The organism is Peptoniphilus faecalis (genome assembly GCF_012976305.1).
GTDB lineage: Bacteria > Bacillota > Clostridia > Tissierellales > Peptoniphilaceae > Peptoniphilus_A > Peptoniphilus_A faecalis.
Map to the genome: position 1 here is coordinate 1 of NZ_JABDSR010000002.1, position 57,671 is coordinate 57,671.

At 30.2% G+C, this 57,671-nt stretch carries 53 protein-coding genes, 2 pseudogenes and 2 other annotated features (1 of these 57 running past the window's edge); of the genes and pseudogenes, 37 read left to right on the forward strand and 18 right to left on the reverse strand.

Annotated elements, in window-relative coordinates; genetic code table 11:
- Nucleotides 1–227: transposase (locus HKO22_RS01240; protein WP_169967963.1), on the forward strand; the 227-nt coding region annotated here is incomplete at its 5' end.
- Between the two features lie 214 nt (nucleotides 228–441).
- Here HKO22_RS01240 and HKO22_RS01245 read toward each other — a convergent pair.
- Together HKO22_RS01245 and HKO22_RS01250 are read right to left on the reverse strand one after the other, a co-directional pair.
- A complete protein-coding gene (locus HKO22_RS01245; protein ID WP_235932797.1) occupies nucleotides 442–1,884 on the reverse strand; it encodes a TraB/GumN family protein in 1,443 nt (480 codons plus the stop codon).
- 4 nt (nucleotides 1,885–1,888) lie between these two features.
- Complete coding sequence (locus HKO22_RS01250) at nucleotides 1,889–2,962, reverse strand: pyridoxal phosphate-dependent aminotransferase (RefSeq protein WP_169967965.1); 1,074 nt, start codon at nucleotides 2,960–2,962, stop codon at nucleotides 1,889–1,891.
- A gap of 85 nt (nucleotides 2,963–3,047) precedes the next feature.
- On the opposite strand from HKO22_RS01250, the gene HKO22_RS01255 reads away from it, so the two are divergent.
- From HKO22_RS01255 to HKO22_RS01275, 5 genes are all read left to right on the forward strand, one after another.
- Nucleotides 3,048–4,046: a threonine aldolase family protein gene (locus tag HKO22_RS01255; protein WP_169967967.1), complete on the forward strand. Its 999-nt coding sequence runs from the start codon at nucleotides 3,048–3,050 to the stop codon at nucleotides 4,044–4,046.
- An 8-nt stretch (nucleotides 4,047–4,054) separates the two neighbouring features.
- The gene (locus HKO22_RS01260; RefSeq protein ID WP_169967976.1) at nucleotides 4,055–4,690 is read left to right on the forward strand and encodes a hemerythrin domain-containing protein; all 636 of its coding nucleotides are present in this window, start codon (nucleotides 4,055–4,057) and stop codon (nucleotides 4,688–4,690) included.
- Between the two features lie 223 nt (nucleotides 4,691–4,913).
- A complete protein-coding gene (locus HKO22_RS01265) occupies nucleotides 4,914–7,631 on the forward strand; it encodes a heavy metal translocating P-type ATPase (RefSeq protein ID WP_169967978.1) in 2,718 nt (905 codons plus the stop codon).
- Complete coding sequence (locus tag HKO22_RS01270) at nucleotides 7,628–7,897, forward strand: metal-sensing transcriptional repressor (RefSeq protein ID WP_169967987.1); 270 nt, start codon at nucleotides 7,628–7,630, stop codon at nucleotides 7,895–7,897. The genes HKO22_RS01265 and HKO22_RS01270 overlap by 4 nt, the downstream gene beginning before the upstream one ends.
- A gap of 9 nt (nucleotides 7,898–7,906) precedes the next feature.
- A complete protein-coding gene (locus HKO22_RS01275; RefSeq protein ID WP_169967989.1) occupies nucleotides 7,907–8,362 on the forward strand; it encodes a hypothetical protein in 456 nt (151 codons plus the stop codon).
- Nucleotides 8,363–8,424: 62 nt separating this feature from the next.
- Here the strand turns inward: HKO22_RS01275 and HKO22_RS01280 are convergent, their stop codons facing one another.
- On the reverse strand, nucleotides 8,425–9,828 hold the full coding sequence (locus HKO22_RS01280; RefSeq protein ID WP_235932798.1) for a phospholipase D-like domain-containing protein: 1,404 nt from the start codon (nucleotides 9,826–9,828) through the stop codon (nucleotides 8,425–8,427).
- A 121-nt stretch (nucleotides 9,829–9,949) separates the two neighbouring features.
- Between HKO22_RS01280 and HKO22_RS01285 the strand changes: the two genes are divergently transcribed.
- Genes HKO22_RS01285 through HKO22_RS01295 form a run of 3 tightly spaced genes read left to right on the forward strand, consistent with a single transcriptional unit; the run spans nucleotide 9,950 to nucleotide 11,821 of the window.
- Complete coding sequence (locus HKO22_RS01285) at nucleotides 9,950–10,339, forward strand: GntR family transcriptional regulator (RefSeq protein WP_075659741.1); 390 nt, start codon at nucleotides 9,950–9,952, stop codon at nucleotides 10,337–10,339.
- Entirely contained in the window at nucleotides 10,329–11,171 is an 843-nt protein-coding gene (locus HKO22_RS01290; protein WP_169967991.1) for an ABC transporter ATP-binding protein, read from the forward strand. The genes HKO22_RS01285 and HKO22_RS01290 overlap by 11 nt, the downstream gene beginning before the upstream one ends.
- The gene (locus HKO22_RS01295; protein WP_169967993.1) at nucleotides 11,168–11,821 is read left to right on the forward strand and encodes an ABC-2 transporter permease; all 654 of its coding nucleotides are present in this window, start codon (nucleotides 11,168–11,170) and stop codon (nucleotides 11,819–11,821) included. The genes HKO22_RS01290 and HKO22_RS01295 overlap by 4 nt, the downstream gene beginning before the upstream one ends.
- Nucleotides 11,822–11,967: 146 nt before the next feature.
- Here the strand turns inward: HKO22_RS01295 and HKO22_RS01300 are convergent, their stop codons facing one another.
- Nucleotides 11,968–12,858, reverse strand: a complete 891-nt coding sequence (locus tag HKO22_RS01300; RefSeq protein ID WP_075659751.1) for a LysR family transcriptional regulator — start codon at nucleotides 12,856–12,858, stop codon at nucleotides 11,968–11,970.
- A gap of 304 nt (nucleotides 12,859–13,162) precedes the next feature.
- Here HKO22_RS01300 and HKO22_RS01305 point away from each other — a divergent pair, with 304 nt between their 5' ends.
- The 9 genes from HKO22_RS01305 (at nucleotide 13,163) to HKO22_RS01345 (ending at nucleotide 23,036) form a co-directional block, all read left to right on the forward strand.
- Nucleotides 13,163–14,599 (forward strand): aldehyde dehydrogenase family protein, encoded by a 1,437-nt coding sequence (locus tag HKO22_RS01305; protein ID WP_169967995.1) that lies wholly within the window; start codon nucleotides 13,163–13,165, stop codon nucleotides 14,597–14,599.
- Nucleotides 14,600–14,672: 73 nt separating this feature from the next.
- Nucleotides 14,673–16,472, forward strand: coding sequence for a thiamine pyrophosphate-binding protein (locus HKO22_RS01310; protein ID WP_075659753.1), 1,800 nt, complete (start codon nucleotides 14,673–14,675; stop codon nucleotides 16,470–16,472).
- Between the two features lie 80 nt (nucleotides 16,473–16,552).
- Nucleotides 16,553–17,047 carry a TRAP transporter small permease gene (locus tag HKO22_RS01315; RefSeq protein WP_169967997.1) on the forward strand — a complete coding sequence of 165 codons (495 nt, stop codon included), beginning with the start codon at nucleotides 16,553–16,555 and terminating at the stop codon, nucleotides 17,045–17,047.
- Complete coding sequence (locus HKO22_RS01320; RefSeq protein ID WP_075659755.1) at nucleotides 17,048–18,343, forward strand: TRAP transporter large permease; 1,296 nt, start codon at nucleotides 17,048–17,050, stop codon at nucleotides 18,341–18,343.
- A gap of 8 nt (nucleotides 18,344–18,351) precedes the next feature.
- Nucleotides 18,352–19,398 carry a TRAP transporter substrate-binding protein gene (locus HKO22_RS01325; RefSeq protein WP_169967998.1) on the forward strand — a complete coding sequence of 349 codons (1,047 nt, stop codon included), beginning with the start codon at nucleotides 18,352–18,354 and terminating at the stop codon, nucleotides 19,396–19,398.
- A 16-nt stretch (nucleotides 19,399–19,414) separates the two neighbouring features.
- A complete protein-coding gene (gene aroE / locus HKO22_RS01330; RefSeq protein WP_075659757.1) occupies nucleotides 19,415–20,284 on the forward strand; it encodes a shikimate dehydrogenase in 870 nt (289 codons plus the stop codon).
- Between the two features lie 99 nt (nucleotides 20,285–20,383).
- Nucleotides 20,384–21,208, forward strand: a complete 825-nt coding sequence (locus tag HKO22_RS01335) for a sugar phosphate isomerase/epimerase family protein (protein ID WP_169968000.1) — start codon at nucleotides 20,384–20,386, stop codon at nucleotides 21,206–21,208.
- Entirely contained in the window at nucleotides 21,208–22,140 is a 933-nt protein-coding gene (locus HKO22_RS01340) for a hydroxymethylglutaryl-CoA lyase (protein WP_169968002.1), read from the forward strand. The genes HKO22_RS01335 and HKO22_RS01340 overlap by 1 nt, the downstream gene beginning before the upstream one ends.
- A gap of 35 nt (nucleotides 22,141–22,175) precedes the next feature.
- Nucleotides 22,176–23,036, forward strand: a complete 861-nt coding sequence (locus HKO22_RS01345; RefSeq protein WP_169968004.1) for an isocitrate lyase/PEP mutase family protein — start codon at nucleotides 22,176–22,178, stop codon at nucleotides 23,034–23,036.
- A gap of 129 nt (nucleotides 23,037–23,165) precedes the next feature.
- Here the strand turns inward: HKO22_RS01345 and argH are convergent, their stop codons facing one another.
- Nucleotides 23,166–24,542 carry an argininosuccinate lyase gene (argH, locus tag HKO22_RS01350; protein WP_169968006.1) on the reverse strand — a complete coding sequence of 459 codons (1,377 nt, stop codon included), beginning with the start codon at nucleotides 24,540–24,542 and terminating at the stop codon, nucleotides 23,166–23,168.
- Between the two features lies 1 nt (nucleotide 24,543).
- On the reverse strand, nucleotides 24,544–25,764 hold the full coding sequence (locus HKO22_RS01355) for an argininosuccinate synthase (RefSeq protein ID WP_169968008.1): 1,221 nt from the start codon (nucleotides 25,762–25,764) through the stop codon (nucleotides 24,544–24,546).
- Nucleotides 25,765–25,840: 76 nt separating this feature from the next.
- Nucleotides 25,841–26,037, reverse strand: a binding site (T-box leader).
- Between the two features lie 179 nt (nucleotides 26,038–26,216).
- Nucleotides 26,217–26,415: a binding site (T-box leader), on the forward strand.
- A gap of 38 nt (nucleotides 26,416–26,453) precedes the next feature.
- Between HKO22_RS01355 and HKO22_RS01360 the strand changes: the two genes are divergently transcribed.
- From HKO22_RS01360 to HKO22_RS10950, 8 genes and pseudogenes are all read left to right on the forward strand, one after another.
- Nucleotides 26,454–27,263 (forward strand): transporter substrate-binding domain-containing protein, encoded by an 810-nt coding sequence (locus HKO22_RS01360; protein WP_169968010.1) that lies wholly within the window; start codon nucleotides 26,454–26,456, stop codon nucleotides 27,261–27,263.
- 7 nt (nucleotides 27,264–27,270) lie between these two features.
- On the forward strand, nucleotides 27,271–28,068 hold the full coding sequence (locus HKO22_RS01365) for an amino acid ABC transporter permease (RefSeq protein WP_169968012.1): 798 nt from the start codon (nucleotides 27,271–27,273) through the stop codon (nucleotides 28,066–28,068).
- Nucleotides 28,055–28,777 carry an amino acid ABC transporter ATP-binding protein gene (locus HKO22_RS01370; protein WP_169968014.1) on the forward strand — a complete coding sequence of 241 codons (723 nt, stop codon included), beginning with the start codon at nucleotides 28,055–28,057 and terminating at the stop codon, nucleotides 28,775–28,777. Before HKO22_RS01365 ends, HKO22_RS01370 begins: the two co-directional genes overlap by 14 nt.
- Before the next feature lie 292 nt (nucleotides 28,778–29,069).
- Complete coding sequence (locus HKO22_RS01375; protein ID WP_169968016.1) at nucleotides 29,070–29,987, forward strand: hypothetical protein; 918 nt, start codon at nucleotides 29,070–29,072, stop codon at nucleotides 29,985–29,987.
- 24 nt (nucleotides 29,988–30,011) lie between these two features.
- Nucleotides 30,012–33,050, forward strand: a complete 3,039-nt coding sequence (locus tag HKO22_RS01380) for an AAA family ATPase (RefSeq protein WP_169968018.1) — start codon at nucleotides 30,012–30,014, stop codon at nucleotides 33,048–33,050.
- A 9-nt stretch (nucleotides 33,051–33,059) separates the two neighbouring features.
- Complete coding sequence (locus tag HKO22_RS01385; RefSeq protein WP_169968020.1) at nucleotides 33,060–33,467, forward strand: glutamate mutase L; 408 nt, start codon at nucleotides 33,060–33,062, stop codon at nucleotides 33,465–33,467.
- A gap of 14 nt (nucleotides 33,468–33,481) precedes the next feature.
- Nucleotides 33,482–33,949, forward strand: a pseudogene (locus HKO22_RS11105) (glutamate mutase L).
- Nucleotides 33,950–34,248: 299 nt separating this feature from the next.
- The gene (locus HKO22_RS10950; RefSeq protein WP_268935700.1) at nucleotides 34,249–34,377 is read left to right on the forward strand and encodes a hypothetical protein; all 129 of its coding nucleotides are present in this window, start codon (nucleotides 34,249–34,251) and stop codon (nucleotides 34,375–34,377) included.
- 506 nt (nucleotides 34,378–34,883) lie between these two features.
- Here the strand turns inward: HKO22_RS10950 and HKO22_RS01400 are convergent.
- The 3 genes from HKO22_RS01400 to HKO22_RS01410 form a co-directional block, all read right to left on the reverse strand.
- A complete protein-coding gene (locus HKO22_RS01400; RefSeq protein ID WP_169968023.1) occupies nucleotides 34,884–35,627 on the reverse strand; it encodes a gamma-glutamyl-gamma-aminobutyrate hydrolase family protein in 744 nt (247 codons plus the stop codon).
- A complete protein-coding gene (locus tag HKO22_RS01405) occupies nucleotides 35,624–36,928 on the reverse strand; it encodes an alanine/glycine:cation symporter family protein (protein WP_169968025.1) in 1,305 nt (434 codons plus the stop codon). Before HKO22_RS01405 ends, HKO22_RS01400 begins: the two co-directional genes overlap by 4 nt.
- A 217-nt stretch (nucleotides 36,929–37,145) precedes the next feature.
- Entirely contained in the window at nucleotides 37,146–38,384 is a 1,239-nt protein-coding gene (locus HKO22_RS01410; RefSeq protein WP_169968027.1) for a MerR family transcriptional regulator, read from the reverse strand.
- A gap of 528 nt (nucleotides 38,385–38,912) precedes the next feature.
- Here HKO22_RS01410 and HKO22_RS10655 point away from each other — a divergent pair.
- The 5 genes and pseudogenes from HKO22_RS10655 (at nucleotide 38,913) to HKO22_RS11115 (ending at nucleotide 41,102) form a co-directional block, all read left to right on the forward strand.
- On the forward strand, nucleotides 38,913–39,092 hold the full coding sequence (locus HKO22_RS10655; RefSeq protein WP_211660182.1) for an ADP-ribosylglycohydrolase family protein: 180 nt from the start codon (nucleotides 38,913–38,915) through the stop codon (nucleotides 39,090–39,092).
- 270 nt (nucleotides 39,093–39,362) lie between these two features.
- A pseudogene (locus HKO22_RS11110) lies at nucleotides 39,363–39,470 on the forward strand (ADP-ribosylglycohydrolase family protein); the annotation flags it as partial.
- Between the two features lie 293 nt (nucleotides 39,471–39,763).
- Nucleotides 39,764–40,453 carry a transposase gene (locus HKO22_RS10665; protein WP_211660183.1) on the forward strand — a complete coding sequence of 230 codons (690 nt, stop codon included), beginning with the start codon at nucleotides 39,764–39,766 and terminating at the stop codon, nucleotides 40,451–40,453.
- Between the two features lie 113 nt (nucleotides 40,454–40,566).
- Nucleotides 40,567–40,881 (forward strand): hypothetical protein, encoded by a 315-nt coding sequence (locus tag HKO22_RS10670; protein ID WP_211660184.1) that lies wholly within the window; start codon nucleotides 40,567–40,569, stop codon nucleotides 40,879–40,881.
- 38 nt (nucleotides 40,882–40,919) lie between these two features.
- On the forward strand, nucleotides 40,920–41,102 hold the full coding sequence (locus tag HKO22_RS11115; RefSeq protein ID WP_407947278.1) for a transposase: 183 nt from the start codon (nucleotides 40,920–40,922) through the stop codon (nucleotides 41,100–41,102).
- Nucleotides 41,103–41,312: 210 nt separating this feature from the next.
- Here the strand turns inward: HKO22_RS11115 and gltS are convergent, their stop codons facing one another.
- The 8 genes from gltS to sdaAB all read right to left on the reverse strand — a co-directional run bounded on the left by gltS (nucleotide 41,313) and on the right by sdaAB (nucleotide 49,057).
- A complete protein-coding gene (gene gltS / locus HKO22_RS01425; RefSeq protein ID WP_169968029.1) occupies nucleotides 41,313–42,512 on the reverse strand; it encodes a sodium/glutamate symporter in 1,200 nt (399 codons plus the stop codon).
- 25 nt (nucleotides 42,513–42,537) lie between these two features.
- Nucleotides 42,538–43,494 carry an aminopeptidase gene (locus HKO22_RS01430; protein WP_211660185.1) on the reverse strand — a complete coding sequence of 319 codons (957 nt, stop codon included), beginning with the start codon at nucleotides 43,492–43,494 and terminating at the stop codon, nucleotides 42,538–42,540.
- A gap of 227 nt (nucleotides 43,495–43,721) precedes the next feature.
- Nucleotides 43,722–44,390 (reverse strand): GntR family transcriptional regulator, encoded by a 669-nt coding sequence (locus HKO22_RS01435; RefSeq protein ID WP_169968033.1) that lies wholly within the window; start codon nucleotides 44,388–44,390, stop codon nucleotides 43,722–43,724.
- A gap of 100 nt (nucleotides 44,391–44,490) precedes the next feature.
- A complete protein-coding gene (locus HKO22_RS01440; protein ID WP_169968035.1) occupies nucleotides 44,491–45,381 on the reverse strand; it encodes a diacylglycerol/lipid kinase family protein in 891 nt (296 codons plus the stop codon).
- A gap of 18 nt (nucleotides 45,382–45,399) precedes the next feature.
- On the reverse strand, nucleotides 45,400–46,134 hold the full coding sequence (gene ymfI, locus HKO22_RS01445) for an elongation factor P 5-aminopentanone reductase (RefSeq protein ID WP_075659627.1): 735 nt from the start codon (nucleotides 46,132–46,134) through the stop codon (nucleotides 45,400–45,402).
- Nucleotides 46,135–46,263: 129 nt separating this feature from the next.
- A complete protein-coding gene (locus HKO22_RS01450; RefSeq protein ID WP_075659628.1) occupies nucleotides 46,264–47,505 on the reverse strand; it encodes a dicarboxylate/amino acid:cation symporter in 1,242 nt (413 codons plus the stop codon).
- 1 nt (nucleotide 47,506) lies between these two features.
- Nucleotides 47,507–48,388: an L-serine ammonia-lyase, iron-sulfur-dependent, subunit alpha gene (sdaAA, locus tag HKO22_RS01455; protein ID WP_075659629.1), complete on the reverse strand. Its 882-nt coding sequence runs from the start codon at nucleotides 48,386–48,388 to the stop codon at nucleotides 47,507–47,509.
- Nucleotides 48,389–49,057 (reverse strand): L-serine ammonia-lyase, iron-sulfur-dependent subunit beta, encoded by a 669-nt coding sequence (gene sdaAB / locus HKO22_RS01460; RefSeq protein WP_075659630.1) that lies wholly within the window; start codon nucleotides 49,055–49,057, stop codon nucleotides 48,389–48,391.
- A gap of 268 nt (nucleotides 49,058–49,325) precedes the next feature.
- On the opposite strand from sdaAB, the gene HKO22_RS01465 reads away from it, so the two are divergent.
- Nucleotides 49,326–50,903 carry an AbgT family transporter gene (locus tag HKO22_RS01465; RefSeq protein WP_169968036.1) on the forward strand — a complete coding sequence of 526 codons (1,578 nt, stop codon included), beginning with the start codon at nucleotides 49,326–49,328 and terminating at the stop codon, nucleotides 50,901–50,903.
- Between the two features lie 127 nt (nucleotides 50,904–51,030).
- Here the strand turns inward: HKO22_RS01465 and HKO22_RS01470 are convergent, their stop codons facing one another.
- Nucleotides 51,031–51,714, reverse strand: coding sequence for a radical SAM protein (locus HKO22_RS01470; protein ID WP_169968250.1), 684 nt, complete (start codon nucleotides 51,712–51,714; stop codon nucleotides 51,031–51,033).
- A 235-nt stretch (nucleotides 51,715–51,949) separates the two neighbouring features.
- Between HKO22_RS01470 and HKO22_RS01475 the strand changes: the two genes are divergently transcribed.
- The 5 genes from HKO22_RS01475 to dnaB form a co-directional block, all read left to right on the forward strand.
- A complete protein-coding gene (locus tag HKO22_RS01475; RefSeq protein ID WP_075659632.1) occupies nucleotides 51,950–52,792 on the forward strand; it encodes a DegV family protein in 843 nt (280 codons plus the stop codon).
- A 347-nt stretch (nucleotides 52,793–53,139) separates the two neighbouring features.
- The gene (locus HKO22_RS01480) at nucleotides 53,140–54,081 is read left to right on the forward strand and encodes a DUF2232 domain-containing protein (RefSeq protein ID WP_169968038.1); all 942 of its coding nucleotides are present in this window, start codon (nucleotides 53,140–53,142) and stop codon (nucleotides 54,079–54,081) included.
- A gap of 11 nt (nucleotides 54,082–54,092) precedes the next feature.
- Nucleotides 54,093–56,090: a DHH family phosphoesterase gene (locus tag HKO22_RS01485; protein WP_169968040.1), complete on the forward strand. Its 1,998-nt coding sequence runs from the start codon at nucleotides 54,093–54,095 to the stop codon at nucleotides 56,088–56,090.
- Between the two features lies 1 nt (nucleotide 56,091).
- Complete coding sequence (gene rplI, locus HKO22_RS01490; protein ID WP_169968042.1) at nucleotides 56,092–56,541, forward strand: 50S ribosomal protein L9; 450 nt, start codon at nucleotides 56,092–56,094, stop codon at nucleotides 56,539–56,541.
- A 5-nt stretch (nucleotides 56,542–56,546) separates the two neighbouring features.
- Nucleotides 56,547–57,671 carry the 5' portion of a replicative DNA helicase gene (gene dnaB, locus HKO22_RS01495; RefSeq protein ID WP_169968045.1) on the forward strand. It continues 231 nt past the right edge of the window, so 1,125 of the gene's 1,356 nt are visible here — the first part of the coding sequence; it begins with the start codon at nucleotides 56,547–56,549; the stop codon falls past the right edge of the window.

The following is a 57,671-nucleotide window of genomic DNA, read 5'->3' on the forward strand; positions in this document are numbered from 1 at the left end:
TATATGGCAAAATTAAGGCAGCGATAAGTACAGCTATCAAACATTTAGAAAAGATTAAGAATACTTTAAATACTAATTACAACAATGGGAAAATTGAAGGTATTAACAACAAGATCAAAGTTATTAAGAGAATCTCATATGGCTATCGTTCTTTTGATAATTTTAGATTAAGAATTTTTTTATGTTTTTACCATAAAAAAATATATGGTTTAAGCCATAAGACATAAACCATATATCATTAATTTTTATTCACCAACACTATTTGACAAAGAACCTCTTTTATTGGTTAAATAAAAAAAGACAATAAAATAAAAACAAAGTTTTAATTTTATCTTACACTATATTTAAATTTACATCTATAAAAACACCTCCAAAATAGATAGTCTATTAATTGAAATTAGATTATCTACTTGGGGGTATTATATCTATTAAAACCACATTTTATTTTTCAATTACATTATATCCCATATCCTTTAAAATTCCTGTTATAGAATTTTCTGGAACTAAGTGAGCGGAGCCAACTAATATGAAGTATGTGTTCTTTCCATCTTTTTTTAGCATCGCATCTATTTTTTTTGCCATGCCCTTGTCCCTTTCGCTTAAAAGTGCTTCATTAAATTTTTTAGATTCTTCATCACTTTCAGCAGATAAAATAGATTTCATTTTAGATTTGTCTCCACTTTGCCAAGCATCTAGCAAATTGTCGAGACCTAAATTTATATTTTTGTAGCCATTTTTTTCAATTTCACTTGTTAAAGCTTCAATCATCTTTATATAGGAGGTATTGTCGAAGTTTGCAAGGATATTTGATTGATATTCCATAGATTCAAGTTCTCCTATTTCAATTTTATTTAATAGGCTTAGGCTCATGAAGTAGGATTCAACTCCAAAGCTTGCTCTTGCAGTTTCTCCTGATGGATCAATTGACAAAGTGTTGTAAACAGCCCAAGGTTTAAGCGTTTTTATATCAGCTTCCTCCATTCCAAAACTTTTAAATAAATTTAGAACTCTCAAATAAAGTTCAGCACCTAAATCATCCCTTAAAGTTTTCCCATCATTGTAGTAAATTTTTTCACGCATTTTTTTTGCTTCATCTTTTTTTGACAGATCAATTTCCATAAAAATCTTGTCGGAGGATTTTAGTGCATTTAAAATATTTTTGTCTATTGGGTAAAGAGAAGTATTCCCAAGGTGAATTGATCCAAGCATATAAATTTTATTTTCCTTGTTGTTTACTTCGTAGAAAAATCCCCTAGAGACTTTGTCATTGTCTTGTAAAACTTTATTCACAGCTCTTGAGTATAAAGAGATCATCTCTTCTAGAGAAATTTTTGAATTTAAATACCCTTCATCTTCAGAACCTAAAAATATTTTTGCTTTTTTCAAATTTTTTATTTCAAATTTTTCGTCCTTTAATAGCTTTGAAATTGAATTTAAAATTTCTTCACGGGTAAGTTTTTTAAAAGTGAAGTTTCCAGCTGTTTCTATGCCCCTTTCTTCAATTTTTTTCTTTGAAAGTTTATAGCAAGTGTTGGCATCTTCTAATGTTGCGGGTTTCGTAAAGTCTCTTTCATTGAAAAAACCTTTCGCAGGATAAAGGCCCATAAACTGTGCTTCGTTTAGATCCTTTGTAGCCCAAGGACTAAAAATTGGATTTTTAGTTTCGGATAAACTATCTTTTTTAGACTTTATCTCGTGAGCTTCTTTTATTTTTTTGTTTAAAGTATTTTGGTTTTCTTCACTTTTTATACTTTCAGCTTTAATTTCCGTTACAATAGGAGCAGTAACTGTAGCACTTGCAATACTTGGCATTAGAAGTGCTGGAACTAAAACTAAAATAGAAAAAATTTTTTTTAGTTTAGTTAATTTTTTATTTTTATTCAAAACTTCACCTCATATAAAATTCTTTTAAATATTTTAAAAGTTTTTCGTTTGCATCATCATTTAAAACACAAATTCTAAAATAATTTTCATTTAAATTTTTAAAATATTTACAGTCTCGTATTACTATTCCCTTTTCTAAAAGTTTTTCACGAAGTTCTGTCGACTTAATCCCAGCTAAAATTTTTATCAAAATAAAATTTCCAAAGCTTTTTTGAGGTTTCAAATTTTTCATTTTTGAAATCTCGTGGAAGATATAATTTCTCCTTGATGTAATAAAATTGAAGACGTGAGAAATATATTCTTTATCAGAAAACATGACTTTGCCACAAATGTCTGCAACAGAATTTATTTGCCAAAGTACTTCTTTATTTTTAAAGTAATTTAAAAAATTTTCATCAGAAGATAGTCCATAGCCAAGCCTAATTCCGGGAAGAGCAAAAAACTTGGATGTTCCACGAACTACTGCAAGATTTTTATAGGAATTAATTAATTTTGTGGAAGAGTATATCGATATATCTGTGAATTCGATGTAAGTTTCGTCGATCAAAATTTTTGCATCTGTTTCTTTTAGAATTTTTTCAATTTGTTCTGTATCTAAAATTGTGCCCGTTGGATTATTTGGATTTGCAAAAACAGCAAACTCAATTTTTTCTTCAATAATATTTTTAATAAGCTCATCTAAATTTATTTTAAAATTATTTTTTTCATCTAATTTATACTCTATAATTTTTGAATTTATTTTTCTGAGTTCATTTTCATATTCAGAGTAACATGGCGAAAGGATCATGGAAATTTTTGGAGCGAAAAACTTTATCGCATCTTTTAGAATTTCTGTGGATCCAAGCCCAAGCACGATATTTTTACTATCACAATTTACATACTTTGAAATAGAGTTTTTTAGATCTATGTAATTCACATCGGGATAAGTGGAAAGTAGATTTAAATTATTTTTTAGCTCGTTGAGAGTTTTTTTGCTAGGACCAAGGGGATTTATATTTGATGAAAAATCCATAATATCCTCTATATCAATGTCGTTATTTTTTGCAATTTCAAAAACATTTGCACCGTGACTATTCATTTAAACACCTCTTTTCTATTGTACACTATTTTGTAAAATTTTTACATTTAATATATAATGTTGATTAAGAATAGGGTGGGTGGCTATGAATATTTTTTTAAACGATTACAATGATTTTGGTTCAAAAGAAATCTACGACGAAATAAGTAAAATTTTTGATGAGAAAATTTCTGGATATGGATTAGATGAAATTTCAAACTCTGCACGAGAATTAATTTTAAAAGAAATAGGTAGAGATGCAAATATTGAGTTTATCTCAGGAGGTACTGCTACAAATATTTTGGCGACAACTTTTTGTTTAAGACCTCATGAAGCAGTTTTATCTGCTTCTACTGGGCACATAACTCATCATGAGACGGGATCTATTGAGGCGACAGGTCATAAAGTTGTAACAATAAAAACCTCAGATGGAAAAATAAGAGCAAGTGAAATAAAAGATTTAGTGGAAAATCAACCTGGCGAAATTGATGTAAAAATAAAAGTTGTCTACATTTCACAAACTACAGAAGTTGGAACAATTTATTCCCTTGAAGAAATAAAAGAAATATACAGAGTTTGCGTTGAAAAAAACCTTTATTTATACATTGACGGAGCGAGGATTGCTCACGCAATGGCTGCAAATAATACAAAATTATCAGATTATGCAAAATACTCTCATATTTTTTCTATTGGTGGCACAAAAAATGGTGCGCTTTTCGGCGAAGCTTTAGTAATTTTAGAAGAAGATTTGAAAGAAGATTTTAGATACTACTTAAAACAAAGAGGAGCCATGATGGCAAAAACCTTTTTAATAGGTTTGTCTTTTAAAGTATTATTCGAGGATGGACTTTATTATAGAAATGCAAAGAAAGCTTATGAAATGTCAAGACTTTTAGTTGAAGGTCTAAAGGAAATTGGAAGAGAACCACTTTTTGGCGAATCAAACCAAATATTTATAAGGTCAAATCCAGATGAAATCAAAAAATTAGAAAAAGAAAATATTTTTGAAATAGACAATAAGAAAGATTCAATAATTAGATTAGTTACAAATTACAGGACAACAGAAGAAGATGTGAGAGGATTTTTAAATTCTATTAAAAATTAGGAGGAATTATGTTAGACAAAAATATGACAGTTGAAGCTGCAGCAATGGAAAATCCAAAAGTTTTAATGGAACTTCAAAAGCTTGGTGCAGAATATGATTTTATCGCCTTGGAAAGTCTTGAAGATGCACTAAAATCCCTTGGCGAAAACTACGATGTATTTATTAAAAAAGTTGAAGGACACACTGATTTTAAAGATATGGAAAGAGTTAGAAAGATGAATAAGGAAGAGCTTATAAACTATATTATAAATGAAATTCATCCTCAGGAACTTGAAACTATTGAAAAAATAGATGGTATTTTTAGAGGTGCAATCAAAAAATACTACAGAGAAAGAGGAGAACAACTCTTTGTAATTTACGAAGTGCTTCTACTAATTAAGGCAGAACTTGTTTCACACTTTTCCAGTGAAGAAGAGTTTGAATTTAAAGACTCTTTAGCAGGAAAGAATGTGGATTTCGGAAATCTCATTGCAGAGCATGAAAAGACAATTGGACTTTTTGATAGGATAAAATATCTAACACGCGACTATAAAATGAATGCAGAAGAGCCTGAAGTTAAAGAACTTAACAAACTTATGTATGGCCTTGATGAAGACATGAGAAGACATATTTATATCGAAAACGAAATTTTATTTAAGATGTAATAGAAATTAAGAAGTAAATTAGAAATGGTTTGGCTTTGCTAAACCATTTTTTGATAAATTTTAGTTGTATTGTTTCAATTGGGTTGCTATTATTACTTTTCTATAAGTTACCTCTTTGTAGTTGTTTTTACAGCACTAAGAATTATTTTGAAATACTTGTAAAAAAATCAAAGAAGTGTTATTATAAAAGCAGAGACACCCCAGAGGGGGTGTAGGAGGTAATATGGAGAAAAAATTTGATGTGAGCGGCATGACTTGTGCATCTTGTGTTGCAAATGTCACAAAAGCTGTGGAAAAGTTAGATGGCGTGATAGATGCAAATGTAAATCTCATGACTAACTCAATGAAGGTAAATTACGACGAAAACAAAGTAAATGACGAAAAAATTATAAATTCAGTGGAAAAGATTGGCTACGGAGCAAGAGTTTCTGGTGAGAAAACTTCAACAGAAAACAAAATAGATAATAGAGAAAAAAATTTAAAAAGTAGACTTATTTATTCAACTATTTTTATGCTCGTGCTAATGTATGTAGCCATGGGGCATATGGTAAAACTACCAACTCCTTGGATTTTTCATGGAAGAGAAGGTTCAATAGTTTTTGCATTCACACAATTTCTTTTGGCACTTCCAATAGTCTACATCAATAGAGAATTTTTTATTTCTGGATTTAAGGGACTGAAAAACAAAGCACCAAACATGGATAGTTTAGTCGCCATAGGTTCATTAGCGGCATTGATCTATGGTGTTTTCGCCATTTACATGATGGCTTATGGCTTTGGCTATGGCAAAATGGAAATTGTCGATAATTACAGACATAATCTCTACTTTGAATCCTCTGCCATGATTTTAACCTTAATAACAGTTGGAAAATATTTGGAAGAAAAGTCTAAAAATAAAACGAGGTCATCAATTTCAAAGCTTATGGATCTTGCACCCAAAATGGCAACTGTAATTGAAGAGGATAAAGAAATCGTAAAAAACATTGAAGATGTAAAGATTGGCGATATTTTAATTGTAAAACCAGGAGAATCTGTTGCAGTTGATGGTAAAATAATAGAGGGATCTTCATCCCTCGATGAATCGGCAGTAACTGGTGAATCTATGCCAGTTTCAAAGACCATTGGTGATAGAGTCATCTCTGCATCCATTAACACAACGGGATCCTTTAAATTTGTGGCAGAGAAAGTTGGAGAAGACACGACAATCTCACAAATTATTAAATTAGTGGACGAGGCAAATCAGTCCAAGGCTCCAATTGCAAAATTGGCAGACAAAATCGCAGGAATTTTTGTGCCAGCAGTTTTGATTATCTCCCTAGCAACTTTTGTAGTGTGGATGATAGTAGGGTATGGATTTGAAACTTCCCTCAATTTTGCAATTTCAGTCCTTGTAATATCTTGTCCTTGTGCCCTTGGACTTGCAACGCCAGTTTCAATAATGGTTGCAACGGGGAAAAGTGCGGACTTTGGACTACTCTTTAAAAATGCAGAGGTTTTAGAAAATCTTAGCAAAATAGACGTCATAGTCATGGATAAAACTGGTACTATAACAGAAGGAAAACCAGAAATAACAGATATTATAACTGACCTAAATGAAGAAGAATTTATAAAAATTGCGGCATCAGTGGAGAAAAACTCACAGCATCCATTGGCATCTGCCATTTTAAAATATGCTAATGAGAAAAAAATAAAATTAAAGAATGTAGATGATTTTAATTCAGTTAGCGGTAGAGGTCTTAGTGGAAATTTAGATGGCACAAAATATTTTGCCGGCAATAAAGAATTTATGATCGAAGAAAAAATCGACATAAAAGATTATGAAAAAAAAGCAGAAAAACTTCAAGAAGAAGGTAAAACATCAATGTACTTTGCAAATTCAAAGGAAGTTATTGGCATAATTTCTGTAAAAGATCTACCTAAAAAAAGTTCCAAAGATGCAATTGCGTTTTTAAGGAAAATGGGCAAGAAGATAATTATGTTAACTGGAGACAACGAGAAGACCGCAGAGGCCATTGCCAAGGAAATTGGAGTTGATAAAACTTTTGCAGGATTGCTTCCTGAAGATAAAAATAAAAAAATTGATGAAATTCAAAAATCTGGTGAAAAAGTACTAATGATTGGAGATGGAATAAACGATGCTCCATCTCTAGCTAAGGCTGATATTGGAATGGCAATAGGCCACGGCACAGATGTGGCCATTGAGTCCTCAGATGTAGTGCTAATGAGATCTGACCTTTTAGATGTAGTCTCTGCACTTGAACTTTCCAAGGCGACAATAAAAAATATTAAAGAAAATTTATTTTGGGCATTTTTCTACAACACAATAGGAATTCCTATTGCTGCAGGAATTTTATTTCCAAAGTTTGGCATAAAATTATCGCCAATGTTTGGAGCTTTTGCAATGAGTATGAGTTCAGTTTTCGTTGTAAATAATGCCCTTAGACTTAGAAAATTTAAGCCAAAGGGTATAAATTCTGTAGAAAAACAAAATGAAAACATGGAAACTAAAAAAGAAAAGGTAACTACAATAAAAGTTGGTGGCATGATGTGTGAACACTGCGAAAAGAGAGTTTCTGAAGCAATAAAAAATACAAAAAAGGCAAGAGAAGTAGTTGCAGATCACAATAGTGGAGTTGTAAAATTTATTGACGAGGGAATAACACCCAAAGAGATAAAAGAAGCAGTTGAAGATGTAGGTTATGAAATTATTAAAAATAAAGGAGAAGATAATATGGAAAAAATTTTAAAAGTTGAAGGAATGTCTTGCAATCACTGTGTAGCAGCAGTAAAAAAAGCACTAGAAAGTGTCGAAGGCGTATCTGAAGCCAATGTAATGTTAGAAGAAAAAAGAGCAGAAGTAAAACTAGACAAAGAAGTTTCATCTGACGAGCTTGTAAAAGCAGTTGAAGATGCAGGTTATTCTGCAAAATTAGAAAAATGAGAGCAGAAAGAGATGTGCAGCTTAGAAAATTAAAAACTGTTCGAGGACAAATTGAGGGACTTATAAAAATGGTTGAAGAGGATAGATACTGCCTAGACATTTCTAACCAACTTATGGCATCAATTTCCATTTTAAAGAATATTAACAAGGATGTTTTAACAGCACATTTAAAGGGCTGCGTTAAGGAATCTTACGGCAAGAGCGAAGAAGAAATTGAGGAAAAAATTGAAGAAATAAATAGCATAATAAATAAACTTTCAAAGTAGGAGTTATTTATGAAAAAAATAGTAATTTTATTTATTGCTTTGGCTTTTTTAACATCTTGCAAAAAAAGCAAGGGCTATGAAATAAAATTTAGATCTGGAGAAAGCTATAAATTTGAAGAGTTATCTGTGAAAATAATTGACGATGAAGAAAAAATGACTACAAGAGAAATTTTTAATAGCCTTGATGACAAAGATCAAGAAAAGATGAAAGAAATAATAAAATTACTTGAAAAATGTGAAGTTGTCGATGGAGGATACGCTTACGACTCAATACCAGACCACGAGTCTTTGTTGCTTGAATTTAAAAACAAAAAGAATGAGGACATGATTTATATGTATGATACCAAAAGAGATAGAAATACAAAAAAATTCCACTACACATTTTCAGGTAGTCTTGGAAAATACGATAGTCCAGCAATTTTTTCAGACGAAGATTTAATTTCAAAGATAAAAAGCATAGTATAATAATAAAATAAAAACAAAGAAAAATCACGGTCTTTTTTATGCCGTGATTTTTTATAGATTTTTTACCAAGTGCAAAGTCCTGTCTTTTCCTGTATTTTCCAAAGTATTCTCATAAAAAATCTATTTTCATAAAAATTTTCTAAAGGTAAAGTATATTCGCCGTTTTTATTATTCCAAATTCTAGAAAAATACTCTTCCATTTCTCTTGGCAATGTAGAATTTTTTTCCATTTCCACAGCCAAATTTGTTTCCAAGTTAAAATTATCTAAATTTCTCCTTGTATAATTAGCACTTCCAAGTATTGCAAGAGGATTTTTGTCCTTAAATTTAAAATAAATAAATTTTGTGTGAAATTGTTCACCAGAAGTTTGATACCAGCGAATATTTATGTCTGGATAATCTTCCTTTAATTCAGAAAGAGCAGGTCTATTTGGTGTCCCATTTTTTTCAAGACCAAAGGCATCTTTATTTAGATCGGCGATAATTTTTACATATGCTCCACGCTTTGAAGCTTCACCTAAATCTTTTAGAATTCTAAATTCTGAAAGATAAAACATTCCAAGATTTATTTCATCGCCTTTTTTTGCATCTCTTATATTTTTTGATATTTCTTCATAAATCTTTCCCTCAGTGATAATTTTTAATTTGTAAGGTGAAGTTACTTCTTCTGCCTTAAAATTTTCTATAACATTAGGAAGTTTGTTGAAAAATATACTTTCGGATTTAATTAAATCTTCCATAGATTTGCCGCGAAAGACCATAGCAATATTAGAATGGTAAGCGCTTGGATCATGTGGATTTGCTGATGCAACTAAGGCTTCTTTCTCAGAAATTACCACTTTTCTGTGATTACCTTTAAAGTTTGCGAGTTTTAAAATTGATCTAACATTTACTTTTTCTGCATCTTTGTCAAAAAAGTTTTTGATAAAGCCACCGCCAGATGTACCAAACCACTTTACATAGGCTCTGTAACCGCCAGATATTAACACATTGGAATCACGCATTTTATTCAAATCTGTAACAACAACATAAATTCCATTTTCACGAAGTTTTTTTAAATTATTTTCTTCATAGGCACCGTAAAAATTATTTATAGGATCTGTAACAAATAAAATTGGCATCTCTGGATTTTCTTTTTTCTTTGCAACTAGAAGATCGGTCATTTTTTCTACTTGATTAGGGAAGTTCATAGAATTGTCATATTCATCATTGAATAGGAAAAAATCAATTATTAAAAATTTTTGAGCATTCTTTATAGTTTCCATTTCACGATTAAAAATTTTTTGCTGGTGAAATCTCTTTCCATCTTTCAAATAAGTAAGGTCGTATAAAAATTCACAATCGGCAGGCTTAAACTCGCTGGATATATTAGTACCAGCTGGGTTTTTTGTATTTAAGCTATATAAAATCGGCACAAAAATAAGCAATAAAACAATTAGAATCATAATTTTCTTTTTCTTTTTCAAAGTTATCTCCTTTAGATTATTATAGCAAAACTTATGAATTAATTTGTAAAAAAATATAAAAAAGTTAAAGTTGACAAGTGTTATGTAGTGTTGTATACTGTTATACAACGAGGAGAATGAAATGAAAATTATTTTGGTAAATGGATCTGCAGTTCCTCTTTATGAGCAGATAAAAAATGCAATTAAAGAAAACATTTTAAAAAATTCTGTGGCTGCTGGTGAACAACTCCCTTCAGTGAGGACTCTTTCCAAGGATTTAAAGGTTAGCATTTTGACAGTTAAAAAAGCTTATGATGAACTTGAATCTGAAGGATTTGTTGAGTCTAGACAAGGTCTTGGCACCTTTGTTTCTAGAAAGGACTCAGAAGTAAAAAGAGAAGAATTACAAAAAAAATTAGAAAAACACTTACAAGAGGCTATAAATTTGTCGGCAGAGTTAAATTTAGATAAGAAGACAATTATAGAATTATTTGAATTTTTATATAATGAGAGGGTGGACTATGATAAATAAAATTGAAGTAAAAAATTTAAAAAAGAATTATGGCAGCTTTACTCTTGGACCAAATTCTTTTGGAATAAAAAAGGGATTTATCACAGGTTTTATTGGCAAAAATGGAATGGGCAAGACTACTACGATAAAGTCATTGCTGTCATTAATTAATTATGAGGGAGAAATTTTTGTTGATGGAAAAGATTCAAAAGATTTAGATTATCTTCAAGATGTTGGAATAATTATGGACGATTCCTTTTTATCGAAAGATTGGAATATTTATCTTGTAAATGAAGCAATGAAATGTGGTTACAAAAATTGGAATGAAGAAAAATTTTTTGAATATTTAAATCAATTTGAAATTGAAAAAAATAAAAAGATCAAAGAACTTTCTCGAGGAATGAAAATAAAACTTATGTTTTCAATTGCTCTATCTCATGGCGCAAATCTTTTGATTTTAGACGAGCCAACAAGTGGACTTGATCCAAGTATGCGTGATGAACTTACAGATATGTTAAAGGAATTTGTGGAAGATGAGAATAACACAGTACTATTTTCAACTCACATAACAGAAGATTTAGATAGAATTGCCGATTACATAATTTTTATAGATAGGGGAAAAATTATTGACGACTGCAGTAAAGAAGAATTTGAAGGAAGGTACTTTGTATTAAAGGGTGGAGAAGAAGATTTAAAGCTACTCGAAAAATATGAAGTCCTTGGCATAAAATCAAGCTCAACTTACTTTGAAGCACTTGTGAAAAACATTACAGAAGAAAATATTTCTGAAGGATTAATTGTGGAAAAGCCAGATATAAATAAAGTTTTAGTTCTATATGGGAGGGAAAAATGAAAGACATTAAAAAAATAATTAAGTTAGATTATATTTCTATCAAGCCCTATTTTACTTTAAAAAATTTAGCAATAATGGTTTTTTTGTATTTATTTTATTGTTATTTGAGCAAAAATCCAATTATTGCAATAGCAATGCCAATTTTTTTTGCAATAATTTACTCATCCTATCCCTTCTTAGTTGGAGAAGAAGCTGGAATTGACGGGCTTTATAAAATTCTAGGAATAAATTATAAAAGTGTTGTGAGAGGAAGATATTTATTTTCCTTAGTTTTATTTGTTATAAGTATAATAATTGGAATGATTTTTTCTATTATAACATTATTTTTTGTGGAAAAAATCGATATAAAAATAATATTTCCAAACATAGTAGCATATCTCATAATTTATATAATTTTAATTTCATTTCAATACCCACTTTATTTTAATTATGGATACAAAAAAGCAAAAACATTATCATTTTTTACTTTCCTTGCATTTGGAGTTTTGTCTTTTGCCACAGTCTATCTTAGGGATAATATAAAAGGCATGCTAATATTTATGACTGAAAATAAATTTTTTAGCTTGCTAATAATAGCATTGATTATTTTAGTTATAATTTCTACTTCGGTAAAGATATCAGAAAAATACTATAAAAAAAGAGAGTTTTAAAAACAAAATATTTTTCGATGTCAGATATATTAAGAAAAAATTTTAATGGTCTTGTAATATCCATAGATAAATAATTTTTCAATAAATTAAAAACACAAAAGAACACTAGTGAATTACCTAAAAGTAAGTTTACTAGTGTTTTTTAATTAAAACTTTTTATTTTTAAAATATCTCATAACAAATTTTTTAAATTCAAGCTCATTTTTGTTGAGTTCTGCTCCTTGCAACCATATAAAGGAGAAATCCCTTTCAAACAATTTATCTAGTTTAAATACATCTACATTTGAATGTTTAATTTTTTCTGAATTTAATGTAATTGCTGGACCGAGTCCATTTTCGACAAAATAATGTAATTGTATATCTGATGAAGCATTGTAAAGAATTTTTGGATGGAAATTATAGGATTGATATATTTTTTTAACATCATTGTACATGGGATAGGATTCATTAAAAGCTACAAAATTAGTATTTTCAAAAATAGAAAAGTCACTTATTTTGTCTATAAAATGATATCTATTTTTGGGAGCGATTAAAACAAATTCTTCTTTAAATAAAGAATAATTAATTATTAAAGGATCATCTTTTCTATTACAAAACCCAAACTTAAATTTACCAGATTTTACGCTTTCAACTACAAAATTTGAGTCAGTGCCTGGTGACAACTTAAAGTTAATTTTTTCTTTAGGGAAACTAGTATTAAAGTCCTTTAATAGATTAGCTATAAAATTAGAGCTTAATGAATCTATGGATATTAAATTTATACTATTTAATTGCTCCTTTGAAAAAGCGTTAATTTCTTTTAGACAATTTTCATAATTATTTAAAATATTATTTGCATATTCTAAAAAAATTTTTCCCGACCAAGTAATTTTAATATTTCTACCAGATTTAATAAATAATGTTGTCCCTAATTCTTCTTCTAAAGATGTTATTGAATAACTTAAACTAGAAGTGGAAATTAAATTTTCTTTTGCGGCATTTCCATAATGTTCATACTTTGCTAATGATTTAAAATAATATAATTGTTGTATATTCAAAAAATCACTCCCTTTATTTCAAAATTTTGTACAATCAAGCAAAATAATCGAATGATTAATTATTTACATAATACTCTATTTTCAAGATTTTGTCATGATATAGTGATAAATTTAAGAAAAATTTCAAGAAAACAGGCAAAATGGGGCTTTAATTGATCGAAAAAATCAAACGATTGAACGAAATATTAAAGAGAAGGAAAACGATATCTTATTTTTAAGTCGTTGAATATCAACAAACTTGAAGATATTATAAAGATACGGAAAACAATTTCAAAAAAATAATTTATTAAAGGAAGGGATTATTATGGCAAAAGAAGTTACGCAAGAACAATTAAGTGAGTTAAAAGAATTAGTTGAAAGAGCAAGAAAAGCACAAAAAGTTATTGAAAATTATACTCAAGAAGAAGTAGATAAGTTATGTCGTGCAATATGTGCAAAATTATACGATGCAAAAGTTTGGGCTGAGTTATGTGATGAGGCCGTAGACGAAACAGGATTAGGAGATAAGGTTACAAAAAGAAACAAGAGAAACAAACTTAAATTAATCCTAAGAGATTGTATGAGAGCAAAGAGTGTTGGAGCTATTGAAGTAGATGAAGAAAAAGGAATTACTAAATACGCAAAGCCAGCAGGACTTTTAGCAATTTTAGTGCCTACAACTAACCCATGTCTAACACCAGCTGGTCAAGCTATATACTGTGTTAAAGCAAGAGATGTAATGATTTGCTCACCTCACCCAAGAGCAAAAAATGTTACTAATAAATGTGTTGATTTAATTAGAGAGGCTCTTGTAGAAAATGGAGCACCAGCTGACATAGTTCAATGTATTAAAAACCCATCAATTTCATTAACTCAATATTTAATGGCTGATGCCGACTTAGTTATTGCTACAGGTGGAAAAGCAATGGTTCACTCAGCATATAGTTCAGGAACACCAGCTTATGGTTCAGGTGCAGGTAATGCTACTGTTATTATTGATGAAACTGCTAATACTGATGAAAGAATTAGAGAAGCAGCTTCTAATACAAGAATTTCAAAGACATCAGACTTTGGATCAGGATGTTCATGTGATGGAAATTTAGTAATCCATGAGTCAATCTATGATAAATTAGTTGAAGCTTTAAAAGCAGAAGGTGGATACCTTTTAAATGATGAACAAGCTGAAAAAGTTAAAAAAGTAATGTGGGATGAAGAAGGACACAGACTTCCAAAGACAGTTGCAATTAGTCCTCAAAAATTAGGAGAAGCTGCTGGAATTGAAGTTCCAGAAGAAGCTAATTTCTTAATGGTAACTGGTGGAGGAATGGAAGGCATTGGAAAAGAACACTTCTTCTCATCTGAAAAATTAACTACATTATTAACATTATTTAAATATGAAGGAGATTTTGAAAATGCCCTTGATATGATGAGAGCATTATTTGAAGTAGGTGGAAAGGGACATTCATGTGGTCTATATTCATTTGATGATGATCACATTGATGCACTTGGAAAAGCTGCTCCTGTTTCTAGAATTATGATTAGACAACCTAATAACAAAGGAAATGCTGGATCAGCAACAAATGGTATGCCAGCTACATCTTCTATGGGATGTGGAACTTGGGGCGGAAATATTGTATCTGAAAATATAGCTCTTAAACACTATATAAACACTACTTGGGTAGCTAGACCTATTAAAGAAGATATGCCATCACTTGAAGAATTATTCCAAGAGTTTTATGTAGAAGGAATGGACCAAGAATAATAATAGAAAAGAATATGTTTAAAAGCTGCTTTTTTAAGTGGCTTTTAAACAAATATAAATCGTAGGAGGAATTATGAAAAAACTCATCTCGGAACAGTTAGTTGAATATTTAGAAAATAGAGATACAAAATATGTATTTGGACTTTGCGGACATACTGTAATAGCTATGCTCGATGCTCTTGAAAAGAGTGAAAAATTAAAATATATTTCTGTAAGACATGAACAAATTGCATCTACAGCTGCCGATGGCTACGCAAGGGCTACAGGTAAGGCAAGCGTTGTTATGTGTCACTTAGGACCAGGACTTACAAATGCAACTACTGGTGTTGCAAATGCTCAAGCCGATTCAATACCAATGGTAGTTATTGCGGGAGATGTTCCAAGCTATTATTTTGGAAAACATCCTCATCAAGAAGTAAATCTTCATGCAGATGGAAGTCAATATGAAATTTATAGACCTTTTGTAAAAAGAGCTTTTAGAATTGATACTCCAGAATTATTTCCAGAAATACTTGATAGAGCATTTAGACTTGCTGAATCTGGAAGACCAGGACCAGTATTGATTTCTGTTCCAATGGATATGTTCTCAAGAGAATTAGATACAAGATTTTTCGAAAGGGTTCAAAATAATAACTTAAAAACAATTAGACCATCACTTGAAAGAGAAACAGCTAAGAAAATTGCAAAATTATTAGTTGAAGCTGAAAGACCTGTTATACATGTAGGTGGTGGGGTTATTTTATCAAAAGCAACTGAAGAGTTAAAAGAACTTGTAGAATACCTTGATATACCTGTTTCAAGAACACTTATGGGACAAGGAGCACTTTCTGATAGACATCCATTAATGTTAGGAATGACAGGTTTTTGGGGAACTGATTTTATTAATGATAAAACTTCAAATGCTGATGTCATTTTAGGATTGGGAACAAGATTTGCAGAAGCAGACTCTTCTTCTTGGTATAAGGGAGTAACTTTTAACGAAGATAATACTAAATTTATTCAAATAGATATTGCAGAAGAAGAAGTTGGAAGGAATTATCCTCTTGAAATTGGAGCTGTTGCAGATATTAAGTTGGCACTTCAAGAAATTCTTAAAGCAGTGAAAGAAATTTCAGGACCGATAGAAAGAAAAGGTTTAAAAGAAGAAATAGCTAAATTTAAACATGATTTTAAAGAAGCAAACAAAAAAATTGAAAATGACCTTAGATTTCCAATGACTCCACAAAAAATATTAAAAGATGTGAGAGAAGTTTTGCCAGAGGATGCAATCATTTGCACTGATGTAGGTTGGAATAAAAATGGAGTAGGTCAACAGTTTGACATAGTAAATCCAGGAACAATAATTCACCCAGGTGGATTTGCTACTATGGGATTTGGTTCAGCAGCACTTTTAGGAGTAAAACTTGCAAAGCCTGATAAGAAAGTTATTACATTAATTGGAGATGGCGGATTTGGAACAAACCCTTCCGTACTAGCTTGCGCTAAAGAATACAATATTCCAGTTGTATGGGTAGTTATGAATAATTATGCCTTTGGAACAATTGCTGGACTTGAAAAATCTCACTATAATCATAATTTTGGTACTGTATTTAAAATTGATGGAGAGCCTTATAATCCAGAATGGGCAGATATTGCCAAAGGTTATGGAATAAAAGCTAAAAAAGTAAAAAGTGCTGAAGAATTTAAAGAAGCCTTTGAAGAAGCATTAAATTCAAATGAACCTTATTTATTAGATGTACCTATGGAAAATATACCAGTTCCAACAGATGGAATATGGAATATCAATGATATTTATACGCCAAAGGATAATGTCTTCGAAGGACATTTAATGTCAGGAGAAGCGACTAGATCAAGTCATGTAAGCACAGATTAATAGTATAAATGTTTATATTAAACAACCAATAAAAGAAAGGGAGAAAGAATTTCTTTCTCCCAAAACAAAAGAGGTGAAAAATGTTAAATAAACTTGATAAAAAATTTGAAGAAAGCATATTATGCGTTTTATTAGTTATTATGACTATTATATTGGGAATTCAAATTGTAGCAAGATATGTTTTCGGGAATTCTTTAGCTTGGTCTGAAGAGTTAGTTAGATATTTGTTTGTATGGTCAGCTTTTTTAGGTGTTCCATACTGCATAAGAAGAAAAGCATCAATAAAAGTAGATCAATTTAGAAGAATGATGCCCGTAGGTATTCAAAAGGCATTAAATTATATAGATAAAATAATTATTTTTATATTGTTTTTAATAATCGCTATATTTTCTTTTGATGTAATACGAAGTACTTACATAAGCGGACAAACTTCTGCAGCTATGGGAATTCCTATGTGGACAGTTCAATCTTCTGTTTTTGTAGGTTCAGTTCTTTCAATGATAAGAATCACTCAAAATTTTATTGATTTAATAAAAGAAAAAGATAAAGTTAAGGAAGATGAACAGGAGGCTTAAATGACTATAGCAAGTATATTTATTTTATTTTTAGCTTTAATAGTTGCAGGGATTCCTATAGGAATGATTTTGGCAACGTTAGGGATTTTACCAAACTTAATAGATCCTTGGTTTTCTGCTGACCCTCAATATATTATTAGAGCGATGATAGGTGGAGTTAATAGTTTTCCAGTATTGGCAGTTCCAATGTTTATTTTATCTGGAAATCTAATGGCAAAAGGAAAAATTAGCGAGAAACTATTTAATTTTTTCTCGTATTTTATAGCAAATAAAACGGCAGGACTTCCAATAGCAACAATTGTAACTTGTTTATTCTATGGAGCAATATCAGGTTCAGGGCCAGCGACAACTGCTGCAGTAGGAGCAATGGCTATTCCTGTCTTGACTAATCTAGGATATGACATCGTTTTTTCTACAGCTCTTGTTGCTGTAGCAGGAGGTCTTGGGGTTATCATACCTCCTTCAATACCATTTATATTCTATGGACAAAGTGCGGGAGTATCTGTTGCAGATATATTTGTTGCAGGTGTAGTTCCAGGATTGTTAATTGGATTATGTCTAATGATTTATTCTTGGTATTACTGTAAAAAGAATGGAGAAGACAAAGAAAAATTACAAGCTTATGAAAAAGAAGTAAAGAAAGATGGCTTTAAAAAACTATTTTTAAATAGTTTTTGGGCACTACTATCTCCAATAATAATTTTAGGTAGTATTTATACTGGTGTAGCTTCTCCAACAGAAGCCGCAGTTATTTCGGTTTTTTACTCTTTAATTGTTTCAGTTTTAATTTATAAGACAATAAAATTGAAAGATTTTATAGAAATATTAAAAGAATCTGTAGGTACTTATTCAACAATATTGTTTATTATTGCAGCAGCTACTGGATTTGCTAGAGTTCTTACATTCATGAAAGCACCTGAAATAATAGCAGGATTTATTACGAATGCAGTTTCTTCTAAGATCGCAGTTTTATTAGTTATAAACTTAGTATTATTGTTTGTAGGAATGATTATGGATACAACTCCAGCAATATTAGTATTAACACCAATACTTTTACCAATAGCAGTAAGTTATGGAATAAATCCAATACATTTTGGTGTAATGTTAGTTGTAAACTTGGCAATAGGATTTGTAACGCCACCTCTAGGAATCAACCTATTTGTTGCTAGTTCATTGACGGGTGTAAAAGTTGAAAGCATAGTTAAAAAAGCAATTCCATTTATAATAGCATTTTTAATTGCTTTACTCTTAATAACATTCATTCCAAAAATAAGTTTAATTTTATTAGGAGGTTGAAAATAAAAATGAAAAATAAGATTATATGTATTGCATTTTTACTAATGTTTATTCCTTTAACACTTACAGGCTGTTTAAGTACTGAAGAGAGAAGGGGAGAAGCAAAAGAAAAAGATGTATATGAATTATCCATAGCAATAGATTCGCAAGAAGATACTGTAACGGGTATTTTTATGAATAAATTTGCTGATTTACTAGAAGAAAAATCTAAGAGAAGAATGAAAATTAATAGATTTCCAAATTCACAACTAGGCGGAGATGGTGAAATAACAGAAGCTGTTCAAAATGGAAATATAGCATTTGTTGTTCAAACTACAGCTCCACAGGTTTCCTTTGTTCCTGAAGCAGCAATATTTGATGCTCCAATGGCATTTAAAAATCTAGATGTTGCAAGGAAGGTGCTTGACGGCGAGTTAACAGAAAAACTAAAGGAATATTATGCTAATAAAAAACTCATTCTATTAGGTTATGCAGATCAAGATTTCAGGGTAATGTCATCAAATAAAAAAGTTGAAAAAATGAGTGATTTGAAAGGTATAAAAATAAGAACTATGGAAAACCCAAATCATATTGCATTTTGGAAATTAGTAGGGGCAAACCCAACTCCAATGGCTTGGTCTGAAGTTTATATAGGATTACAACAAGGCTCTATTGATGCACAGGAAAACCCGATAGAGACAATTGTTGCAAGTAAAGTATATGAACAACAAGATGACATTATACTAACTAACCACATTCTTCATACATTATGTTTAATTGGTTCACCTTCTATAATAAATGAATTACCTGAAGAACTTCAAAAAATCATTTATGAAGCGGCAGATGAAGCAAAAGTATATGCTAGAAAAATGACAGATGAAAGAAATGAAAGTAGAGTTAAAATTATTGAAGACAGCGGAACGAAAATAATACCTTTTAATGAAAAATTATTTAATGATATGAGAGCTGCAAGTGAACCAGTATGGAAATCACTAGAAGAACAAATAGGAAAAGATCTTGTCAATACTTTAAGAAGTGAAATTGATAAGGCGGAAAAAGAATTAAATATAAATTAAATAAGGAGAATAGAATATGACCAATAGAATACAAGGAACTACTAGACTTGTTGGGCTTTTAGGAAAGCCAATTAAGCATAGTAGATCTCCACATATGCATAATTCAGCCTTTGAATTTTTGAAAGAAGATTTGGTTTATTTATGCCTAGAAACTGAAAATAAAGATTTAGAAATGGCTTTAAAAGCTTTAAAAACATTTGATGCAGTTGGAGCAAATGTAACTTATCCAAACAAGCAAGAAGTACTAAAATATCTAGATGAAATTGATGAGGCTGCTGAAATAATAGGGTCAGTAAATACAATATCAATTGATGATAAAACTAAAAAGATAAAGGGTTATAACACGGATGGATTAGGCTTTATAGAATCTCTTGAAAAAAAAGGAATTCAATACAAAGGCAAGAAAATGGTTCTAATAGGCGTTGGAGGAGCAGGAAGAGCAATTGCTATACAAAGTGCATATTCTGGAGTGGGAGAACTTGTAATAAAAGAAATAAATAAAGAAGTAGCTGATGAAGTTATAAATACTATAAAATCAAGAATTCCAAAGTGCAATGTTAAATTACTTTCAAATAATGAAGATGAATTAAAAGAAGAACTAAAAAATGCTGATTTATTTGTAAATGCAACTCCATTAGGTATGAAGGGAAATACTGATGCTTGTTCAATATCTTCATGTGACATAATCACAAATCCTAATACCTATGTATACGACATCGTTTATGAACCAAAAGAAACCAAGTTCATGAAGCTTGCAAAAGAGGCAGGTTGTGAGACGTGCAATGGTATCAATATGATGCTTTGGCAAGGAGCATTAGCATTTAAAATTTGGACAGGTAAAGATATGCCAATCGATTATGTAAAAAAAGAATTGGGATTAGAATAATCAAAATTTGATTAATAAAAAGAGATGACAATTAATATAGTTGGCACTAGATATAGTGCCTCTATGTATTTAGGCATATTTTTATAAGGAGGATATAGTATGACTTTTGAATATTCGCTAGCACAACTCACTGTTTTAGAAACTTCACCTGTTGAAATTGCAAAAATTGCAGCAGAATGTGGTTATGATTATGTTAGTTTAAGACAAATTTATATGGGTGTTAAAGGCGAAAAAATTTATGATTTAAGAAAAGATAAAAAATTAATGCAGGAACTAAAGGGAATTTTAAAAAACACGGGGCTCAAAGTTTTAGATATAGAATTAGCAAGAATATTTGATGGTGTAAATATAAAAGATTATGAACCTGCTATGAAAACCTGTAGAGAACTTGGCGGAAAGCATATTTTGTCATCTATATGGACTGATAACAAAGATTTTTACACAGAAGAATTTGCGAAACTTTGTGATTTAGCAAAAAGCAATGGACTAACAGTTGATGTAGAATATGTGCCAATAGCAGGAGTTAACAACTTGAAACAAACAGTAGAATTGTTAAATGATGTTAACAGAGATAATGCTGGTATAATGTTAGACATGCATCACATTCATAGAGCAGGAGACAAGCCAGAAGATATAGCTAAAATTCCTAAAGAATGGTTCCATTTTGCACACTTATGTGATGCAAGTGGAGAGATTCCTAAAGAAAAAGAAGAAATGATTAGAATAATGAGAGAAGCTAGGGATTATGTTGGCGATGGTGGAATAGACATTGCTTCTATACTAAATAGCATGCCAATAGTTCCTTACTCCATTGAATTACCAAATAGTGCCCATATAAAAGAATATGGCTTAAAAGGACATGCTCAAAATTGCTTAGATAAAGCAAAAGCATATTGTAATAAATTTGTAAAAGGGAGGGAATAATGGAAAAAGAAAGAGATGTAATACTTTGTGAGGTTGGATTAAGAGATGGTTTACAAAATGAAAAATCTTTTCTTACAACGGATGAAAAAGTTGAAATTTTAAACAAATTAACAGATGCGGGCTTTAAGATAATAGAAGTAGGTTCTTTTATGAGTCCAAAAGCTGTACCTCAAATGGCAGACACAGATGAGGTATTTAAAAAAGCAAAATTAAAACAAGATGTAGAGTATAGAGCTTTAATAGCTAATTTAAAGGGTGTTGAAAGAGCAATTGATTGTGGATGCAAAAAAGTTAAATTAAATGTTTCTGCAAGCTATGCTCATAATATTGCTAATTTGAATATGACTCCAGAAGAAAGTGTTAATGGTTTTAAGGATTGTGTAAAACTTGCTAGAGAAAATAATATTGAGGTTTCAGGATCAATATCTATGCCCTTTGGTTCTCCTTGGGAAGATGAAATTCCTATGAAAGATATAGAAACTATTATTGAGGCATATTTAAAAAATGATATTAATGAACTATCACTTTCAGACGCTTCAGGGTTAGCAAATCCTCTACAAGTAAAAGAAATCGTTAGACATGTGAAAAACAAATATAAGGATGTTAGTTGGATATTGCATTTTCATAATACTAGAGGATTGGGAATTGCAAATATACTAGCAGGTTTAGAAGAAGGAGTTAAAAAATTTGACACTTCTTTTGCAGGATTAGGAGGATGTCCTTTTGTTCCCGGTGCCGCAGGTAATGTATCCACAGAAGATGTTTTGAATATGTTTAACCAAATGAAGATTAACACAGGAATAAACATTGATACAGTAATTGAAATTGGACAAAAAATAAGACAAAAGGTAAATCATGATGTTGGAAGCTATGTATTAAAGGCTGGAAAATCAGATGATTTAAAATTAGAACTTCCTAAGAAAAAAAGTTAGATTTTAGTGTAATATGAAAGAAAAAGGTGTTAAGAATGACAAAAACTAAAAGATTGAGAGATTTAATTAACGGGAAAGACGCTGTAGTAGCTCCATGCGCATTTGATGCTTTATCTGCAAGATTAATTGAGTATAGCGGATTTGACTTAGTTGCAACAACTGGTTTTGGAATGCATGGCACAATGCTAGGCGTACCTGATAATGGGCTTTTAACATTTACAGAAATGCTAAGAATGTGTAGAAATATGTCCAGTGCTATTGATATTCCAATGATGGCAGATGCTGAAGGCGGATATGGCAATGCAATTAATACAAGTAGAACCATAACAGAATTTGAAAATGCTGGAGTAGCAGGACTTTTTATAGAAGATCAAGTTTTACCTCCAAATTGTCCTTATATAAAAGGAACTAGATTGATTCCAGTAGAGGAGATGGTAAGTAAAATAAAAGCAGCTGTTGACGCAAGAAAAGATCCCAACTTTGTGATAGTTGCAAGAACTGATGCACCCTTTGAAGAGGCTGTTGAAAGATTAAACATATATGCAGAAGCGGGAGCAGATATGGTTAAACCAATGCCTCATTCAAGAAAGGAATTAGAAGATTACCCTAAGCATTTGAAAGCACCTATCCATTTAGGATTCACATATGGAAAAGAGACAACAAAGGGAGTAACAGCAAAGGATTGTGGTGAAATGGGATATAAAATTATTACATTCCCATTTGCACAATTGATGTCAAGTGTATCAGCTCAAATTGCAATATTAAATGAAATTAAAAAGAATGGAACTGATGAAGCATTTTACGAAAAAATGATTTCATTTGAAGAGTATTTAGATACAGTAAATATTGATAAATATAATGAAATGGATAAAAAATATATGTTTAATTTAGATTGACATAAAGATTAAAACATAATCTGATAATATATTTTAAATTCCACTTTAAATTTTGTCATTAAAAAACTGACCTTATCAAGATAGATTTTAATTCTAACTTGAAAGGGTCAGTTTACTTATTTTTTGACCTTATTTTATATCATTTATAAAATTTTTTAAATTGTTTATTTGAATATTTACGGCATCTTTTGCAGGACCACCATAGACATTGCGATTCTCTAAAGATTTTTCTATATTTATAAAATCATAGAGATCATTTTCAAAAATTTTGTGAAATTCCTTATATTTTTTTAAACTTATATCTTCAAGTTTTAAGTTTTTTTCTATTGAATAATTAACAATTTGACCGACTACACTATAAGCTTCACGGAAAGCAATGCCCTTTAATACTAAATAGTCGGCTAAATCTGTTGCATTTAAAAAGCCCTTTTCAGCAGAACTTCTCATCTTTTCCTTATTGATATAAATTGTATCTAAAATCCCCTTCATAATTTTTAAAGAATTAAAAACTGTTTTCACTGAATCGAAAAGTGGTTCCTTGTCTTCTTGAAAATCCTTATTATAAGAAAGAGGTGTACCTTTTAAAATTGTAAAAAGTGTAAACAAATCTCCATAACATCTACCACTCTTGCCCCTTATTAATTCAGCCATGTCAGGGTTTTTCTTTTGAGGCATTATACTTGATCCAGTAGAAAACTTATCAGAAAACTTAACAAAATTATATTCACTGCTGGAAAAATAAATTAGCTCTTCACAAAGTCTTGAAAGATGAGTCATAATTACTGAATTGTTAAATAAAATTTCAAGTATATAATCTCTATCAGAAACAGAATCCATGGAGTTTTCTGTAGGTTTTTTAAATCCCAATAATTTTGAAGTCATAAATCTATCGATGTTAAAACTTGTTGTAACAAGAGCACAACTTCCAAGGGGATTTTCATCTAATCTATTAAAAGTATCTTTTAATCTATTAAGATCTCTGCAGAGCATTTGTGCGTAGCTTAAAATATAGTGAGCAAAAGTTGTCACTTGAGCGTGCTGCATATGAGTAAAACCTGGCATTATTGTGTATATATTTTTTTCAGCTAAATCAATAATTGTTTCAATTAGTTCTAATAACTTTATTTTAATTTTTTCTAATGATTTTTTAGAATATAATCTTAAATCTAGGGCGCATTGATCATTTCTTGACCTAGCTGTGTGAAGTTTTTTTCCTACAACGCCCACTCTTTTTGTTAGTTCATTTTCCACAAAGGAATGAATATCTTCTTCCTTTAAATTAATTTCAAGTTTTCTTTCTTTTATTTCATCTAAAATATTTTGAAGTTCACAAGAAATAATTTTTTCTTCATTTTCCGTTATTATTCCAACCTCACTGAGCATTTTTACATGAGCAAGAGAACCTATTATATCTTCTTCAAATAAAATTTTATCAAAATCAATGGATTTATTGAATTCATGTGTAAAATCTTCAAGTCCATCTAAGTGACTGCCCCATAAATACATATTAAACTCCTTTATTTATCTTTGCATCAACTACCGTAGATAGTGAATATAAATTAATAAATCCACTGGCATCTTCGTGAGAATATAAGTTTTCTGCACCATCTCCAAAGGAAGCTAAATCTTCATTATAGAGTGAATATTTAGAGCTTACTCCTGCGGGAATTATATTTCCCTTATAAAGTTTTAGTTTAACCTTGCCAGTTACATTTTTTGACACTTCGTCACTAAAGGCTAGTAGTCCCTTTAAAGAATTTGAATACCATTTTCCATCGTATACAAGATCGGCGAATTTAATAGATAAATAATTTTTAAGATGTGCAGAATCTTTATCTAAGGTTATGGATTCCAAAACTTCAAGTGCCTTATATAATATTGCTCCGCCTGGATTTTCATAAACTCCACGACTTTTCATTCCTACAAGACGATTTTCAACTATATCATCAATACCAATGCCATTTTCGCCGCCAATTTTATTTAAATATTTTAAAAGATTTGCAGGAGTCATTTTTTCTCCATTTACTGCAGTGGCTTCTCCACTATGAAATTCAATTTCTAAATCAAAAACTTCATCCCTTGCCCTCATTGGCGATACAGAAAGCTCTAAAATTTTGTCATAATCTGGATAATTTTCTGGATTTTCAAGGTCAAGACCCTCGTGAGATAGATGCATTATATTTAAATCTTTAGAATAATTCGTTTCCCTTGAAATTTTAAGTGGAATATTGTGTTCTTCGGCATAATCAATTTCTTCATCACGAGATTTTATATCCCAAATTCTCCAAGGTGCAATTATTGGCATTTCTGGTGCAAAATGTTTTATTCCCATTTCAAAACGAATTTGATCATTTCCCTTACCAGTACATCCATGACAAATAGCATCACAATTTTCCTTTTTTGCAATTTCAACAAGTGCTTTTGCTATTAGAGGTCTTGCTGTTGCAGTTCCAAGAAGATAGTTTTTTTCGTACTTTGCACCCATTTTTAAAGTTGTAAATACAAAGTCCTTAACATATTCATCTACAAGATCTACTATATAAATTTTTGAAGCTCCTGTTTTTATGGCCTTTTCTTCAAGACCTTCTATCTCACTTTTTTGTCCAACATTTCCAACAACTGCTATAACTTCGCATTTATAATTTTCCTTTAGCCATGGAATTATTATAGATGTATCAAGACCACCTGAATATGCTAGGGCAACTTTTTTATAATTATTATTTTTCATTTTTTTCCTCCAAATTTTAAAACTTTGCAATATCTTACAATTGAGACTCAAAAAAAGTATAAAAAAATCGCCCCTAGAAAGGGACGAAAATCGTGGTACCACCCAAATTTGTATATTTCTATACCTCAAAAACTATAACGCATAACCGTGCAAATCTAAATATCGAGATGCAAGTTCCAAGCTCCTATTCAAATTACCCTCCCTATTTTCTCTCACCAAACGAAAACTCTCTTAAAGTCTTGGATAATTTTACTCGCTCTTCAAAACTTTTATTGTTTGATATACTAACAAGATAAATTCTATTTGTCAAGAATTTTTTAAATATTTTTTAATATTTTTTGTTGCAAAATGTTTTATCTATTAAATGCAAAAAAATAAAGCAATGAAAAAATTTTTTATTTGAATTAATTTAAAAAAAGCTTGACAAATTAAATTTAGCATAGTAAAGTATTGAGAAATCAATGAAGTGGACAAAAAGTATTCCTATAACTTTTTTAGAGAGCAAGGTCAGGTGAAAGCTTGTAAAGGGAAAGAATATAATAGAACCGCAGAGATTCTGTAAAGAAATTAGTATTTACAGAGGTTAACTGCCTTAAAGTTTTGAGATATCTAAAAGATAATTAGAGTGGTACCGCGGACTTCGCCTCTTTCATGGAGGCGATTTTTTTATTTTAAAATGGAGGAAGAAAATGAAAAAAATAATAAGTTTATCAGTAATAGTTTTAGCTGCCCTTATATTATTAGTGGCATTGTTTTTAAATAAGTCTAATGGCAATTCTGATATGAGAGTAAAGGACATTAAAAAATCTGGGAAAATTGTAATGGGATGTAATGCAAACTATCCACCTTTTGAATTTCACAAAAACATTGATGGAAAAGATAAGATTGTTGGTTTTGACGTGTCTATTGCAGAAGAAATTGCAAAGGATCTTGGAGTAAAACTTGAAATTTCAGATATGGAATTTTCATCTGTGCTTGCAAGTCTGGACTCAGGCGTAATCGATCTCGCCCTTTCTGGGATTTCAAAAACTCCTGAAAGAGAAAAATCAATTTTATTTTCAAAGGTATATTACGATCCAAAAAATTATTTATTAGTAAATTCTAAGGATTTGGGAAAATATAAAGATGAAAAAAGTGTTATAGATTTAACTATTGGAGTTCAAACAGCAACAATTCAAGAGGAAATTGCAAAAAACTTAAAGATTAAAAATATTGTTTCACTACCAAAGACGCCAGATTTAATTGCACAACTAAATCAAGGATTGATAGATGGAATAATAGTTGAAAAGAGTGTTGGAGATAATTATGAACTTTCCAATAAAAATTTAAAGATGGAAAATAGTTTTTATTTTGAGGCTGAAACTAGTGGAACAGCTGTTGGTCTTAAAAAAGATGACGATGAACTTTTAGAAATAGTTAACAAAACATTAGATAGATTAGAAAAGGAAGGTAAACTTGAAAAATATTATGAAGATGCATTAGAACTTTCAACGAAGTAGGTGTTTCATGGAAAATATATATAAACTAGAAAATAAAAAATTTTCAAAAAATAAAATAATTAATTACTTGGTAATTTTTGCTTTTGTAATTCTTATCTTTGTATTTGGCAAATTAATTATAAATTTTTTTAACACGACAGTAGAAATTTTTGAAAAGTACAGTTCATATTATATAAAGGGACTTTTAACTACTATTTCACTTTCTTTTATCTCTGTAATTTTAGGTTCTATATTTGGATTATTTCTATATTTGATGAAATCTTCAGAAATAAAAAGTCTAAACATCTTTGCAAATATATACATTGAAATAGTGAGGGGAACTCCTATGCTTACTCAAGTATTTTTTGTATTCTTTGGACTGGCAAGTATTATAAATTTTAAAAATTTTGGAATTTCAATTTCATCCTTTGCCTATGTAACAGGAGTCATTGCGGTGAGTTTAAACTCTGCGGCATATGTATCTGAAATTATTAGATCTGGCATAAACGCAATTGACAAAGGACAAATGGAAGCGTCAATATCTCTTGGGATGAAAAAATCTTTAGCAATGGAAGAGGTCATACTTCCACAAGCTACAAAAAATATACTTCCAGCTCTTGCCAACGAATTTATCGCAGTAATAAAAGAAACCTCAATTATATCTACCATAGGCGTTACAGATATTATGTACAATGTAAACTTAGTTAGAGGATCATCTTATAAATCTTTAGAACCGCTTATAATTGGGTCAATGTTTTATTTTACAATTACTTTTACTCTTACTAGATTATTAAAATTTGTGGAGGGGAAATATGATAAAAATTGAAAATTTATATAAATCCTTTGAAGATAAAGAAGTTTTAAAGGGAATAAACTTAGACATTGAAGATTCAACTGTAACAACAATAATTGGAGCAAGTGGATCAGGAAAATCAACGCTCCTTCGCACAATTAATCTTTTAGAAAAATGTGATGACGGAAAAATCTTTCTCGATGGATATGAAATAACTGGCGAAAATCCAAATTTAGAAAAAATAAGATTAAAAATTGGAATGGTTTTTCAAAACTTTAATTTATTTCCCAATAAATCAGTAATTGAAAACATTACTCTTGCACCAATAAAAGTTAAAGGTGAAGATGAAAAGTCTGCAAAGGAAAATGCAATTGCTCTTTTAAAGAGCATGGGTTTAGAAGATAAAGTGTACTCCTATCCAAACTCTCTATCTGGAGGTCAAAAGCAAAGAGTTGCCATAGCAAGAGCTCTTGCAAATAAACCAGAAGTACTTTTATTTGATGAACCCACATCAGCCCTCGATCCAGAAATGGTAAAAGAAGTTTTAAATGTAATAAAATTTCTTGCGAAAAAAGGTCTTACTATGATAATAGTAACTCATGAAATGGGATTTGCTAGAGAAATTTCTGATAATATTGTATTTATGAAAAATGGTATCGTAGAAGATATAGGTGATCCAAACTATATTTTTTATGAAACAAAAAATGAAAATACGAAAAAATTTTTACAAGCTGTATTGTAATTAAAAGGTGATGTTGCAAAATAGATAATTCTATTCTGCTCATCACCTTTTTTATTTTAGGATTTTTGCAACAGTCTCTTATTTGTTTAATGCATATATCACATTAAATTAAATACTTTCACAATAAGGAAATATCTTGAAAATTAAGTTTATAATAATAACTTTAAATTTAAAAGGTATCGTAAATATTAATACATCAATGTGTAAAAAATAATTTTATTAACGAATTATTAACGATTAGGTTATATTATTTTAAATAAATAAACACAAACATAATGGAGAGTGGGTTGGGATGAATAACATGATTATTTATGAAGATAAAAGTAAAATTAATTTAACACATCAAAATAAAAAAATCTCAATATTAAATATTAAAGAATTTAAGGAAAATTTAGAAAAGATAGAAGCTGATTATATAAAAAATAAAAAATTTATTGATATTGACAATTATATCTGCTTATATAATTTTATATTTATTAATAATCTAAGTAACTTTATTAAAGATTTAGCAATTAAAGAAAAAACTAAGCAAATACTTTTTTCAAAAAGTTTAAGGACTAAAGGTAAAGAAACTATAAAATTAAATAAAAATATTAGCATAGAAGATATAATAGGAAATATAATTTTATGCCTGCTAAAATCTGAAGAATATTTAAAAGAAAAAATTAGTATTGATTATGTGGATAAATTCAAAGAAGGAGAAAGTGAATCTCAGATAAATATATGTGATATTATGCAATATATTCCAGCTAATATAGATAAGCTAATCAAGAAATTAAAGGTAGATTTGATTGCATTTAACTATGTAAAAAAAGACGATAAAAAAGAGAATTTTGTATTGCCTATATATATAGATGAAGAAACGTTGTTAGAAAAAGGAATAGATTATTCTAAATTTTTACCAAATTGGACTTCAGTTTCTTATCTAAAAATGCTTATAAAAATACATGATTTTTTTGTGGATTATTATGAATTAGAAACTAAGAAAGGTCTAGTTTATGATGATCTCATGCTTGCATTAATTTATTTAATGGAGTATGAGGTTAAAGATTATCCAAAGGGATTACAAAAATCAATTGAGGTAGGAAGAGCGACAAAGGGAAAATGCTATTTTATAGATGGAATAGTAAATCCTGTTGCAATTGATCAAAAACTAGCCATTACTTTACAGGGAAAAGATTTATTCAAAAAAGTAATTAAATTGGTTTAATAACCTAAATGAAGGAATGATGATGTGTTAGATTGTAAATTATTTGGTTTACCAAGAATATATGAAGATGAAAAAGAAATTATTTTACCAGTAAACAAAATGAGTGGAGTACTTTACTATTTATTTATAAAAAAATCAGCCACAAGAGATGAACTATGTGGATTGTTTTGGGGAAATTCAAATGATAAAAGAGCAAAGACAAGCCTTAGAAATGTTTTGCATAAAATTAGAAAACTATTTAAAGAAGAAGTAATAATTTCAAATAATCGCACTATAATATCTCTAAACGAAAATATAGAAATAAAAATAGATGTAGACATATATAAAGATAATCCGATGGAAAACTTGGATATTTATGATGAATTCTTATCAGGATTTTACATAAAAGATACTTATGAATTTGAAGATTGGGTTTTTGAACTAAGAGAATTCTATAAAAGAAAACATATTGAAAACTATATTTTAAAAATAGATAAAAGTTTTGCAAGTCAGGATTTTACAAGTTTAGAAAAAGACATTAAATCCTTGCTAAAAATGGATCCTTATAATGAAGATGCATTTTTTGATTTATTATCTTATTATAAATTAATTGGGAGAATAGATAAACTAATAAATGAATATAACTCTTTCCAACGGACTTTAGATGAAGAACTAGGTGTAAGTCCAGCAAAAAAAATAGTAGATCTTTATAAAGATGCTTTAAAAGAAATAAACAAAGACAATAAAGATCAAAAAGTTAAAAATATTTTTTTTGAAAGAGATTATGATCTAGAAAGAATACAAAATGAATTAGATAATTATATTGACAAAAAAGAGTTTAGATCTATTTTAATAAGTGGAGAGACAGGTGTAGGAAAATCCATGTTAAAAAGAGAGGTGTTAAAAAGAAATAAAAACCTACTCATATTTGAAGTGGCATGTTTAAAGGTAGAGCAATCATTTTCCTATTCAGTTCTTATAAAATTAATATCATTAATAGAGAAAGAATTTAATATAGGAAATATAAATCATACACCACTTTGGGAAGACTTAATGAATAATTTACTTTTTTCATATGAGAAAAATGTTCACCCACAGTCAAAGATTTTAGAAAGCGAAGAAGTATTTACTGATAATTTGATTTTAAGTGCAATAAGCAATGCCCTTGAAAAGATATCCGAAAAAAAGCCTATAGTAATTGCTATTGACGATTTACAATGGATAGATACTTTTAGTATGAAAACATTAACGAAATTATTGTTAAAAAATAATAATAAGATATTTTTTTTATTAACCGTGTCTAATGAATTTTTAGATGACAATCAAAAGAATATTATATTGTCATTAAATGAAGTTAATAAATTAAATATAATAGAATTAAATAGATTTACAAGAGATGAAGTATCCAATATATGTAAGAAATTAATTAAAAAAAAAATTACAGAAAAAGAAATAGATGAAATTTTTAAAAAATCAAAGGGCAATTCTTTTTTCTTAAATGAATATATAAATCTTTACAATAGCTCAGCAAGTAAAAACCTAAAATTTTCGAAAATATCATATATTTTGGCGGATAAAATTTCAACATTAAACGAAAGAGAGAAAAACATTTTAGAAATAGCATCCATGACTTATGGAGCAATAGACATAGAATTAATTATAAAGGTATTAAATTATAATGCTTTTGACGTTATTGAAAGCATTAACAAATTAATAAAGCTAAATCTGCTGGAAGAGCAAATAGAGAATGGAGAACCTAAAATATACTTTGTTTATTCAGCCTATAAAGATTTTGTATATAATCAAATAAATGAATATAGCAGAAGACTTATACATAATGAAATTGGAAATACTTATGAAAAAAGTTTATCAATTGAACTTAGTAATGTGAGAGATTTTATGCTTTTAAAATACCATTATGACAAAGCAGATAATAAGTCAAAGAAACTAAAATATGAGATTTATATTCTAAACTATTATTTAAACTTTACCCATGAACTATTTCCTAGTATAAATGATAATGATTTAAATAGACAAGTTAAAGTTTTTATAAACAATGATAAGCTTACAAAACAAATGGAAGACATTGAAAGAAAAATAAATTTGATTAAGGCATCTGAAAAATACAAAAGCTCATTAAAAGAAATTTTAGATTATGAGTTATCTTTTTTATATTGCAAAGGGAGATATTTTATAAGAGGAGGAAATTATTCGAAGGGAATAAATATAATGAAAAGAGTAATAGATCTTGCACAAAATATGGGGAATGCAAAAATGGAAATTAATGGTCATAAACAAATGGCAATTTATTCTATACAAGTGGGAGATCAGAATTTAATGCTTGAACATGTGATAAAGGGAATTAAAGTATCTAAAGATAATAACAACAATGCTGATTTAGGAGTTTTTTATAGATTATATGGTGTTTATTATATGACAGATGGTAATTTTTTATCTGCAGAAAAATTGTTTAATAAATCAATTGATATTTTTGAGTATGAGGGTATTTTAGATGGTTTAAATTCAATAAGCGTTGCTGCAAATTATAATTATATAGGAGAAATAAGGGCTGCACAGGAAAAATATGAAGAGGCAAAAGATTACTATTATAAATCGATAGAATTATGTGTAGAAAATCAACCTACATGCTTAGCTTTATTTTATATAAATTTAGGTAAAACCTTATTTTTACAAGGAGAGTTGCGTGAAATGAGAGAATGTTTTTATAAAGCAAAGGATATAGTAGAAAGATTCGATTCCTATTGGAAAAAACCTGTGTTGGAAGCTTATTTGGCATTAATTAACTTTTTAGATGAGGAATATAAAAACTCAGCTGCCTTTCTTAAAACTGCATTAAATGAAGTAAATACAATAAAAAACCCAAGGGATATAGGTTGTTTATATTTTATAGAAACAATTATTGCATATATTTTAGAAAAAGATAAAAGCATTTTAACAACAGATTATTCTCATGTACTTGAAGAATCTTATGAAGTATATTATTATCAGGCCATGAAATACCTTGATAAATTTAGAGACTCTGCTGAAATAAATTATTTAAAAGAAAATATTAAATTTAATTGAGGTGATAATATGCAATGTTATATGTTAGTAGATTTTGGAAGCACATTTACAAAATTGACATTAGTTGATAAAGATGAAGCTAAAATAATATGCAGGACAAAATCTTACACAACTATAAATACATATGCAATAGAGGGTTACAAAAAAGCTTTAACAGAGATGAAAAATATAATTCACGCACCAGGTATGGATGAAGTTGATGAAAAAACAGGAAAAATTTTAATGCCAACTCCTACTGCTGTTTTAATGGCATCAAATTTAATTTCAGTTGGAATCAGAAATTTAAAAGGTCTAGGAAAATTGATTGTAGCAGATATAGGAGGAGCTACTACTGATATACATTCTATGTCTGAGCCTATTGTAAACAATAATTATTTATATGATGGATTAGGAGAAACTTTTAAAAAAGGACTGTAGAAGGAGATTTAGGCATGAGATATTCTTTAGATGGAGTGATAGAAATTTCTGATAATTTGTATTTAAAATCAGGAACCGCACATAAGCGCATAGATGAGATTAGAGAAAATCCATTTTATCTACCTACTTAAGAAGAAGAGAAATATTTTGATCAAATAATAGCAAGTGAATGTGCCAAAATTGCTATAGAAAGACATGCGGGTTTTGTGAAAGGGAAATATTTAAATGGAAAGTATATAAACTGTCAAGAAGGAAAAGACTTAACAGAGATAAAATATATTATTGGAACAGGTGTCTCAATTGTCAATTTCATAAATCCAAAAGATATTTTAAAAAGTATAACCAAATCAAAAAGTAAAAAGTTAATTCCAAAGAAATTTAAGTTATTGATAGACAAAAACTATATGCTTTCAGCAATGGGACTTTTAAGTACTATTGATAAAGAGCTAGCTCTGAAAATAATGCATGAAAATTTAACTTAATATAAGAAATAAAGTAAATGCAGAGGTTATTGTAAAAGTCTCAAAGTAAAAAAGACGAGAATAATAAAATGATCACTAAGTCAAGGGCGCTATAAAAAAGCCTAGGCGAGACTGTGTAAAATTTTGTGTATAGAAACCTTCTGATTAGTGTAAAGAAAAACTAATCAGGAGGTTTATTTATCCCAAGAAAGAGACTAGAAACAAAGTTAAACAAAATGTCCAAGATGTTAATTGAATAGTATCAACTAGAAACAGTACAAGACCTACAAGAAGCGTTGAAAGATCTTCTAGGTGATACAATGGAGGAGCAAATGTTAAAAGCAGAGTTAGATGAACATCTAGACTATGAATACGGTGAAAAGCCACTATCCTTAAACACAAGAAATGTTTCAAGTAAAAAACCGTTAAATCATCCTGTGGAAATATAGATTTAAATATTTCAAGAGATAGAGAAGGAATAAGAAAACTAATATACACGACAAATAGCATAGAAAATTTTAATAGACAAATTAGAAAAGTAACTAAAAAAAACAATATTTCCAAACAACTACGCATTACAAAAAAAAGCTTGTATTTAGCGATGGTAGATGCATCAAGTAAATGGACAAGTAGAGTAAGAGGATGGGATCAAATATTATCACAACTATCAATATTTTTTTGAAGGGAGGTTTTAAATAAAGATTAGAAATACTGTAAAAATGAGATGCAAATTTTAATGAGAATTTAACAGTTTATTAAAGTTGTGTAAAATTAAGTTATACTCCATTTCTATAAAAATGGGCATCTATGATACATAAAAATGTACCAACCTTTACTCTTTTTCAGAATTAAGGTTGATACACAAAATTATTTACAGACCATAGACTTTTTAAATTATTTACTATGAAAAGATTCCATTTTATTTTATTGTTTAGGTTCTTTAACTAGAAAGTAATTAATTTTTTTTACAAGAATTAACAAAGAGCTTAAAAATCTCTAAGTAAAGATTATCATCTTCAAACATCATTTCGGGATGAAATTGAGTTGCAACAATAAATTTTTTATTATCCATTTGAATGGATTCACAGAGTCCATCTCTACTTTCGGCTATTGATTTTAAATTATTTCCCAGTTTTTCAATACCTTGATGGTGAAAAGAGTTGACTCCTATTTTTGTTTTTTGAAAAGCCTCATAAAGAAGAGAGTATTTTTCAATATTAATGTAATGAGATACTAGAGATTTATAACTATTAGCAGCAGAGTGGTCTAAAAATTTATCTGTATTAATATGTCTATATAATGTTCCGCCTTGAACTACATTTAAAACTTGCAAGCCTCTACAAATTCCAAGAAGAGGCAAATCTTTTTCTATACAAGATTTTGTCAAATAAAAATCTGACTCGTCCCTAATTTTCAATACTCTGCCTACTTTTGAGTTATTATCCTTGTTGTATAAAAGAGGATTAACATCATTTCCGCCAGATACTAAAATTCCATCACACAAGTTTATAATTGAATCTAAGTATTCAGTATCATAAGTTGGAGTAATTATTATAGGTATTCCACCAGCATGATTTATTGCTTTGGAATAGTCTATAGCTAAAGCAGAATAAGCTTGTCCTATTGCACCAAGGCCCAAATTCATAAAAAACTTATCGTCATCAATATAATTTGCAGTTATTCCTATAATTGGTTTCATATTTCACCTCTATCAATTTTATCAAAAAATTCTTTGGTTTCTTTTCCTATTGTTTTACCTAAAATTAATATAGCAGTCATATTAATTAAAATTATGAATGCATTACCAAAATCAGCAATTTGCATAAGTTTTGTAACACCAAAAACTCCACCTATACCCATAAACAAGAAAAATACTAACTGAACAATTTTTCCGGCTTTTTTTCCGAATAAACTTGTAGTTTGGTTTTCTATAAAGAAAGCAAAGCTTAGCACTGTTGAAAAAGCAAACAAAACAATTGCCACAGTAATCAAGATTGTACCAAAAGTTCCTAAAGAATCAGAGAATGCATGTTGTGCTAGAACGCCAGATTCTTCTATAGTGTAATTTTTCCAAGCGCCTGAGCTTAAGATTGCAAGCGCAGAAAATGTACAGACAACTATCGTGCTGAAAAAAACTTCAAATACGCCCCAAATACCTTGTTCAACAGGATATTTAACATCAGCTTGTCCATGAACTATGGATTGAATACCATTGCCTGAGTCATTTGAATACATGCCTCTAGCGACTCCCCAACGAATTGTCATAGAAGCAGCAGATCCTGCAAATCCACCGATAGCAGAATGCCCTGTAAAAGCGTATTTAAATATTGAAATTATAGATGGGATGAAGTTATCTATATGAATTATAATCATAAGAGTACAGGCTATAATATAAATTGTTGCCATTATAGGAACAAGTTTTTCTGTAAAATTAACTATTCTACTGACACCACCATAAACAATAAAAACCACAAAAATTATAGCTATAGCAGTTGAAATAAATCTAGACACGTGAATATGCTCCATGGAGTCAGTAATTGCTCCAGTATGTACGCCAGCTGCTATAAGTAATACAACTATTAAGCTTATTACATATCCAATAGATAAGAATTTAGCTAAGGTTCTATTCTTCACGCCTTTAGCGATATAATTATAAGGTCCAGCACTATATTCTCCATCTTCACGAATTTCTCTAAACTTAAGGGAGGCTACTACCTCAGAAAACTTTATTCCCATGGCAATCAATCCAACAATCCACATCCAGAAAATAGCACCAGGTCCTCCATAAGCGATGGCAATTCCAATGCCAACAATATTTCCAGTTCCTAAAGTTGCAGCTAAAGCTGCAGAAACAGCTTGAAAACCAGAGACGCCGCCACTGGCTCCAGATTTTTTCATAGATCCTATAGTATTTTTCATTATGTATTTAAATCTGGTAAATTGAATACCTCTAATTTGAATGCCTATATAAATTCCAGAAACTGATAAAAAGATTAGCATAGGCCATCCCCAAATCCAATTAGCAAAGCCAATCATCAAATTATAAATCGTTTTCAAAAACATTCCTCCTTTTATAAATAACTTTACCTAAAGTATAGTATAGGAGTTAAGGTCTTTGTCAACAATAAAATAAATTATTTCAAACAGATTTGAAAACACTTTCTCAAAAGCATATAATTGTTGTTGCTTGGTAGCATTTTGAGGAGTTAGCTCAATATTATTTTTTGACTGCTTTAAATATTGAGTGAGTCATAAGTTCGCCTTTTTTGTGACACTCAAAGGAATGTTTTTTTGCATAAGCATCAACTTTTTCTATATCTTTAAAATAATAACTACTAAATGTATTTTTTAAATTTAATATAAAATCATCTTTATTGTATAAATTATCTGAAGATTCAGGATACTTTATTTTTAAATTTTTTAATGATTCGCAATTATTTTTATATGATTGATAAGCACCAATAATTGAACCTCCTTTAGCAATATATTTATTAATGTGTTGAAAATAGTTTTCTTTTTTATATAGTTGATGTTCATTACAGCTAAATAGAGATATGACTATATCTACTGAGTTGTTTTTAATTGGATATTTTAATGAATCATCAGCTATTAATATTATATTTGGTTGATTTAATATCTTAGATAGTTGACTTTTGTAGTTAATTAAAACCTCTTCAAACTTATCAATTAATATTATAGTAAAGTTATTTTTAAAATATTTTAAATTATTGTAAAGAAATGAAAATCCGTTTATATTGGTTTCCATAATAATTTTATTCTCTAAATCTATTTCGTTAAGATATTTTGAAATGTAATTTCCAATTTTATTTAAAGATTTATAATATATTGCGGGCATATTTAAATATAGGTCTCTATTTACATCGGGTGTGTCGTATTGATTTTCATATATATTGCCAGTTCTAACAATTCCATCAACTATCTTCATTTCATAACCACAAGAACACTTTAAATTAGCATTAAATATATATTTTGAATTAATTGTTGCATTTTCAACTATAAAAAGGTTATTACAAATGGGACAAGATAAAATGTTTAGTTTATCTATAGGAAATCCAAAGATTTCATTTGAATTTTTTGTACCACTTTTATAACTTATTCTACTTATTTCATTGGTAATTAAGTGTTTCTTCTTTACAAGGATGGAAATATTGTCATCAATTTCTTTTTTCTTATTTAAAAGTCTATTTAAATGCTCATTTTGAATTCTTTCTTCAGTATTATTAGACCAATTCCATAGCGATAATATTGAAACTATTTCATCTAACGAAAAGTTCATATCTTGATAAAGTTTAATAATTTCAATATCTTCAACATTTTTTCTATTAAAAGAAAATCTTTTATTTTTTTTATCTGGATATATTAAACCTTTTTCTATGTAGTAGTAAATTGTATCTTTTGATAAACCTGTAATTTCTGAAAATTTTCCTGTTCTCATATTATCACCTTTCATAATTTTTTCACAAAATAATTTTATTTAATTATATATTAAAATATAAACTATATGTATAAACAATAAAAAAGATTTTTTAAATTATATATATTTTACATTTAAGAATATAACAACGATTTATGTGTAAAGAATAATGATATCTACGATAAATAAAGGGAAATAGAAATGGATACAACAGGCTTCTTTGCAAATATAGGATCATAGATTAATTATCCTAGATTAAATATTAAGAATTAAGGTGCGTTTTGCACTCTTTATTTTTTGATTTTAATTTATATAATTTAATATATGGGTAAAAAAATAAATTTATGAGTAAATTGAGAGATGCCATATATGGTTTTGCTGTTGCCGATGCTCTTGGCATTCCCTTTGAATTTAAAAAGAGAGAAAGTTTTTGCTGTAAGGATATGGTTGGTTTTGGGACATAGAATAAAGAAGCGGGAACTTGGTCCGATGATACTAGCCTGACTCTTGCGACTTGCAAATCTATAACGGACAAGGGATATATAGATATTGATGATAATTAGAAAGAATTTTAAAGATTGGTTATTTAATGGCAAGTTCACTGCTGACGGAGAAGTTTTTGATGTTGGTATGACAACTAGAGAAGCTCTTGAATTGAATCGCGGTATGTCTGACTTTTACTCCAATGAAAATGGATCACTCATGAGAATTTTACCATTGCCTTTATAAATGCGAGCGATGAAAAATAAAAGAAGTTTCTAGCATTACTCATGTTCATGAAATTTCATGAAAAGCTTGCGTAGATTATGTTCATATTGCGAGGAATTTAATTAAAGGCGAAAAATTAAATGTAGGAAATAAAAGTATAGACTAAGTTAAATAGGCTGGCTTCGCATATCATACTTTGGACGCTTCTTTGTGGTGCATATTAAACACTAATAATTATAAAGATCCCTTCTAAAAGTAGTAAACCTTGGAGATGACACAGACACTACTACAGCTATTACAGGTGGACTTGCTAGAATAATTTATGGCTATAATGCTATTCCGAGAGAGGGCATTGAAAAGTTAAAAAATAAAAAGTTAATAGATCAATGCTTATTTTGATTTGATGAGTTGCAAATAATATTGTGACACTTAAAGAAAACTAAGTTCATATAAAAATACTTCAATGGAGTTTGACGGTTAATACATTACATAGTTTTGTTATCAAGTTTTCTTAAAATATTTAACTGCATTAGAAGTAAAATATTTTAATATTCTTTTTAGTTTACAATTATAATAAAAAAACTATAATGGTTTAATTCAAGTACTATATAAAAGGGGCTGTTGCAAAAGTTCCAATAAATAAAAAGACGAGGAAACATAAAAATCCTCGTCTTTTTTGATACAATGTAATCATGAAAAAACAAAACGATACACTGTCATTAACTAATTTTACACTAGTTAATAACACAATTCAACTAAGATTAAACTTCAATACAGAAATATATATCCAAGATGATGTAAAACTAAGACTTGTAAAAAATATAATTGAAAGGATGAATTTATCAGAACTTAAAAAAGTCTATTCATCATATGGAAGAAAAACAGTTGTAAATCCTGTAACAATGCTCGAAATACTAATATTCTGCTATTCAGAAGGAATATTTTCATCAAGAGAAATAGAAAAAGCTTGTAAATATGACTTAAGAATTAAATATCTACTAGATACAGAACAAGCACCTGACCATAGCACAATAAATAGATTTAGACAAAAAATAACAGAATTAACGCCAGATTTACTTAATCAAATGGTCCAAATGTTAATAGAAGAAAATCAAATAGATCTATCAAGTATATACATAGACGGAACAAAGATAGAAGCCTATGCCAACAGATATAGCTTTGTATGGAGAGGAAGCATTGAAAAATATCAAGAAAAACTTAAAATAAAAGTCGTAAAATACTTAGGACTTAATGAAAATTCAACAGCAGAAGAAGTCCTTGAAGTAGTAATAACAGTTTTTAACCAAACGGCAAAAGAATGTGCAGATAAAAATATAGAATTTGTATATGGACAAGGAAAAAGAAAACACCAACTCCAATGAAACTACGAAAAGCTAAAAGACTGGAAAGAAAAACTCGAAAAATACAAAAAACATTTAGAAATAATGGGAGAATATAGAAATTCCTACTCAAAACAGACCATGATGCAACCTTTATGAGAATGAAAGAAGACCATATGTTAAAGGGTAAATTAAAACCATCAAACTATAAAAAATCAAAAACAAGAAAATACAAAAAAGACATGGAGTTTAGAAAGAACCTAAAATATGATGAAAAACAAGATAAATACCTATCTCCAGATGGAAAAGAATTCATAAGATGTAAAGACAAACATACAAAAAAGAAAAGTGGATACATATCGACAACAAAGACATATAGATGCTTTGATTGGAATACAAATGGACAAAAACAAAAGGAATATATATCAGAAACCTTTCAAAAATATAGAGAAAAATCCTTAAAAATATAACATCAAAAGAAGGAATAGAAGAAAGAATAAACAGATCGATCCAAGCAGAAGGAGCATTCTCCAAAATAAAAGATGGTTTATCCTATAATAGATTTCACCATAAGGGAAAAGCGAATGTAATAAGTGAAATAAATCTTTTATCAATATCCTTAAACCTAAATAAATTAGCATCAAAAATAACAAAAAAAGACTTAGAAATCATAAAATACAAAGCTGCTTAAGAAAAAAATTTTCAAAAGTATAGCTTTATTATGTGTCCCCATTTTTAAGGGAAATTGGAAAAATCTATCTAAAATATTTTTTTAAATCGGAAAATATAATGGCTAAATTCAAATATTTAACAAAAAAAGTGATATCGCAAAATAGAATTGTCTATTTTGCAACATCATCTTTTATTTTATAATTTTATTTTAAAAAACAATCTTTTTAGTTTATAAATTAGCTGCGATATTCATCGCAATAGTTATTACAAATGAGTTTATAACATTAATAAATAAACTTCCAATTAATGGTACTAAGAAGAAAGCCTTAGGAGAATATCCATATTTCTCGCTTAAAGTATTCATGTTTGCCATGGCTGTAGGAACAGCCCCTAAACCAAATCCGCAATGACCAGCTGTTATTATACAAGCATCATAGTCACCGCCCATAAACTTAAATGTTAAAAACACTCCAAATAAAACCATTAAAATGACTTGACCAAACAGTAAAACTAACATAGGTGTAGCAAGCTCAGCTAACTCCCATAACTTTAGTTTCATCATACTCATGGCCAAAAAGATAGATAAAGCTATTTCACCCATTAATTCCAACTCTGAATGATGTACATGAAATCTGTTTTCATCATTATTGAGATTTAAAATAGCTGCAGATGCTAACATTCCACCTACTGAAGCTGGAAAATTTAATCCTGATAAGCTTAATAGCTTTGATAGTATTGTCCCTAATCCAATTGATATTAACATAAGATAAGCAGATTCTCTAAATCCTTTTGCAGTTATAACGTTTTCCATAGTAGATTCAAAATCTATTATATTCTCTTCTTCACTCGCTGATTTTGTTTTTGACTTTTTCTCAATTAAAAATTTCCCAACAGGACCTCCTATTAAAGCTCCCGCCACAAGTCCAAAAGTAGCTGCAGATAAGGTTATTGTAGTTGCCGTTTCTAAACCTAGTTTTACTAAATCTGGTGCAAATGCAGCACTAGTTCCATGTCCTCCTGTCATTGGTATAGATGCTGTGGCAACTCCAACCAATGGATCTACCCCTATTATTAATGAGCCAACAATACCCCATACATTTTGTAATATAACCAGTAAGCTTGATAAAATCAGAAACACAATCGCTGCTTTACCTGCTTTTTTAAGTAGAGGTATGCTAGCCGTAAAACCTATACTAGTATAAAAAATAAGCATGAAAAAATCACTTAAAACAAAATCAAACTTTATCATAAATGTTTCTGTTATATATCCTAAAAGAGTCATAGTTGTAAAAATAATTCCACCTACAACTGGAACAGGTATACAAAACCTCTCTAATATGTGTACTCTCTTTTTAACGAATGATCCTAATAGTAACACTAAAACCGCAATTGCTGCAGTATAAAACATGTTTAATTCAATTGTAAACATAAGAATCCTCCCTTATAGTTCCCATTTAAAAAGCAATTTTTCCGTCTTTTAGTATTGTTACTCCATCTGCAATAACTGTAGCTCCAGTCATTATTGCATCATAGTGACATGCTGCTTTTAAAGTTCCACCTAAATTCACACTAGTTCCAATCCCAATATGAACTGAACCGTATACACCTTCATCCTCTAACATTAAGCCAACAAAACTACAGTTTGGATTTAATCCTATACCTAGCTCTGCTATATTATAAACATTAGGATCATTCATAGATTTAAAATTATCTGATAACATTTTTGCTTGATATCCTCCCTTTATGTCTACAATGAATCCATCAATAACTTCAAATTCAATTGGTTCTTCTAATAACCCTATTCCAATATATGGTACGCTAGCGTCTGCTACTATTTTTCCCTGTGCTGTTCCTTCTATTGGGGATACATTAGCTTCGATTGTTGGTGCTGTTGAAAACTCTCCAGGTTCAACTATGCAATATAAAGAGTTTCCTCTTCTACCTTCAGCAGAAAAAGTTAAATCTGTTCCCAATGGAGTTGTTAGATGAACTTTTTTAGAATTTGCTAGCATACTAGCAACCTTTTTGCATAAAGGAGCTTGTTTTTCAAAATCACATTCCATACCTCCGTGAATCATCATGTCTTCGGTAAATTGCGTTAAAACAATTCCTCTACTTCCATTTTCCGTTGCTTTTTTCACAGCATTTGTATGTGTTATAGATTTGCCTACAACTGATAAAAAAGCATCTGAAGCCTTCATCGCTTCTGCAATAATTTTTGGTGGCTCATTACTATCGAACTCTCTTGGCATCATTATAGTAATTACTGGTTCAATATCTTTTCTATAAGCAGATGCAGCTATTGTCTCAGCTATACTGATTTTGTCTGGTTCTGTAACAATTAAAAGTTTCTCTCCTCTTCTCATTTTTAAATTAACATCGATTAATTTATCCGCTATCTTTCCCATCAAAATTTTTTTCATAATAACTCCCTCTCCTCTTTTATATTTTCTATTTTCTATAGAATATTTTATCCTAAAGCTATTATATCCTTTTCTTTAAAACTTTACAATAATAAATTTAAAAACAAATAATTTGTTTGAAAAATTTCAAACTAAAAAAGGCAAAGAAAATAAAATTCCTCGCCTTTTTTGATACAATGTATTTATAAAAACATACTTCGTTATTAAATATATATTTAGTTAATCTTTTTCTTGTTAATTATATAATAACATCCTCTTTTTATATGGTCCTGTAAATACTTTTTAGCTTGTTCTAAATTTTTTTCTTTAAGAGCATTCAAAATATTTAAATGTTCTTCTAAAATTTCCTTTCGTCTTATTTTATCACCAGCAGAAATATTCCTATCTCTAATTAAAACATCGTTCAAGTTTCCTATTAATTCCTTTAATCGTTTATTTCCAGATTTTTCAACAATAAAATTATGCAACTTATTACTCATTTCAACATTGCTATCAATATCATTAATCTTGGTATTTTCTTCTATTTCTTCAATTAAATTATCAATTTCATCTTCAGAAATATTAGAAATTGCTAGCTCTAAAGCCAACTTCTCTAAAGCTTGCCTGCATTCATATACTTCAATTAATTCCTTTTCAGAAAATTCCTTGACATAAACTCCTTTGTATGGAATAACCTCTAGAAATCCTTCTGTAGCCAATCTTCTAAAAGTTTCTCTTACGGGAGTTGCACTTACTCCTAAAGCTTCTGCAATATCTGTCTCATTTAACTTCTGCCCAACTTCAAAAATATTATCTAAGAGCATTTGTTTTAATGATTCATAAACTTGCTGGTTTAGAGTCTTTTTATTTTTAATTTTATAATTTTTAACTTCACTTTTTTCCATAATGTCATATCTCCATATAATTATTAATATTATTTATCTAATATGTATTATTATAACAAATAATATAATGTATTTTAATTACATACATGATATTCCTTATTTAAGGATAGCTTTTTGGAATATAAACCTCCACAGCTTCCTTTAAAATTTTTATATCAACTGGCAAGCTAGGCCCTCTATTGCCATCTATATCCATTATAACTTCTTCTGTACCCAATAATGAAATTTTTGCTTCCTTTAAAGTATAATGGACAACGCTATCTCCTTCTTCAACTTCTCCAGCAATTGAATCCTTTAAAACCTCAAGTCTGTCTTTTATAGAATCACTTGTTAAAATAAATAAATCGGCATTTCCACTATCTCTTTCCTTATCTATATTTGTAAATTCTAATTTTCCAATTTTATTTGAAAGAGCAACTATTAAGTGATCTACTGACCCACTATACTCTCCGCTATCTGATTTTACTTCTAAATTGTATTTTTCAGATGAGGTTAATTTTTCTATGGATTTTTTTATATAGGCCATCCCTCCAAATTTTGATTTTTCTTCTGAAGATACTTCGTGAATTGCTTCTGGAACTGCACCGATAGATGCAAATAAGCTAAAAACTTTATCATTTGCCTTGCCTAAATCTATTTTTTTCGTCCTTATAAAATCAAAGGACAATAATGCCCTTTCTTTATCTTCTGGAATTTCTAATTTTTTTGCCAATAAATTTCCCGTACCTCCAGGCAAAATTAAAAGTTTTGCTTTTGAGGAAATTTTATTCATCCCCATTAAAACTTCATTTACTGTTCCATCGCCACCATATACTCCAATAGCGTCGACATTTTTCACTTCTTCAACAAAACTTGTGCCGTCGCCAGCTTCCTTTGTTTCTCTTAAAATTATTTCATCAAAATGCTTTTTAAGTTCTTCATTAATTTTTCCAATAAATTCTTTTCCACTTTTATCGCCTGAATTTGGATTATAAATAAACAAAATTTTCATATTTCTCCTGATCATTAATTAATATACAATCATTCCACCATTTGGTGAAATTATCTGCCCCGTCATATAAGAATTTTTGTCTGAAATCATAAATGCTACTAACTCAGCAATTTCTTCTGTGGTTGCAAGTCTACCCATAGGTATATCTTCTGATAGAATACATAAATTTTCTTCTCCGATTTTATTTGTCATTGGCGTGTCAACAGCTCCTGGAGCAATCGCATTCACTGTTATGCCTGAGTATCCCAATTCTTGTGCCAAAGCCTTAGTAAGTGCATTTATTGCACCCTTAGTCGCCGAATAATGACTTTCCATAGCTCCTCCAACTATGCCCCAAATAGAAGACATATTTAAAATTTTTCCAGAATGTCTTTCTAACATATAGGGTAGAGCTGCGTGAATAGAATTGTAAACTCCCTTTACATTTACATCAAATATCTCGTCCCAAGTTTTTTCATCTATGTCTTGGAAAAGGGCATAACTAGAAATCCCAGCATTGTTTATCAATATGTCCACTCCCTTAAATCTTTTTGAAACTTCATTAAACATATCTTCCACTTCGACAAATTTTGTAACATCTGCCTTTATTGCAAGGGCATCTCTACCCCTTTCTCTAATTTCCTTCTCTAATTCTTTTGCTTCTTTTTCTGATTTATTGTAATTAATTATTATTCTGTAATCTTCTTTTGCAAGTCTCTTTGCAATATCTCGCCCTATTCCCCTTGAGGATCCTGTTATAAGTACAGTTTTCATCTCACACCAACCTTTAATTTAATTATACCGATCTCTTATTACTATTTAAATAGATATTATTTTATAAAATCTTTACGCAAAAAAAGCTACGCCCTTAGACATAGCTTTTTAGGTAAATATGCTTTTTAATTATAATTCTATTCTCGCTTCATCCTCAAAGTCTTCTTTTGGAATAGGTCTTTTTACAATGTGTTTGTAATAGATTTTTTCAACTGCCATAGAAATAGCATTATCGCCAGTTACATTGGCTGCTGTACCGAAAGAGTCTTGAGTTAGATATAGTGAAATTAATATTGTAGCAAGTGTTCCTGATGAATCAATTCCAACTACTGGCAAGAATGGAAGGGCACTCATTACTGCTCCTCCTGGTGCTCCTGGTGCTGCTACCATCGCAACCCCTAGAATTCCTATAAATTTAATAAGTAATGTGAAAGAGTGATCCATGTTAAACATTGAAAGTAATGTAAATACACAAGCTGTTAAAGTAATCATAGATCCAGCTAAGTGAACAGTTGCACATAATGGAATACAAAATTCTCTAATTTGTCTTGTTACGCCCATTTTTCTATTACAAGCAACATTAACAGGGATAGTAGCTGCTGAAGATTGAGTTCCTACTGCTGTTAAATAAGCTGGAACTGCGGCTCTTAAACATTTTACAGGGTTTCTTCCAGTGTATCCTCCTGCTGCTGTAAATAGAATAACCATGTATAGTAAGTGTAAAATAATAATACATAGGAATATTTTCCAGAATATTCCAAGAATTGCAAATACTGAACCTGAATATGATAAGTTACAGAAGTTACCAAAAATAAAGAATGGAAGTAGAGGAATTACAAATTTTGCTAATACTAAATTTATGATTTCGTTGAATTCGTTAATTCCTTTGTAGAAAGTTTCTCCACTGCCCTTTGCTCTTAATGCTGAAACTGTAAGTCCTAACATAAACGCAAGTACAAGTGCTGCAGTTACATCGATGAAAGCTCCTAGCGGAATTTCAAAGAATGGTGCAATTTCATTTGCTGTTGCTTTTTGAACTTGTTCTGCAAGTTCTGGCTTAATAAAGCTTGGGAATATAGTCCTTGCCATTGTATAAGATAGTGAACCTGCAATAAGTGTTGATGCATAAGAAAGTCCAACTGTTACTCCTAAAAGTTTGCCGGCACCTTCTGATAGATCTGCAATACCCTTAGATACAAAGGCGATGATCATCAATGGAATAATGAAATTTAAAAATGCTCCAAATAATCCAGAGATTGTGATTGCTACTTTAGTTACCCATGCTGGCAAAAATTGACCAACAAGAATACCTAGTGCAATAGCTATTATAAGTCTAGGTATTAGACCTATTTTTTTCTTTTTTTCTGTCATTTTAATCCTCCTTAATATTCAAAAACTTGGATCTAATACATTGTCCAGTTTTTGTACCTGCTAATCCGCCAAGACCAGTCTCCCTAATTGATTCATGCAATAGATGCCCTACTTCGCCCATTGCCTGACAGACTTCGTCAAAAGGTACAATTGATTTTATACCCGCAAGGGCCATATCAGCTGATATAAAAGAATTTATAACACCTGAGGCATTTCTAAAAGTGCATGGATACTCTACTAGTCCTGCAATTGGATCGCAGGCGAGCCCCATTACATTAACAAGTGTAATGCTGGCTGCATTTAGTGCTTCTTCGACACTTCCGCCAAGCATTTCTACTAGTGCAGCTGCTGCCATTGCACTGGCAGAACCACATTCAGCTTGGCATCCACCTTCAGCACCAGCGAATGTAGCATATTTACCAATGATTTGCCCTATTCCTATTGATGTCAAGAGTCCATTTATTAAAATATCATCATCAAGACCATACTTTTCTCTTGCCGCCATTAAGGCTGCTGGCATAATACCAGAACTTCCAGCAGTTGGCGCTGCCGCAATAATTCCCATATTTGCATTAGTCTCTGATGTGGAAAAGGCCATAGCCATAGTCCTCGCTAGAAATTTACTAGTTAAAGGATCTTTTTCTTTTTGATAGTTGTTCATTTTTTTTGCAAAACCGTCTATCATTTTATATTCTGTGTCATAAACTTTATCTAAAGTTTCATGAGAGGAAGATTTCATAACTTCTAAAATTTCTTTTAGCTTGTCCTTCATTTCCTCTTCAGATATTTTAAGAGTCTTTGTCTCAGACTCTAATACTAAATCATAAAAGTGAAGATCTTCACTTTTACAAACTTCTATAATTTCCTTAGCAGTATTTAACATTTAAACCTCCACATATTTTGATGTTAAATATCTGGAATTATTTAACAATTTATTTTTTAGATTTTCGTTAGCATTTTCATCTAACTCAACAGTTAGGGTAACAATATTTGTCAGTTCGTCCTTAGTCGTGTTAATAGATTCAATATTATAATTATCATCGGCTAATGCCGTTGAAACTTCAGCTATAACGCCCTTTTGCTCATTGTATTGAAATAAAAATGTTGGGAATTTTCCGTCAAACTCAACTTTTATTCCATTTATGTCAACTATGACCATATTGCCTCCGCCAATTGAGGAACCGATTACATATTCGCTACTTCCATCTTTGTAATTGAATTTTATTTTAACAGTATTTGGATGATATTCTTCTCCTAAATTTGTCGGGATAAAAGAGTATTTTACACCTCTCTCCTTTGCTATTTCATAAGCATCTCTAATAGAACTATCATAAGTTTTAAAACCCATTATTCCACCTAAAAGAGCTCTATCAGTACCATGTCCCTTATATGTATATGAAAAGGAGCCGTGTAAATAAAATTCCACGTTTTCATAATTTTTAGGGCAGATTTTTGCCGCAACTCTCGCTATCTTGCAAGCGCCTGCAGTGTGAGACGAAGATGGACCAACCATTATAGGTCCAAGTATCTCAAAGGAACTATATTCTTTCATTAGCTTACCTCCTCGCTAATATATTTTATCATAAAGGGATACTATTGTGAAATAATTTTATTCTTCCTCCTTCCGCAAATCAACAAATTTGCTTAAATATAGCATATTATGAATATATTCTTTAATTCTCATAATTAATAATGCAGTTTATCCTATTACAGTGCTGCCAAAAATAACAATATCGTGAAATATTTCTTGCAAGTATTTTATAAATACTATAACATTAATTTGAAGATATCATTTTCATTAATAAGGAGGAATATATATAATGGTTGAAAAAAAGAAAAAAGTTAGAGACCAAAACGATGTCGGTGGTTTTTTAAAGGGTGTAGAAAGAATTGGCAATAAATTACCGCACCCCGCAATGATTTTTGCTATACTCAGTGCAATCGTAATCATAGTATCTTATTTTGCAGCTAAATCAGGCATGAGTGTTACATATTTCGACGCAAAAGCTAAGGAAGAAGTAACTAAAGAAGCCATTTCTCTACTTAATTGGGAAGGGCTTGCTTATATCTTTAACTCTGCAACAGAAAACTTTACAGGATTCGCTCCTTTGGGAACAGTTCTTGTAGCTATGCTTGGTGTTGGCGTTGCTGAAAATAGCGGTCTTTTTGATGCTACACTTAAAAGACTTCTATCAAATGTAAATCCTACGCTTTTAACTGCAACAGTAGTATTTGCCGGAGTAATGTCAAATATTGCATCTGATGCTGGATACTTAGTAGTAGTTCCACTAGGAGCTCTTATCTTTGTAAATGCTGGTCGCCATCCCCTTGCCGGTATTGCCGCAGCTTTTGCAGGTGTAAGCGGTGGTTTCTCTGCAAACTTATTGCTTGGCACAACAGACCCACTACTTACAAATATTACTAACGAGGCCCTAAAGGCAGGAGGAATTGATCTAACACTTGCAGCTACTTGTAACTGGTACTTCCTATTTGTATCCACTTTCTTAATTACAATTATAGGTACTCTTGTAACTAATAAAATTGTCGAAAAGAACTTAGGAGAATATAAGGGATCTTACAAGGCAGATTCAACGCCTCTTACAGATCTAGAAAGAAAGGGACTTAGAAATGCTCTTATATCTTTTATAGTATTCGTAATAGTTATGGCATTTTTAATGTTCCCAGCAAATGCACCTTTTAGAGCTTTCGAAGAAGGCAAAAATGCAATGACCCTTAAATATTTCTTAGGTCATGGACTTATTCCAGGGATGCTACTATTATTTATGATTCCTGGGATTGCCTATGGAAAAACTGTAGGAACAATAAAGACTTCACATGATCTTGTCGATGCAATGACAAAGGCAATGAAGGGCATGGGCGGATATCTTGTTCTCGCCTTCTTTGCAGCACAATTTGTATCTTATTTTAACAAGACAAACTTAGGTCTAATCCTTGCAAAAAACGGAGCGGACTTCTTAGAATCAATTAAATTAAAGGGACTTCCACTTCTAATTATGTTTATCTTGCTTTCAGCTTTTCTAAATTTATTTATGGGATCAGCTTCAGCAAAATGGGCAATTATGGCTCCAATTTTTGTTCCAATGATGTACGAACTTGGACTATCACCTGCCCTTACACAAGTTGCCTATAGAATTGGCGACTCTTCAACAAATATAATTACACCTCTTATGTCTTACTTTGCAATGATAGTTGTATTCATGCAAAAATACGATGAAGACTCTGGGCTTGGAACTCTCACATCAATGATGCTTCCATATTCAATGTGTTTCCTAGTAGGTTGGACAGCACTAATGATTGTATGGTATCTATTGGGACTTCCTGTTGGTCCAGAAGCACCGCTTCATGTACAAGACATGGTATCGATGTTATTTATCTAAAATAAAATATACTTAAAAATTATCCCGATGGATTTTCCATCGGGAATTTTTATTGTGTTTGCACTATATTCTATATAATTCCTAATTATTTCTAATATATTTCTATCTTTAAGCCCTTTAATTTTAATCAACCCACACCAAAATCAGTTATTTCAAATAAAATATCTACATGAGGATCATCCTCAAGATATCTATATTTTTCCACGAACCATTTTACAAGCTCTTCATCTCTTTTTATTTCAGTTGAATTATTCATAAAAATATTCACAGTTGCATGGGAAAAGTTTTTTATGATTTCCATGTCCTTATCTATCATTTCCTTTGTCTGACCCTTTATTCCAACCATGACACAGGGAGAGTCGAAGTATTTTTGTACTTCCCTATAATCTTTAAAATTTGCTCCCTTTTTTAAAACTCCTTCTCTAAAGTCATTGTCAAAAGTTTCTACACCAATTTTAAATGTAATTGGCACCTTAAAAAAATTTCTGATTTCATCAAGCCTATTTCTATAAATCCAGTGTGATTCAAAAAATAATCTCTTAATATTTTTTTCTTCTACAACTTTTTTTATTTCCCTTAAAGTATTTTCTGTTAGTTCAAAAACTGATGCAGAATCAATTACTTCTAATACTCCAAATTCACCACTTACGTTTTTTAAAACCTCAAAATTTACCTCGTCAATTCTTTTATCATCTCTATCATTGTCTTCTATATAATCGCAAAAGGCACATCTTCCCCATTTACATGGTCTTGCCTTTAAAAGCACGATTTCTCTTTTAATCTTCTTTGTAATTTTTGAATATCTATTGATAAAATCATCTCCCTATAACAAAGTCTTTTTACAATAGTATTTTAACATATTATAGATGTCCTATATCTAGGTTGACACCTAATGGACTTTTCTTTATACTAAAGTTTGCAAAAGATGTTAAGTATGTGTAAAAATTAATTAAAGGATCATATTTTCTTAAAAAATAAAAGTTTTAATATGATTATAGTATAAGTAATAAGTAAAAAATTTTTTTAATATAATTGTGAGGAAGTATATGTCAGTAAAAATAATTGTAGGATCAACTTGTGATGTTGAAGAAGATATTAAGAAGGACTTAATCGTCGTTCCCCTCCATGTAACCTTTGGAGAAGAAGACTTTTTAGATTCAATTGATATTACAAAGGATGAATTTTATGAAAGGCTTGAAAGGAAAAAAGAATTTCCTAAGACAAGTCAACCCACACCCATGGCCTTTATGGAGGCCTACAAAAAAGTCATTGATAACGGTGATGAAGCAGTAGTAATAGTTATTTCTTCAAAATTATCTGGCACTTATCAAAGTGCAAAAATAGCTGCCAAGGGTCTTAATGATAAAATTTTTATTGTGGATTCTCTCAATGTTTCCAATGCAGAAGGTGCCCTTGTGGATTTTGCAATGAAACTTGTCAAAGAAGGAAAGTCTGCAAGAGAAATTTCAGAAATTCTAGAAGAAGTAAAAAAGAAGTTAAGGCTTATGGTCTTAGTTGACACTTTGGAATACCTTGAAAGGGGCGGAAGAATTTCAAAGACATCTGCCTTTGTAGGAGGTCTCTTCTCTGTAAAAGTTCTCCTCTCAATGGAAGATGGAGCCATTGCAACTGCCGGCAAGGCAAAGGGAATAAAAAATGCCAATAATTTATTTATTCGTGAAATCGAAAAAAGGGGATCAATTGACTTTTCCATGCCTATTAAACTTGGATACACTGGCAGAGATAGTAGCAAAATTGAAAAGTATTTAAGAGAAACAAAAAATCTCTGGGAATGCAAAATACATTCCCCAGAATTTATCCAAATTGGAAGTGTAGTAGGAACTCACACAGGTCCTGGCGCACTCTTTTTAGCCTATTTTAGCAATTAATCCTTTTAATACTTTCTACACAGAATTTTAATTTAATATTTTCATTTTAAGTTATTTATTATTGTAAAAATTTTTATGAGTTAAATAATATTGAAGAAAATAATTGTAGATGGGATTAACTTTTATTGCGATGACTTGAAGATAAATAATTATATAAAAATATTAAAGATTTGATAGGAGAGTAGCCATGGCGAATCTACAATGGCTTTATTTCTATAAAGATAATGACTATGTAAATTTACTAATTAAGCTAGATATTTCTAGCTTTTTTAATTGTCTAAATCTCCAAGTAAATTTTTATTTCCCCAAGACTAGATTCCTTTATCAAATTGTAATTCTGTGGTAAAATGAAAATACTAGGAGTTGATTTATTGGAAAAAGAAACTGATTTTAAGGGACTCTTTAGGCTTTTTACAAGGTCTATAATTATTTCCATGATTGGAATGATTTTTCCCTTTTTTTATATTTTATTTCCTTCTATGTATGTAGTTGAATCTGTAAAAGAAGGAATTATGAAAGTGATGGCGACTTTAATTGCAGTTGTCCTCTTAATAGCTGCCCTATTGGGACCCATATATGCAATAATTATTTTTACAATCTTTGGACCTTTCATCTTGATTTTTCACTATATGATTAGCACCAATAGATCTGTTTCCATGACTATTACGACGACATCTCTTATATTTTTTACATCGATTATGGTTCTATTTTTTGCCTTTGGCATAAATAGCGATGTGCTAAATTCAAGGGAAACTATTAACACGATTACAGGTTTCTATACAAATGTCGCAAAGGAAGCGGGACTTTCTCAAGTTGATTTGTCTAATTTTGCTCAAAGTGCTGAAATTTATTACAAGAGATTTTTGCAAATTCTTCCCTCTGTTTTAATTATTATATCCTTAGTTATTTCCTATATAACTTACACAACGGCTGGAAGAACATTACTTTCAAGGGGAAAATTTATATTGCAACCTTCCTCTCTTGAATTTTTAAAATTTCCAAAAGAAATTCTCATGCTATCAATTGCCACAGTTGCAATACTTTCTTTGGCTGGCGAATATTTTGGATCAAGCGCTCAGATTTTTACATTAAATTTAATGAACTTAGTTTACTTCATGCTCTTTATAGCAGGTATAAGTGTAGTTAAATTTTTTATGACGAAGTTTGGTTTTAAAAGTTTTTTACAATATCTATTAATTGGTCTATGCCTTACTATTTCTTCACTCCAAATATTTGTGATGATAATTGGTGCAATTGACCAAATTGTTAACTTTAGAAAAATTAATTAAGTGAGAATAATATGAAAAATAATTATAAAATTAGCGATTTTCTCCCCTATCTTGTCTTTGGAATTGCCCTAGTTATTATTTTAATAATCCTAAATCCATTAATTGGTTTTATTTCAATTTTGGGTTTTGCTTATATTTTTTATATAACTTATAACAAGATCAATAATAAGAATGCCGAGACTATCAAACACATTGAAAACTTAAATGAACAATTTGATTCTTTAACTAAAGAAGCAATTTTTGACATGCCCTTTCCCCTTGTAATTACTGATGAAAAGGCAAAAATCTTGTGGTACAACACTCCCTTTATAAATTTATTTAAGGAAAAGACTTTAATCGATGGCGACCTTGAAAATTTAGTTAAGGATATTGACATCTCAAATATAATAAATAGAAGTGGTGCAAATACACTTCCCATTGAGATTAACAAGAGCTTTTTTAATGTCTACACAAATATTTGTGAAAATAAATCTAAATCCGCTGACAGCAAATCTGTGCTACTTTATTTTGTAGACAACACCGCCTACAAAAATTTAAAGGACAAATACACAGAAGAATATCCAATTATTGCAAAAGTAGAAGTAGACAACTTCTCAGAAGCAATAAGCAGTGCTCCTTCAGAGATTAGACCTCTTTTAATTGCAGACATTGACTCAACTATCTCTCAATATTTTGAAGAATACGATGCTTTGGTTAAAAAGGCTGACGAAGACTTATATTTAGTTGTCATGAATTATAAATCTTTAAATTCCCTTAAAAAAAAGAGATTTGACATACTCGATGATTTAAGAGATTTAAATAAGGGCAACTCAATTCCCATTACTTTATCTATTGGAGTTTCTTCCTTTGGGCTTAACTTTAAAGAGGCCTATATGGAAGCTGACTCATCTCTTGACCTTGCACTAGGTCGTGGCGGCGACCAAGCCGTTGTAAAAGTCGACGACAATTATGCCTTCTTTGGCGGAAAGTCAAAAGCTGTTGAAAAGAGAAATAAAGTTAAGGCAAGAGTTATTGGCGAAGCTTTAAAACAATTAATCGACAGATCTGAAAATGTCTACATTATGGGACATCAAAACCCAGATATGGACGCAATTGGTGCGGCTATTGGTTGTCTGCGTGCAACTTTAAATAGAAATAAAGAAGGTTATATAGTCCTTGAAAAATCCAATCCATCCATCGACAATTTAATCGACAGGATGAAGGAAGAGGAGCCAGAACTTTACAAAAAAGTCATATCAAGAGAAACGGCAATGAACACCATTAAGCACTCCTCTCTAATAATTTTAGTGGACAATCACAAGCCATCCTTTACTGAATATCCAGACCTCTTGAAGGAAACTAGCCAAATAGTAGTAATAGATCACCATAGGAGAGGCAAGGAATTTGTAGAAAATCCCGTCTTGTCCTATGTAGAACCCTATGCCTCCTCAACTTGCGAGCTCATAACTGAAATGCTCACTTATATGTCAGAGGATTTAAATTTAACTCATTTTGAGGCAGATGCTCTCATGAGTGGTATAGTTGTAGACACAAAAAACTTCTCTTTCCAAACGGGCGTAAGAACCTTTGAAGCTGCCTCAGTTTTAAAAAGAGCTGGTGCAAATATGTTAAAAGTAAAGGCACTTTTCCAAGATGATTTAGATACTATGCTTTACAGAGCAGATGTAATTCACAACACAAAAATCATTCACGACAATATTGCCGTATCGAGATTTGAAAAGGAAGCAAAAAATTCTGTATTAGTTGCAGCACAGGCTGCCGATGCCCTTCTCGACATAAATGGCATTGACGCATCCTTTGTGCTTACAATTAATAATGGCAAAACTCATATTTCAGGCAGATCCCGTGGAGAAGTAGTTTCAGTTCAATTAATTCTTGAAAAAATAGGCGGCGGCGGCCACTTAAATATGGCTGGTGCACAAATTGATACACAAGATTTAGACAAAGCAGAAAAGATTTTAATAGAAGCCATAGAAGAATATTTAGAAGAAAATAGAAGCGAGGAATAACATGAAAATAATTTTATTAAAAGACGACAAAAATTTAGGACCAAAGGGAAGCATAGTTAACGCAAAAACTGGCTATGCTAGAAACTTTTTAATCCCAAGAGGAATTGCTATTGAAGCTACTCCCGAAAACTTAGAAATTTGGAAGAAAAATAAAATCGAAGAAGAAAAATTAGAAAGGGAAAATCGAGCAAAGGCCAATGAAATTAAGAAAAAACTCGAACAATTAACCCTTACTATTAAGGCAAAAGCTGGAGAAGGTGGAAGACTTTTTGGTGCAATAACTTCTAGCGACATTGCAAAAAATTTAAAGAGCGAATATAAAATTGAAGTGGACAAGAAAAAAATCGACTTGTCCGAAAATATTAAAGAAGCTGGAATGAAAAACATCGACATAAAATTATATCCCGATGTAATTGCAACTTTAAAGGTAAATGTTAGACCGGAATCTTGATCGATATGGATGTAAATGGAGAAAACTTAAATTCTGTTGAAAATTTAAAAATGCCTCCCCACAATCTTGAAGCAGAGGAATCGGCGCTAGGCTCTATGATGCTTTCAAAAGAAGCAATCACTGCATCTATTGAAATTTTAAAAACAGAGGATTTTTATCAAGATGCCCATAGAAAAATTTATGACGCAATTTTAAATATCTACAACAGAAATGAGCCTGCAGATGTAATAACTATTGCAGAAGAATTGAAAAAAACTGAATCCCTAGAAGAAGTTGGAGGAATAACATATCTCGCCGACTTGTCTTCAAATGTAACAGCTGTTTCAAATATTAGATCCTACTGTGAAATTATTAAGGAAAAGGGCGTTTTGAGAGAACTAATAAATGCGTCTGATAAAATTATTTCTGCCGCTTATTCATCTGATGCAAGAGCAGACCTTATTATCGAACTTGCAGAAAAATCTGTCTTTGAAATAACTCAAGACTCAACAAAAAATGGTCTAGTAAATATTAAAAATATTGCCCTAGATTCCTTTGCTGAATTGGAAATGAAGGCACAAAATCCAAATGCCCTCACTGGACTTACAACTGGTTTTATAGACCTTGATAGAAAAATTTCTGGACTTCAAAAATCTGATTTAATATTACTTGCGGCGAGACCTTCCATGGGTAAAACTGCCCTTATGGTAAATATCGCAACTAATGCAGCATTAAGAGGCGGTGCATCAGTTGCCATTTTTTCCCTTGAAATGAGCAAGAACCAACTTTTCCAAAGGATTATTTCTTCAAATGCCCATGTAGACCTTCAAAAAGTTATTAGCGGAAACTTAAATGAAGAAGAGTGGACAAAAATAATTAACACAATGCCAATTATATCCAATCTAAAAATGGAAATTGACGACACTGCCGGCATCTCTCCTCTGGAACTAAAGGCAAAGTGTAGAAGAATGAAAATAGAAAAGGGACTTGACTTAATAGTAATCGACTACTTGCAACTTATGCAGATGAATTCTAGAGCTGAATCAAGGCAACAAGAAATTTCTGCAATATCGAGAAACTTAAAGGCAATTGCAAAGGAACTTGAAGTTCCCGTTATTGCCCTATCACAACTTTCTCGTGCACCTGAACTA

Excerpts from the sequence above, each read along its gene's own strand:
- HKO22_RS01315 (WP_169967997.1), top strand. The coding sequence starts at position 16,553 with ATGTTAAATAAACTTGATAAAAAATTTGAAGAAAGCATATTATGCGTT.
- HKO22_RS10670 (WP_211660184.1), top strand. The coding sequence starts at position 40,567 with ATGAGAATGAAAGAAGACCATATGTTAAAGGGTAAATTAAAACCATCA.
- HKO22_RS01260 (WP_169967976.1), top strand. The coding sequence starts at position 4,055 with ATGTTAGACAAAAATATGACAGTTGAAGCTGCAGCAATGGAAAATCCA.
- HKO22_RS01320 (WP_075659755.1), top strand. The coding sequence starts at position 17,048 with ATGACTATAGCAAGTATATTTATTTTATTTTTAGCTTTAATAGTTGCA.
- HKO22_RS01295 (WP_169967993.1), top strand. The coding sequence starts at position 11,168 with ATGAAAGACATTAAAAAAATAATTAAGTTAGATTATATTTCTATCAAG.
- HKO22_RS01480 (WP_169968038.1), top strand. The coding sequence starts at position 53,140 with ATGAAAATACTAGGAGTTGATTTATTGGAAAAAGAAACTGATTTTAAG.
- HKO22_RS01400 (WP_169968023.1), bottom strand. The coding sequence starts at position 35,627 with ATGAAACCAATTATAGGAATAACTGCAAATTATATTGATGACGATAAG.
- HKO22_RS01250 (WP_169967965.1), bottom strand. The coding sequence starts at position 2,962 with ATGAATAGTCACGGTGCAAATGTTTTTGAAATTGCAAAAAATAACGAC.
- sdaAB (WP_075659630.1), bottom strand. The coding sequence starts at position 49,057 with ATGAAAGAATATAGTTCCTTTGAGATACTTGGACCTATAATGGTTGGT.
- HKO22_RS01485 (WP_169968040.1), top strand. The coding sequence starts at position 54,093 with ATGAAAAATAATTATAAAATTAGCGATTTTCTCCCCTATCTTGTCTTT.
- HKO22_RS01360 (WP_169968010.1), top strand. The coding sequence starts at position 26,454 with ATGAAAAAAATAATAAGTTTATCAGTAATAGTTTTAGCTGCCCTTATA.
- HKO22_RS01370 (WP_169968014.1), top strand. The coding sequence starts at position 28,055 with ATGATAAAAATTGAAAATTTATATAAATCCTTTGAAGATAAAGAAGTT.
- aroE (WP_075659757.1), top strand. The coding sequence starts at position 19,415 with ATGACCAATAGAATACAAGGAACTACTAGACTTGTTGGGCTTTTAGGA.
- rplI (WP_169968042.1), top strand. The coding sequence starts at position 56,092 with ATGAAAATAATTTTATTAAAAGACGACAAAAATTTAGGACCAAAGGGA.
- HKO22_RS01475 (WP_075659632.1), top strand. The coding sequence starts at position 51,950 with ATGTCAGTAAAAATAATTGTAGGATCAACTTGTGATGTTGAAGAAGAT.
- HKO22_RS01285 (WP_075659741.1), top strand. The coding sequence starts at position 9,950 with ATGAAAATTATTTTGGTAAATGGATCTGCAGTTCCTCTTTATGAGCAG.
- HKO22_RS01385 (WP_169968020.1), top strand. The coding sequence starts at position 33,060 with ATGCAATGTTATATGTTAGTAGATTTTGGAAGCACATTTACAAAATTG.
- HKO22_RS01365 (WP_169968012.1), top strand. The coding sequence starts at position 27,271 with ATGGAAAATATATATAAACTAGAAAATAAAAAATTTTCAAAAAATAAA.
- HKO22_RS01290 (WP_169967991.1), top strand. The coding sequence starts at position 10,329 with ATGATAAATAAAATTGAAGTAAAAAATTTAAAAAAGAATTATGGCAGC.
- gltS (WP_169968029.1), bottom strand. The coding sequence starts at position 42,512 with ATGTTTACAATTGAATTAAACATGTTTTATACTGCAGCAATTGCGGTT.
- HKO22_RS10665 (WP_211660183.1), top strand. The coding sequence starts at position 39,764 with ATGAAAAAACAAAACGATACACTGTCATTAACTAATTTTACACTAGTT.
- HKO22_RS01410 (WP_169968027.1), bottom strand. The coding sequence starts at position 38,384 with ATGAGAACAGGAAAATTTTCAGAAATTACAGGTTTATCAAAAGATACA.
- HKO22_RS01305 (WP_169967995.1), top strand. The coding sequence starts at position 13,163 with ATGGCAAAAGAAGTTACGCAAGAACAATTAAGTGAGTTAAAAGAATTA.
- HKO22_RS01440 (WP_169968035.1), bottom strand. The coding sequence starts at position 45,381 with ATGAAAATTTTGTTTATTTATAATCCAAATTCAGGCGATAAAAGTGGA.
- HKO22_RS10950 (WP_268935700.1), top strand. The coding sequence starts at position 34,249 with ATGGAGGAGCAAATGTTAAAAGCAGAGTTAGATGAACATCTAGACTAT.
- HKO22_RS01465 (WP_169968036.1), top strand. The coding sequence starts at position 49,326 with ATGGTTGAAAAAAAGAAAAAAGTTAGAGACCAAAACGATGTCGGTGGT.
- HKO22_RS01355 (WP_169968008.1), bottom strand. The coding sequence starts at position 25,764 with ATGAAAAATAATAATTATAAAAAAGTTGCCCTAGCATATTCAGGTGGT.
- HKO22_RS01450 (WP_075659628.1), bottom strand. The coding sequence starts at position 47,505 with ATGACAGAAAAAAAGAAAAAAATAGGTCTAATACCTAGACTTATAATA.
- HKO22_RS01310 (WP_075659753.1), top strand. The coding sequence starts at position 14,673 with ATGAAAAAACTCATCTCGGAACAGTTAGTTGAATATTTAGAAAATAGA.
- HKO22_RS01375 (WP_169968016.1), top strand. The coding sequence starts at position 29,070 with ATGAATAACATGATTATTTATGAAGATAAAAGTAAAATTAATTTAACA.
- HKO22_RS01335 (WP_169968000.1), top strand. The coding sequence starts at position 20,384 with ATGACTTTTGAATATTCGCTAGCACAACTCACTGTTTTAGAAACTTCA.
- HKO22_RS01270 (WP_169967987.1), top strand. The coding sequence starts at position 7,628 with ATGAGAGCAGAAAGAGATGTGCAGCTTAGAAAATTAAAAACTGTTCGA.
- HKO22_RS01435 (WP_169968033.1), bottom strand. The coding sequence starts at position 44,390 with ATGGAAAAAAGTGAAGTTAAAAATTATAAAATTAAAAATAAAAAGACT.
- HKO22_RS01275 (WP_169967989.1), top strand. The coding sequence starts at position 7,907 with ATGAAAAAAATAGTAATTTTATTTATTGCTTTGGCTTTTTTAACATCT.
- argH (WP_169968006.1), bottom strand. The coding sequence starts at position 24,542 with ATGTATTTATGGGGCAGTCACTTAGATGGACTTGAAGATTTTACACAT.
- HKO22_RS01345 (WP_169968004.1), top strand. The coding sequence starts at position 22,176 with ATGACAAAAACTAAAAGATTGAGAGATTTAATTAACGGGAAAGACGCT.
- ymfI (WP_075659627.1), bottom strand. The coding sequence starts at position 46,134 with ATGAAAACTGTACTTATAACAGGATCCTCAAGGGGAATAGGGCGAGAT.
- HKO22_RS01405 (WP_169968025.1), bottom strand. The coding sequence starts at position 36,928 with ATGCTAATCTTTTTATCAGTTTCTGGAATTTATATAGGCATTCAAATT.
- HKO22_RS01265 (WP_169967978.1), top strand. The coding sequence starts at position 4,914 with ATGGAGAAAAAATTTGATGTGAGCGGCATGACTTGTGCATCTTGTGTT.
- sdaAA (WP_075659629.1), bottom strand. The coding sequence starts at position 48,388 with ATGTTAAATACTGCTAAGGAAATTATAGAAGTTTGTAAAAGTGAAGAT.
- HKO22_RS01255 (WP_169967967.1), top strand. The coding sequence starts at position 3,048 with ATGAATATTTTTTTAAACGATTACAATGATTTTGGTTCAAAAGAAATC.
- HKO22_RS01325 (WP_169967998.1), top strand. The coding sequence starts at position 18,352 with ATGAAAAATAAGATTATATGTATTGCATTTTTACTAATGTTTATTCCT.
- HKO22_RS01340 (WP_169968002.1), top strand. The coding sequence starts at position 21,208 with ATGGAAAAAGAAAGAGATGTAATACTTTGTGAGGTTGGATTAAGAGAT.